The organism is Pseudomonas sp. TTU2014-080ASC, assembly GCF_001446935.1.
Taxonomy (GTDB): domain Bacteria; phylum Pseudomonadota; class Gammaproteobacteria; order Pseudomonadales; family Pseudomonadaceae; genus Aquipseudomonas.
On sequence record NZ_LKKK01000015.1, the window covers coordinates 173,015 to 228,993 of the forward strand.

Consider the following 55,979-nt stretch of genomic DNA (forward strand, 5'->3'; position numbering starts at 1 on the left):
CCGGATATACCGCAAGCGATCAAAATTTTCAGCGTGAGCAAGATGGCTCGCATGCGTAGTGATAATGAGCTGACTGCTGAGATGCTTGTATTCGTCGGCAGTAGGTGTGATCAACTCCGCTGCACGATGCGAAAAAGTTCGTTGCACCTGGACATGCAAGTGTGCCTCCGGCTCCTCAATCATCACCAGATGCACAGCAGCAGGAGCACCTTCCACAGGCTTCAATCTGGATTCGCGGAAAGAGACGAGCTGATAGCTGAGGGACTGCAAGTTCTGGTAGCCCAAGCCAATTGAGTGTTCAGGCAAGAACATGTTTTCGCTGGTGTCGTATAGGCGGTATTGCACAGCCGTACTGTGGTCAAGCAGATCCCCCGTTTGGATTCGTGTTCTGAAGCTAATTTCCTGTGGATCATGAAGACCTGGATAGCCGAGCGTTTTCACTTCTTCGATGGAGGTAGATAAAGCGTCCTTTATTCGCTGATCCAGGTCTTGTTGGGCCTCAGCTATTGCTTTGACTAGCTCAGGCTGGTTGCCCTGTCCACTCGTAGCGATATTCAGGTGTTGACGGGCGTACTTCAGTAGTTGGTTTGAGAATAGACCAACCCGATGAGTACCTGTGCTTGAGCGTGACTCGGCCTCTTCTGCTCCAAAGCCACGTTGAGCGGCCACAAAATCTACTCGGAACAACCTCGAAAGCTTGGCACGATCTATTGGCGTAGAACCTGGCGGGAGGGGCTGTGGTGTTGTCTGAGCAATATTTGGCAGCGGCCCTTGCAGCGGATCTAGCTTATAGATCAGGACACGACCAAGGTCAGAGGGATATCTGAGCCAGTAGTCAAGAAGATCCACAGGCCATGCTTGCGCTGCCTTATCAAATTCTTTTACAGGATCCCTTGCCTCTCTATAGCGCCAAGCTAAGCGCTGGAGGTCTTCAACTGATGAGGCTGGCTCAAGCCGCAGGCGTATACCAACAGGTCCGCCATCCCAACTAAGAGAAGTGATAAATGGAGAAACTAAGTGATAAGAACCAAGTTTTGCATCAAACCAAAGGTCCAAAGTTGGCATGCAACCAAGCAGCGTATCCAGTTGAGTTTGCCATTGCTCAATACTCGAACCATCAGATGCTGGGTCTTCAGTTAACGCGTCCCACTGCTCCCCCAAGTCTCGCAGTTTTTGCCATTGGTCGAGGCTGATATCAAAAGGGCCGAAGCTGCTTGAGTCTGAAAGAAAGTTTCGGATTGCGAGAAAGATAGAGGTTTTACCGCTGTTGTTCGCGCCGACTAGAACTGTCGTCTTTTGATCAATGTGCACTCGAGTTTGAGCAAGACGTCGAAAACGACTGATTTCAATACAGGAAAGGCTGAGGCTTACTGATGGACAAGGCTTAGACGTCTTAACGCTCATCGATACCCCTTATTTGTTCGCGAGATTTCAGCGCTGCCGAGTGGCTTAATGATTGGTAGGCAGATAGATAAACCTGCTATCACTCCTATTAATGGCTTGCCGCTTTCAATGAGCAATAAATGCCTCGCCCAAGAGATGGCATATAGCCATAGATAACGCTTCGAACGAGTTCCCGCAAGAGGGACTTAACTCCTATATCTATTCCGCTCATTGCCATTACAGGACACTGCTGATCGCCCAAAAAACTAGGGCCTGTACTCAGACAGGCCCTAGTCACTCACTACCGCGCGCTAGCGCTCAAACACATTCATCACCCCAGGCGATGTGCCCACGGCATGCCAGTTCGGCCGGTACATGGATTCAACCTGCGGTGGCGGCACGCGGTAGCTGCCCGGCGTTACTGCGCGGGCCAGGTAGAGCAGATGGGTGGTGTCGTAGCTTTCTACATCCACCGCAGCCACATAACGATCGGCGCGGAACTCCTGATGCTTGATGTTGGCTTCCTGCATTTGCTGCAACGCTTCTTTCATGGCGCTGCTGGCGTCTTCCAGGCTGGCGGAGCTTTGCGCCAGATTCTGGTTTTCCAGTTCAAGGCCTGCGGGCAGCAGGTCCACCACCAAGGCATCCGGCACGCGCTGGTTGGCGCGGACTGTCAGGTGTACCAGCACCAGCTCGCCGCTGCGCAGGTTGCTGATATCCAGCGCATTGCCCTGCATATCCAAATAGCGGCGGCCGATGGACAGGTTCTGCCCGGAAGCCGCCGGCGCATGGGTCGGATAGCCGGACAGGGTGAGCTGCTGGTATAGCGGCGTTTCCGACGGGTTGGCCGAGGTATTGGTGACGGTGAACGGCGCGACCAGATCCTTGCCATCCAGCTTCACACCGCCCTGCTGATTGCCCAAATCAAAACTCAGGCTGCCGCTTTGCAGGCTGGCGCTCCAATTCGACTCTGGTTTGTTGATCAGGTTACGACCGGCGAGGAACAGCGCGTTGCTTTCCTGCGTGGACAACCAGCGCTGGCTGGCGACTTCATCAGACAGTTCAAATAGGCGCTGTTCGCGGCTGTTCGCTGCCAGATTGTTCTCCTCCAGCAGGGCCAGAATCAGGGCCTGATCGCGCAGTGCGCTGCCGTAATCCCCCAGCCAATCACGGGTATTACGGCGGGCATTCAGGCCTTGCTGCAACACTTCATCGGCGCGAGGCTTATCGCCCATTTTCTGCAGGGCAATCGCCAGCTGCACCAACGGCAGGCCAGATGCGCTCTGGTTGCGGCGCTCATACAAGCTACGCAGGGAGCCAAGCGGTGCTTGTTGGCTGCGCGACAACACATAACCGGCGTAAGCCTGCAAGGCGAAACGGGCGTGGGCGTTGTTGTCGTTGTAGCCGAGATCAACCACGCTGCTGTCTTGCAGATAACGCAGCAGCCGCTCGCTGGCTTTTTTCAGCGCCTCTTCTGGCACACCAAAGCCCTGCTCACGGGCACGCAGGAGGAAATCGGTGACGTAAACCGAGACCCACGCGGCCTCTTCACTGTCCGCGCCCCACATGCCAAAGCTGCCGTTGTGGCGCTGCATGCCCAGCAGGCGGTCAATACCAATCTCAATGGAGCGCCGGCGTTTTTCTTCCGGCTCGCCCTCTATGCCGAGGCGCTTCAGCGACGCATTGTCCGCGTACAACGACGGATACAGGCCGCTAGTGGTCTGTTCAGCACAGCCATACGGATAGGCTTTCAACGCCCGGATTTGCTCGCCGATGTTCAGCGGCGGACGGCTGGACAAGGCCAGACGCGCCTCCAGCCCGGCCGGTTCGAATGACTCCACAGCACTGTGCGGCAGCGTCCAGTTTTCGTCTTTGATCACGGCGCGGAACTGCTGCAACTGCGCCGGGAACGCCGGACGTACACCGATCTGCCACTGACGGCTGAACGGTGCAGCGCCCTCCGGCAATTGCAGGCCCTGCACGTCCACCTTGATCACACCTTCGCCGTAACCGCCGTGGGCCCTGACCGGGATTTTCAGGGTATTGCGCTGTTTATCTTTCAGGGCGACCGACAGGCTCTGAGTGGCCTGGCCGTTTTCCAGCGCCAGCTGGCCTGTGGCCGAAACCAGAACAGTCAGGTTCTGCGCCTGCCCGGAGAGGTTGTTGAGGTCGAGCGCGACGCGGGTCTGGTCGCCACCGGCCATAAAGCGCGGCGCAGCCAGTTCAGCCACCAGCGGTGCGGCTACAACGGTCTTAGCTTCAGCGACGCCAAATTCTTCTTCGTCCCACACCTGCGCCATCAACCGCAGCTCGCCGTTGAAGTCGGGGATGTTCAGGGTGACTTGCGCCTCGCCCTGTTCATTCAACGTCACCGCCTCGCTTTGCAGAGCAACGATTTGCACCGTGGTATTGGGGCGTTTGCCACCGGCAGCCATCTCGCCGTCACCACCGAAAGCCAGCGAAGCCACTCGGCCCTGACCGGCTTCGATCAGTTGCCCGTACACGTCGAACTGATCTGCACCGTAGGCCTTGCGCCCGAAGAAACCGGTGAACGGGTCAGGCGTTGCGTATTCGGTGATATTGAGGATGCCTACATCCACCGCCGCAAGCAGTACGCGGGCTTTTTCAGCGGCGCTGCCGTCAGCCTTCTGCGCTTTGACGCTGACTGTCAGCGGCTGATTCGGACGGATGCGCTCAGCCGCGTTCAGTTGCAGCGCCAGCTTGCGCTCGTTGCGATCCAGCGGCAGATGCAGCAGGCCCACGGCGCGTTTAGGCGTGGCATTGCTTTTGCGCTCGCCGGGACGAATCACCAGTGCGCTGATGTACAGATCATGCCGCGCCCAGGCTTTATCCACAGGCACAGAGAAGGTTTTGCCTTCAGCCGGTACGTCGATCTCTTCCCACCACAGCGGCCCTTCGCTGGACTCCACCATCAGGTAGCCCTTGCCTGCTGCGGGCGGCGTGACCGTAACCTGAGCTTTTTCGCCATCGGCGTAGGCCGGTTTATCCAGCGCCAGCTTGACCTGATCCGGGCGTACCGCGCCGCCTTCGGCATTGTCCTGCCAGCGGTAACCGGCCCAGAAACGCAGGCTGCTGAGCAGGCCGGTCTGGCTGTCGATCACTTCAACGCGGTACGGCCCCCACTCCACCGGGAAGCTGACTTTGGCCGTGCCGTCCTTCTGCACAGCAACAGTTTCTTCCGCCAGATTCAGGTACTTCTCGGTGTAGCCGTGGCTCCAGCCATCGCTCTCGGAGTAGTTCCAGTAGTAGTCGCGGCGCTCGCGCACCAAGCGCACTTTCAGCTCATTGGCAGCCAGTTTGTTGCCGTTGATATCGGCGACTAGCACTTCGAATTCGGCCAGACCGTCGGCATCGACTTCTTCGCCATCGAACAGACCACGCACACCCGGCAGGCGATCCGCAGGCCAAACCGGCTGGGTAACACGACGGGTAATGGCACGGCCGCCTGACTCCTGCAGGCTGGCCTGTAGGGTCAGATTCAGCGGTGATTTAACCTCGCTCCAGCGGCTCTCCTGATAGATCTGGCCGTGGCCGTCGTCATCCAGTTTGATCTCGTCCAGTTCGATGTCTTCGCTCAACTCGCCTTCGGTTACCGAGCCGAATTGATAGCCGGGCAGTTTTTCCACGGCCTCGCGGGCCGGGCGCACATACAGCTGGCCGCTCAGGCGATTGCCCGAGGCAGGCGCGCCGTACAAATAACGACCTGTGACGTCGAAGGTGACGCTTTCATCGGGGCGATACGCAGCGTCTTCGCCACGGCTTTTCAGCTCCAGCGCCATGCGCTCAGGGAGGAAGTCTTCAACGGAGAATTCGTACAGCTGCGGCTTGCCGTCACCCAGATCGAGCAGCAGCTTCCAGCGGCCAGTAGGCGCTTCATCAGCCAGTTGCAGCTGATATTGATAGAAGCCGGACTCGTCCGCCTGCCAGACAAACTTACGGCTGACCTGCTCATCCGGCCGACGCACTTCGACATTGACCGGCTGGTTGTTGACCTTGCGACCGTCAGCGGTGCGCAGCAGGCCATTGAGCAGCACGGTTTCACCGGGGCGATACAAGTCACGCGGGCCAAACACAAAGAACTGCAGCGGGTGAGCTTTCGGCCCGGTGATATCGAATTCGGACAAATCCAGCGCAGCGGTGTTCAGGCGCAGCAGGCTGGTCTGGCCGTCTTTATGGGCAATGACCAGCTCGGCCTTGGCAGGCAGCGGCAGCTCGGCGTGGCCGTCGGAGTCGGTCTTGGCTTCGGCCAGCAGTGCCCCTTTGTTATCCACAACCTCAAGATTCACACCGCTGATGGCGCTGCCACCTTCAAGTGCTTGAGTGAACACATCCAGGCGATCCTGATAGCGACGGGCCGACAGGCCGATATCGCTCAGACTGAACAGCGTGGCGGGCTGGGAATAGTTGTAGGTCCCGGCCTGACGCATGACGGCCAGATACAGGCCCGGCTCTTTAAAAGCCTCAACACCGCCAATCGGCAGCAGCAAGGTTTCGCGGGTATTGCGCTTGGGGTTCAGGTCAAAGCGGCCGGTGTAGACCAGATCGGCCATAGGCAGCAATTCACGGGACTCCCAGTTATCCAGCATGCCGGACTGATTCCAGCGGTTAAGGAAGCTCGGCAAGGCATCGGATTTGATGCGGAAGAACTCGACGTTGACCTTATCCACATTCAGCGCGATTACCGGCAGGCCTTCGGCAAGGCGTGCAGGCAGCAGCGAGCCACGGCTGGCAAAGCCAACGGTGGGTTCGATATCCCGGGTTTCCAGACGGGTCACGTGCTCGCTAGCCAGACTCTCGCCATTCACGGCCTTGAGCCCGGCATCCACGGTCAGCACCAGCTTACGCTTGGGCTCCAGATGGCGCATGCGCACTTCCATCCGGTTATCGGACAGCTCCCAGGCACCGTCCACTTTGCCGTCCTTGCTGTCGACCAGATGCAAGCGGTCTGCGAGTTTCTGATCCGCGTCCAGCGGCACCGAGAAGGTCACCGACAGCGTGCTGGCACCGTCCAGCTGGACCTCGGAGACGTCGATCACAGAAAGGTCACGACCGGCATAACGCTCGGCCAGTGCCTTGCTGTCCAGCTTGGGTTTGGCAGCCTCGGCTACCACGGGTGCAGCGGTTGTTGCAGCGGCCTCCGTGGCTTTGTCTGTGGATGAGTCACAAGCACTGAGCAAACCCAAAACCAGTGCCAGAAGTATTCCTTTCTTCTGCATCGCTACGAACTCCGCCGAGGCTCTAAATAAAGTGACGACACTATAGTCGAGTCAAGTTGCACTTTTACAGTGCAGCGGCACGGCAGTACTGGGCATCACAGGGGTGACAGTAAAACTTCAGGCTGGGCATTATCTGCCCGGTATATACGCGAGATGGACGGCATTTCACCCCTGATTGCACACAGGTCACATCATGAACAGCACCGATCACCTGCTTTTGCTAGCCAACTACAACCAGTGGATGAACCAGAAGCTCTACACCTGCGCCGCTTCATTGAGCCCAGAGCAGCTCATGGAAAATAAAGGTGCGTATTTCAGCTCCCTGTTCGGCACGTTGAATCATATTGCAGTGGCGGACACTATCTGGCTCAAACGCATGGCCAACCATCCCGCCTGCGCACCATTGCTCAACGAGCTGTCGGGCATTACTGCGCCATCCCGCCTCGACGCCTTGCTTTTCCCGGATCTGGAAGGGCTGCTGGAATACCGTCAATGGTTGGATCAGCTGATCATCCATTTTGTCGGGAACCTGCCTGTTCAGGCACTGAGTGAGGGGCTGAGCTACGCCAACATGAAAGGCACCCGCTCAACCCGCAACCTGTATGCGCTACTGACGCACGTCTTCAATCACCAAACTCACCACCGTGGCCAAGCCACCACCTTGCTGTATCAGCTGGGGATTGATCCGGGCAGCACAGACTTGCTCAACCTGATCCCAGAAGTCGATTAAGCCTGAGCAACAGCGATCAAGGCGCGCGCCGGATAATCCGCAAAGAGTGACAACCGGCTCACAGAGCACGCAGACAAGGACTTACGTACCTCCCAATGAGCTATTTTTCAAAGTGGCGGCACTGATCGCCCGACCACCTCTGAATTAGGCTCAAACTGCCGGGGAACTCATACGATGTTCGATTCATTGACCACAATGATGTCTCGTGTCATCGCCGCCACACTGCTGTGCAGTTTCACTGGCCCGGCCTTGGCACAAGTAAAGTCACTGGCAACCGTACCCGTAACAGGTCATGCACCCGTGGCGCTCAAGCCTGCGCTGATCTACCTGATTAGCGATACGGATAAAAACGGGCTTATCACCGCTGGCGACAGGCTGCAGATCCAATGGAAAATCACCACCGAGGTGAGCGATCCAGACGGTGACACCATCAAAAGCGCCCGTTTTGAATGGTTTGCAGACGGAGAGCTGATCAGCACCCATCACACGATCACAATCGAAGAGGCCTATGAGGGCAAGAGGATCACCGCCAACGCTTACGCCCAGACCGACCCGAATATCACAGAACCGTTTGAAAGCCTCGATGGCCCTGCAGGTATCGCCCCGGCGCTTGGCCTGTCAGAAATCATTGTGCAGCCCGGTACCACGTTAACCCATCTGTCCCTCAGCGGACTGGTGGATGGCTATCCCAACGTCGGCCAAACCCTTACGGCAAACGTCAGCTGTGTCAGCACCTGCGCTGAGTTGGTTTACACCTGGAGTATCGAGAGCGCCGTCGGCAGCAACACCTATACCGTGATCACAGGCGCAACCGGGAAAACCTACACCCCGCTCAAAGGTGATCAAAAGCGCCGCATCCAGATCGTCGTCAGAAACAAATAACCCGCATTCACTGGACCAGCAAAAAGTGTTCAAGGTCGATTAATCCCCCGTTCGTCATCTTGCCCCTCTAAACTGGCGCTTTTACGCTCCGAGCAGACTGGATGAACGCCCTTCGCGAAGCCTGGCAGCACGCTCCCACCCACAGACGGGTCTGGGCGCTGGCTGCACCAATGATTTTGAGCAACCTTTCTGTGCCCATGGTGGCGCTGGTGGACAGTGCAGTGATCGGCCGCCTGCCCCATGCCCATCAGTTAGCGGCGGTGGCGGTAGGTGGCAGCCTGTACACCCTGCTGACTTGGGTGGTGGGCTTTCTGCGCATGGGTACCACGGGGTTCAGCGCTCAGGCGGCGGGACGTGAGGACGGCAGCGCACTGCGTCAGGTGCTGGTGCAGGGTTTGCTGTTGGGCGGGCTGTTTGCCGCGGTGTTGATCCTGCTGGCGATGTTGTTCAGCAGCTCAGCATTGAGCCTGATGAATCCATCTGCCGATCTGGATGATCAGGCGCGTACTTACCTGCATATCCGCCTGTTCGGCCTGCCTGCCGCGCTGACTACTTTCGCCCTGGTTGGCTGGTTGCTGGGCACGCAGAACTCCCGTGGGCCGCTGGCGATTTTGCTCACCACCAACCTGATCAACGCCGGGTTGGATGTGTTGTTCGTACTCGGTTTCAACTGGGGCGTAGCCGGTGCGGCCTGGTCATCGGTGATTGCTGAATGGAGCGGCATGCTGCTGGGGCTGTGGCTGGCCCGCAGAACGCTGCGCAATTACAGCGGTGCATTGGATGCCACAGCATTAAAACGCTGGCTTAACTGGCGGCCGCTGCTGTCGGTCAACCGCGACATTTTTATCCGCAGCCTGGCGCTGCAGTCAGTGTTCTTTCTGGTCACCGTACAAGGTACCCGGCTGGGCGATGCAACCGTGGCAGCCAACGCCCTGCTGCTCAACGGTCTGATGCTGACTGCCTATGCACTGGATGGTCTTGCCCATGCGCTGGAAGCCCTCTGCGGGCACGCGCTGGGAGCCCGGGACCGGGCAGGGTTACGCCGCACGCTGATCGTCGCGGGTGGCTGGGCAGTACTGGCCAGCGCTGTGTTTGCGCTGTTCTTCATGTTTGGCGGGCAGTGGTTTATCCAGATGCAGACGACCATGGAAGACGTACGCGCCACCGCCTATACCTACCTGCCATATCTGGCCGTGCTGCCGCTGATTGGCGTGTGGAGCTATCTGCTGGATGGGCTGTTTATCGGTGCCACCCGCGCCCGGGAAATGCGCAATGCCATGGTCCTCGCCCTGCTGCTCAGCCTGCCGCTGGCGCTGGTCCTGCAACCCCTGGGCAACCATGGCCTGTGGCTGGCATTTCTCAGCTTTATGGCACTTCGCAGTCTAACCCTCGGGGCTTATGCTTATCGCCTGACCCGGCGCGATCAGTGGTTTGCGCCGGCTGGAACGGCATAACAATAAGGAGCCGAAATGGGCCAGTCAGTCGCAGCATATTTGCACTATTTTTCAGTACTCGCGCTGTTTGCTCTGCTGGTCGCTGAATATGTGCTGTTCAGCAAGCCACTGGATCTGAGCCGGGCGCGCCGGCTGATCATCACTGATCTGTCCTATGGTGTAGTGGCCGGGCTGGTGCTGATGACCGGGTTGGCGCGGGTGATATGGTACGGCAAAGGCCTGAGTTACTACCTGCACAACAGCCTGTTCCTAACCAAGGTCGGCCTGTTTCTCGTTGTCGGGCTGATCTCCGCCCTACCGACGTTCGTGTTTATCAACTGGCGCAACGACCTCAAAGCCGGGCGTGTACCCCTGCTCGAACCGCGCATGGCGCTGGCGGTGAAATGGGTCATCCGCGTTGAACTGCTGGTATTACTGTTCATCCCCGTGCTGGCCGCGCTGATGGCGCGCGGCTACGGCATGTTCAGCTGATGGTCTGATTTGCCCGTGTGGTACGGCTCTGCTAGTGTCGCCCGGTTTATAATCTGCTGAATTCCTTTCCCGAGACGTCTGTTATGGCCCGCAAAAAAGCCGCGCTCGATTTCGAGCAATCCCTGACCGATCTGCAAGCGCTGGTCGAACGTCTGGAAACCGGCGAACTGTCGCTGGAAGACTCCCTGACCGCCTTCGAACAAGGCGTGCGTCTGACCCGTGAATGCCAGACTGCACTGGCTCAGGCTGAGCAGAAAGTGCAAATCCTCATGGAGCGCAACGGCGAGCTGGAAGAAGCCCCTTTTGATGCGGATCAGCAGGCATGATTGCGGCGTACCAAACCCTCTGCCAGACCCGCGTTGACGCGGCCCTCGAACACCTGCTGCAAAGCCCGCGCAGCGAGCTGGACCGCCTGTATGCGGCTATGCGCTACAGCCTGTTTAACGGCGGCAAGCGCGTACGTCCGCTGTTGGTTTATGCCGCCTGCGAAGCCCTCGGCGGTCAGCCGGAAAAGGCCAATGCAGCAGCCTGCGCAGTGGAGCTGATTCACGCTTACTCGCTGGTGCACGACGACCTCCCGGCCATGGACGATGACGACCTGCGTCGCGGCCAGCCAACCACCCACATCGCTTTTGATGAAGCCAGCGCGATTCTTGCCGGAGACGGCATGCAGAGCGTGGCTTTTGGCGTGCTGGCAGATGCTGCTGCCAACCCACATGACGCCGAAGTGCGCCTGTCCATGCTCAGCACCTTGAGCCACGCTGCCGGCCCAGCCGGAATGGTGGGAGGACAGGCGATTGATCTGGGTTCAGTCGGCATCAAGCTCGACCAGAGTGCGCTGGAAGTGATGCACCGGCACAAAACCGGCGCGCTGATTGAAGCCAGCGTACGCCTCGGCGCACTGGCCAGCGGCGTGGCCAGCGAGCAATCCCTCAGCGCACTGCACCGTTATGCACAGGCCATCGGCCTGGCCTTCCAAGTACAGGACGATATCCTCGACGTGGAAAGCGATACCGCCACGCTGGGTAAAACCCAGGGTAAGGACGAGGCCAACGACAAGCCCACCTACCCGGCACTGCTTGGCATGCAGGCGGCCAAAGCCTACGCGCTGGAACTGCGCGATCAGGCGCTGGATGCCCTCAGTGGTTTTGATGACAAGGCCGAGCCATTACGCGCGCTGGCCCGCTATATCGTCGAACGCCGCAACTAGGCCCTGCACTGCAGGGCTTCCCGCCTTTTATCGGTCCACCCGCCTGGGTGGACACTGCAACCTGAGCCTATTCAGATTGTTCTCGTACGTGCAGTGACCGCGGCTGATTAGGGTGTCCGGACGTTTCAGTTCCGGGCCTTGTAGCAGTCGCACCTGATCCGTGCAGGAAACACCGGGAGCTGGAATTCCAATCCATAACAAAAAGGCTCCCCATGATGAAAGCATTCACCGCACTGCCCCTGCTCGCTGCCCTCAGCGCCGTCAACAGCCTGGCCCAGGCAGATGACAATTGGGTCAAACAGGCCGCAACCGCACAAGCCGATCAGGTCATTGAATGGCGTCGCCACCTGCACCAGCACCCCGAGCTGAGCAATCAGGAGCACAATACTTCCGCCTATGTCGCCAACCACCTGCGCAAACTGGGGCTGAAAGTACACACAGGCATTGCCGGAACCGGCGTAGTCGCCGTACTCAAAGGTGATCTTCCCGGCCCGACCGTGGGCCTGCGCGCCGACATGGACGCCCTGCCGATCAAAGAGGCCACCGGCCTGCCTTTCGCCAGCAAAGCCCAAGGTGATTACTTCGGCAAGACCGTAGATGTGATGCACGCCTGCGGCCACGATGCCCATACCGCAATGCTGATGGGCGCAGCCCGGCTGATGAGCCAAAACAAAGATAAAATCCCCGGCACAGTGGTGTTTGTCTTCCAGCCGTCAGAAGAAGGCCCCTCCAACATCGACATCTATGCCGACAACGCCCCCAGCTGGGGAGCCCGGCGCATGGTCGAAGAAGGGATCATCGAGCGCTTCGGCATTCAGGCTATGTTTGCCATGCATGTAACCAGCGACAGTCACACCGGCGAAATCGCTTATAAATCTGGCATCGCCTTTAACAGCTCGGACAGCTTCCGCATTCGCCTGCTTGGCAAACAAGCCCACGGATCGGCCCCTTGGGATGGTGCTGACCCGATTGTCGCCTCCGCCAACGTAATCAATGCCATGCAGACGCTGGTTAACCGCCGCGCCAAACTGACCTTGGGTATGGGCGTTGTATCCGTAGGCAGCATCCATGGCGGCACGGCCAACAACGTCATTCCTGAGGAAATCATCATGAATGGAACCATCCGCTCCGACTCTGCGCCGATCCGCGAAACACTCACCACTCAGCTTGCCGAAGTCGTCAGCAAAACGGCTGAGGCGCAAAAGGTAAAAGCCGATGTGAAGGTGGTCGAAATGATGCCACTGACCATCAACAACCCGGACCTGACCCAGGCCTTGGCTCCGGCCATGGCACGAGCCTCTGACGGCCATGCGGAAGAAATCGCCAACCAGCGCTCGGGCAGTGAAGACTTCGCCTACTTCGCACAAAAAGTCCCGGGGCTATACGTGTTTCTCGGGCAAACCCCACAAGGGCGAGACCTCAACACAGCGGCCAACAACCATACGCCCACCGTTTATCTGGATGAGGCGACCCTGAATACTGGCGTGCGTGCCCACGTGGAATTTGTGCTGGGCTATGCCGATTACGCCAAACAGCTGAAACAGTGATCTACCCCTGAGCGCACGGTGCATGCCGTGCGCTCAGGCTTGCTCTCGATGACTCCTGCGCGCCAACTCCGCGACCTGCTCGCGCAACCAGACTCCCGCCGCATCGCTTTCACTCTGCCGCAGCCAATACATGCTCAGGGTGATCGGCGGCAGCGCCAGCGGCAAAGGCAGAACCCTGTTATTGCCACCCTGATTAAGCAGCTGTGCATAACCCCGACTGAGCGTCAGCAACATCCCACTCTGGGCCACCAGCAAAGCGGCGGACAGATAATTGCGACAGTGCTGACGTACATTGCGAGTCAGACCCAAATGCCCCAGCGCCAAGTCCTCAGCACAGATACCGCGCCGCTGCGAGGTAATCGCCACATGCTCCGCCGCCAGATAGCGCTCAGCCGTCAGTTCACCTTCAAACTCCGGCCCAGCCAGCACACAGAACTCATCCGTGAATAACAAGCGATGACGTAGTTCGTTATCAGTCGGCCGGGTGATTTCCACCGCCAGATCCACCCGCCCCGCCGCCATTTCCCTTGGCACATCCGCCCAGTGTAGGCTGCTGCAACGCAGCTCCACCTGCGGCGCTACCGTGCGAAAGTGCGCCAGCAAGCGCGGTAGCAACAGCGGCTCCATCTGCTCCGGCATATTCAGGCAGAACGTCCGCCGATCCCTGTGCGGATCAAAGCCCTGCGTGCTGCCCAAGCTGCGGCGCAGGCCATTGAGTGAATCCTGAATGACCGGTGCCAGTTGCTCAGCCAGCGCAGTGGGCACTACGCCGCGCCCTTCGCGGACAAACAGCGGATCGCCCAGCTGTTCACGTAGCCGTGCCAGCGCATGGCTGACCGCCGACTGGCTCAGGTGCAGCAGGCTGGCGGCGCGGGTCAGGTTGCGCTCGCGGTACACCACCTCGAACACCCGGAACAGGTTGAGATCGATGCGGTTGAGTGCAGATGATTCATGCTGTCTATTCATGGAATGCGTACCCGATACGGCATCAGCTCGCAGCCTAGCAAAGCCAGACAACAAATAGACCATGCATAGCATTCATGGATGATGATGAATAAGCGTCAGTTCTGAGGCGAAAGCAGCCTGACTATGATGCGTGCAACAAGAACAACAACGAGCGCACGCCATGCCCCTCGACAGCTACCTGCAACAACTGGACGCCCTGCACGCCGCCGCATGGCCGGCTGGCAAACCCCGCGAGCCGCAATACCCCCATGGTCAACAGCCCTTGCCGGGCTACCTGCGTGCCTGGGCGCAGAGTCAGCCCGAAGCCATTGCTCTCGATTTTTACGGCTACAGCCTGAGCTGGGCCGAGTTGAACCAGCTGGCAGACCGCTGCGCCAATCTGCTGGCTGAACTGGGCGTAAAAGCCGGCGACCGCGTAGCGGTGTACATGCCCAACTGCCCGCAACTGCATATCGCCTTCTACGGCATTTTGCGCAGCGGTGCCGTGTACGTGCCGGTCAGCCCGTTGGCGCGCGGACTGGAGTTGAGCTACCAACTGAACGACAGCGGTGCACAAACCCTCATCTGCTTCGACCAACTGCTGCCACTGGTGCGTCAGGTACAGGCCGAGACCGCCGTAAAAACACTGATCGCCACCAGCTTCAGCGAGTTGCGCCCCGAGCAGCCGACCATTCCGGTGGCCGATCTGCTGATGGCCCCGAAGATCACAGGCGATGACTTTATCGATTTCCTCCCAGCGCTGAATAACTGCTCAGCCAGCGCGCCGCAGCACAGCATCCAGCTGGATGACATTGCCGCACTCAACTACACCGGCGGCACCACCGGCCTGCCCAAAGGCTGCGTGCACACCCACGGCGATATGCTCTACACCTGCGCCAGTTTTGTGCCGGTAGCGATGGGCCTGAAACCGGACGACATTCTTCTCAACTTCCTCCCGGAGTTCTGGATTGCCGGGGAAAACTCCGGCCTGCTGTTCCCGGTGTACAGCGGCTGCCGCCTGGTGCTGCTGGCGCGCTGGGATGCCGAAGCCTTTATGGCTGCGGTGCAGCACTACCGCGTCAGCCACTGCGGCGTGCTGGTGGACAGCGCCGCCGAAGTGCTCGATCACCCCAAACTTGGCCAGTACGACCTGCGCTCGCTAAAAGGGGTCGGCAGCATCTCCTTTATCAAGAAACTGACCATCGACTATCGCCGCCGCTGGCACGAGCTGACCGGCACCACCCTGTTCGAATTCAGCTTCGGCATGACCGAAACCCACACCTGCGACACCTTCACCGCCGGTCTGCAGAACGACAACTTCGACCTCAAAAGCGCGCCGACCTTTGTAGGCCTGCCGGTGCCGGGTACCCAGTTCAAAGTCTGCGACTTCGAGACTGGTGAGCTGCTGCCCTTAGGCGCGGAAGGCGAGCTGTGTGTACGCACACCATCACTGCTGCACGGTTACTGGCAGCGCCCGGAAGAATCCGCCAGCGCCCTGCGCGACGGCTGGCTGCACACCGGCGATCTCGGCCAGATCACCGAGCAGGGCTATATCCGCTATTTGGGACGGCGCAAGGAGATGCTCAAGGTCAACGGCATGAGCGTATTCCCCAGCGAGTTGGAAGCCATGCTCGGACAGCACCCGGACATTCTCGCCAGCGCCGTAATCGGCCGTACCGATGAAAAACGCGGGCAGCAGCCCGTGGCCTTTATCGTGATCAAACCGGGTAGCGCCAGCAGCGCGGAGAGCCTGAGTGCCTGGTGCCGCGATTCCATGGCTGTGTACAAAGTGCCGGAGATCCGGCTGGTCGAGGCTCTGCCCATGACTGCCACCGGCAAAGTGAAAAAGAACGAGCTGGAGGCTCTGCTGTGAACGTACTGTTTACCAAGTTGCTGATCGCCAACCGCGGCGAAATCGCCATCCGCATTGCCCGCGCTGCTGGCGAGCTGGGCATTCACAGCGTGGCGGTCTACGCCGAAGATGACGCCCAATCCCTGCACTGCCGGGTCGCCGACAGCGCCGTTGCCCTGCAAGGTCGTGGCGTACCGGCTTATCTGAACATCGACCAGCTGATCGAAATCGCCCAGCGTGAAGGCTGCGATGCTGTCCATCCCGGCTACGGATTCCTCGCGGAAAACCCGGGATTTGCCCAACGCTGCGCTGAGGCCGGCATCCGCTTTATCGGCCCAGATGCCGAGGTGCTGCGCCTGTTTGGCGACAAAGCGGCTGCTCGCCAACTGGCCGAGCAATGCGACGTACCACTGGTGGCCGGGATCAATCAGGCGATCACCCCGGAGCAGGCCCAGGCATTTCTCGCCGAACATGGCGCGGTGATGCTCAAGGCACTGGCCGGTGGCGGCGGGCGCGGCATGCGTCCGGTTTTCGACGCGGCAGAGCTGGATGAAGCCTTCGCCCGCTGCCAGTCCGAAGCACGCGCCGCGTTTGGTAACGATGCGTTGTATGTCGAACAACTGGTGAGCAATGCCCGCCACATTGAAATTCAGGTGCTGGGCGATGCCGACGGTAACGTCAGCCACCTGTGGGAGCGGGATTGCAGCCTGCAACGACGCCAGCAAAAACTGGTGGAAATCGCCCCCAGCCCGGACCTGCCCGCCGACACCCGCCAGCGCATGATCGACGCGGCCCTGCGCCTGGCCAAAGCTGCCAATTACCAAGGTCTCGGCACGTTCGAGTTCCTGCTGGATGGCAAAAACCCGCAGCGCTTCTACTTTATGGAAGCCAACCCGCGCATTCAGGTGGAACACACCGTCACCGAACAGGTCAGCGGTGTCGATCTGCTGCACACCCAGCTCAAACTTGCCGCTGGCCACAGCCTCGAATCCCTTGGACTGACTCAGCCGCCCGCACTGAACGGTTTTGCCGTGCAACTGCGGATCAATCTGGACAGCATGAACGCCGACGGCAGCACCCGCCCGGCCATCGGCACTTTAAGCGCCTATCAACCACCCAGCGGCCCCGGCCTGCGTGTGGACGGTTACGGCTACGCCGGTTACAGCGTCAGCCCCAGCTATGACTCGCTGCTGGCCAAGCTGATCGCCCAAGGCCCGGATTACCCGAGCGCACTGCGCCGTGCTTACCGAGCGCTGTGCGAATTTCGTCTGGAAGGCGTCAACAGCAATATCTGCCTGCTGCAAAACCTGCTGCGCCGCCCGGAAGTGGGAGGCTACGCGGTCAACACCCGCTTTGTGGAAAGCCAACTCGCCAGCCTGCTGGAGACGTCCGCAGATTCGCATCCGCATCGCTACGTGGCAAGCAATCAGGCACAGGCTCAAGCCGTGCAGCAGAGCGCCGTTATCCCTGAAGGCTATCTGCCGCTGAACACGCCCAGCACCGGTGTGGTGGTGACGCTGGAGGTGGCTGAAGGTGACGCAATAGCCGTCGGCCAGAGCATCGCCGTGCTGGAAGCGATGAAGATGGAATTTGTGGTCAAAGCCAGCCACAGCGGTATCGTCCGCACGGTCTTGGTCCGGCCCGGTAGTAGCGTTGGCGAAGGCCAGCCACTGGTATTTATCGAACCTGCTGAAGTTGCTGCAGACCACGGTTCCAATGAGGAAAGCATCGACCTCGACCACATCCGCGCCGATCTGGCCGAAGTGCTCGAACGCCATGCCATCACCCGCGACGAGCGCCGCCCGGACGCCGTAGCCAAGCGCCGCAAAACTGGCCAGCGCACCGCCCGGGAGAATCTGGCGCAGCTGCTGGATGAAGGCAGCTTCAGCGAATACGGCGCACTGGCGATTGCCGCCCAGCGTCGTCGCCGGCCGTTGCAGGAGCTGATCGAGCAAAGCCCGGCAGACGGGCTGGTAGCGGGTATCGGCACAGTCAACGCCTCCACCTTCGGCCCGCAAGCGGCGCGCTGCATGGCGATTGCCTACGACTACACCGTGTTCGCCGGTACCCAAGGCGTGATGAACCACAAGAAGACCGACCGCATGCTCGGCCTTGCCGAACAGTGGCGCTTACCTGTGGTGCTGTTTGCCGAAGGCGGCGGTGGTCGCCCAGGCGATACCGACTGGGTCGGCGTAGCCGGGCTGGACTGCCACACCTTTGTCGGCATGGCCAAACTGTCCGGGCTGGTGCCACTGGTGGGCGTGGTCTCCGGCCGCTGCTTTGCCGGTAACGCCGCCCTGCTCGGCTGCTGCGACGTGATTATCGCCACGGAGAACGCCAGCATCGGCATGGCCGGCCCGGCGATGATCGAAGGCGGCGGCTTGGGCAGCTTCAAACCGGAAGAAGTCGGCCCGAGCAGCGTACAGGGCCCCAACGGCGTAATCGACGTGCTGGTCGCCGATGAAGTGGGAGCCGTACGCGTGGCTCAGCAATACCTGAGTTACTTCCAGGGCGCGACCAGCGACTGGCACTGCGCTGACCAACGCGAACTGCGCCACCTGATCCCGGAAAACCGCCTGCGCGTTTACGACATCCGCAGCGTGATCGAAACCCTGGCTGACAGCGGTTCCGTGCTGGAGCTACGCCGACAGTTCGCGCCGGGGCTGATCACCGCGTTTATCCGCATTGAGGGCAAACCGTTCGGCCTGATCGCCAACAACCCAGCCCATTTAGGCGGGGCGATTGATGCCGTGGCAGGCGACAAGGCCGCACGTTTTATGCAGCTGTGCGATGCCTTTGATATTCCGCTGTTGTCGCTGTGCGACACACCCGGTTTTATGGTCGGGCCGGAATCGGAAAAGCAAGCCACGGTGCGCCATGTCTCGCGCATGTTCGTCACGGCGGCAAGTCTGTCGGTGCCGTTCTTCACCGTGGTGTTGCGCAAAGGCTACGGTTTGGGCGCGCAGGCCATGGCAGCGGGCAGCTTTCACTCACCGATGTTCACCATCGCCTGGCCCAGCGCCGAATTTGGTGCCATGGGGCTTGAGGGCGCGATACGTCTCGGTTTTGCCAAAGAACTTGGAGCCATCGAAGACCCCGCCCAACGTCAGCAGTTGTTCGACAAACTGGTGGCCAAAGCCTACGAAAACGGTAAAGGCATCAACATGGCCAGTTTCCTGGAAATTGATGCAGTAATTGATCCGCTGGAAACCCGTGGCTGGCTCCTACGTGGACTAAATGCCGCACCCCGACCGGCTGCACGGGAGGGCAAGAAACGCACTGTAGATAGCTGGTAAGCGAGCCCGGTGCCGTTCGTCAGCAACGGCACCGGTTATCCACTAATGACAAGTCGTAACACGGCAGGTTTGGGCAGTTCTCAACGCTTCGGGTAAACTTCTTAATTCTTATGAATTTATAACGATCCGCCTGATGCCGACGACCTTCCACGAGATCCCCCGTGAACGCCCGCTGACGCCACTCCTTGACCGTGCCAGCACGCCTGACGAACTGCGTCGTCTGGGTGAAGCCGAGCTGGAGACGCTGGCCGATGAGCTGCGTGAGTACTTGCTCTATACCGTTGGCCAGACTGGAGGCCACTTCGGTGCAGGCCTGGGGGTCATTGAACTGACCGTAGCCCTGCACTATGTCTTCGACACCCCGGATGACCGCCTGGTGTGGGACGTAGGCCACCAAGCCTACCCGCACAAGATTCTCACCGGCCGTCGTGAACGCATGTCGACCCTGCGCCAGAAGGACGGCATCGCCGCCTTCCCGCGTCGCAGCGAAAGCGAGTACGACACCTTTGGTGTCGGCCACTCCAGCACCAGCATCAGTGCCGCACTGGGTATGGCCATTGCCGCACGCCTGCAGGGCAGCAAGCGCAAATCCGTGGCCGTAATCGGTGACGGCGCGATGACTGCCGGCATGGCCTTCGAGGCGCTTAACCACGCCACCGAAGTCAACGCCAACATGCTGGTGATCTTGAACGACAACGACATGTCGATCTCCAAGAACGTCGGCGGCCTGTCCAACTATCTGGCCAAGATTCTCTCCAGCCGCACCTATGCGAGCATGCGCGAAGGCAGCAAAAAGATTCTGTCGCGCCTGCCCGGTGCCTGGGAAATTGCCCGTAAGACCGAAGAGCACGCCAAAGGCATGCTGGTCCCCGGCACGCTGTTCGAAGAACTGGGCTGGAACTACATCGGCCCCATCGACGGTCACGATCTGCCGACACTGCTCGCCACCCTGCGCAATATGCGCGATCTGGAAGGCCCGCAGTTCCTGCACATCATCACCCGTAAGGGCAAAGGTTTCTCCCCGGCCGAGGCTGACCCGATCGGCTATCACGCCATCACCAAGCTGGAGCCACTGAAAGCGGATAACGCCGCAGCAGCGCCAAAAGCCAGCAGCGGGCCGAAATACTCCAGCGTATTCGGCCAGTGGCTGTGCGACATGGCTGCCGCCGATCCGCGTCTGATCGGCATTACCCCGGCGATGAAAGAAGGCTCCGATCTGGTTGCCTTCAGCGAAAAATTCCCGGAACGCTACTTCGATGTGGCGATTGCCGAGCAGCACGCGGTCACCCTTGCTGCGGGTATGGCCTGTGAAGGCAGTAAGCCGGTGGTAGCGATTTATTCGACCTTCCTCCAGCGTGCCTACGATCAGCTGATCCACGATGTGGCGGTGCAAAACCTCGACGTGCTGTTCGCCATCGACCGTGCGGGTCTGGTTGGTGAAGACGGCCCGACTCACGCCGGTAGCTTCGATTTGTCTTACCTGCGCTGCATCCCCGGCATGCTGGTGATGACGCCGAGCGACGAAAACGAGCTGCGCCGTATGCTCACCACCGGCCACCTGTATAACGGCCCGGCAGCGGTGCGCTATCCACGCGGCACCGGCCCGAATGCGCCGATTGATGCAGAACTGACGCCGCTGGAAATCGGCAAAGGCGAAATCCGTCGCCAGGGCAAACAAACTGCTCTGCTGGTGTTCGGCGTGCAACTGGCCGAAGCCCTCAAGGTGGGCGAGCAGCTGGATGCCACAGTGGTAGACATGCGCTTCGTCAAACCACTGGACGAAGCTCTCGTGCGCGAGCTGGCTGGCAGCCACGAACTGCTGGTGACCATCGAAGAGAACAGCATCATGGGCGGCGCTGGCAGTGCAGTCAGCGAGTTCCTGGCGCAAGACGGCCTGATCAAGCCTGTCCTGCATCTGGGCTTGCCGGACTATTACGTTGAGCACGCCAAACCCGCGCAAATGCTGGCGGAATGCGGCCTTGATGCCAGCGGCATCGAGAAAGCGGTTCGCCAGCGTCTGGCTCAGCTGAATCTGTAACTTGTATTTGCAGTAACCGCGCATTAAGGTGCGCGGCGTTTTACTTCCGCCAGGGTGCGCCTCACTTCTTACGAAGCGGCGTTAAACGGGAAGCCGGTGCGTCATCAGACAATCCCGGCACTGCCCCCGCAACGGTAATCGACAGCAGCCTTGTGCTGCACGCGCCTCAACAGCCACTGGGTTAAACCGGGAAGGCGAGGTTGCGCAGGTCGAGAGTCCGGAGACCGGCCCTGATGGATGCGACTGGTGTTGCGGAGGGCATCACCGTCAAGCTCGGGGCGCGTCTGCCCGCCCCCGTTCTTGTCCCTGCCCTCCTCAAAAGTCTTTCTGACCTTTTGAGGATTATTCCTAATGAAAATCTCCCGAATTGCCCTGGCTGTTGCCCTGGCACCCTGCTTGCCGTTGGCTGAAGCTGCATCGCGCAATGATGCTCTGCAGTTGTCCGACACCCTGATTACCGCCAACCGCGACGTGCAAAAGCGCGCCGATTCCACCACCGCCAGCAGCGTGTTCACCCGCGCTGATATCGAGCGCCTGCGTCCAACCAACGTGTTGGAGTTGCTGACCCATGTGCCGGGCGTGCAAGTCGCTAACTACGGCGGCCGTGGTGCCAATTACGGTCTTTACATTCGCGGCACCAGCACCGCCCAAAGCCTTGTGCTGATTGACGGCGTACGGGTGGGTTCGGCGACCATCGGCGGGGCCAGCCTGCAATACCTGAGCGTGGATCAGATCGAGCGGATTGAAGTCCTGCGTGGTTCTCGCTCTGCAATTTACGGTGCTGACGCCATGGGCGGCGTGGTGCAGATCTTCACCCGTCGCAGTAGTGGATTGGGCTTGAACCCAACCGTGCGCATTGCCGGTGGCAGCGACGGCACCTGGGAGCGCTCACTGGGCCTGTCCGGCGGCGACGAGCGCACCCGTTTCAACCTCACCGCAGCACTGGAAGAAACCCAGGGCTTTGACCGTACCCGCACGTCCTACCCGGAAGATGCCGATCACGACGGCTATCGCAACCGTTCGCTGTCTGGCACCCTCAGCCACCAGCTGACGGACGACATTGAAGTCGGTCTGTCAGTACTCGATCAGCGCGGCAAAACCGAGTTCGACAACCCATTCGGTCGTTGGGACAACACCACGTTCACCAGCAACCCCAGCAAGCCCTACGACGAATACAGCGTCAGCAGCAGCTCGGCTTATCTCGATGCACGCATCAATGACCTGTGGAGCAGCCGCATTGAGCTGGGCCACAGCGAAGACAAGCAAGAGAACTTCGACAAGCTCTACGCTGGCAGCACCGTCAACAACACTTACCGCGACACCGTCAGCTGGCTCAACACACTGTCACTGGGCAACGGCCACAGCCTGCGTGCCGGTGCCGAATACCTGAACGACAAGGTACGCAGCAGCAACAACTTCGCCCAGAACGACCGCGACAACCAAGCGCTGTTCGCTCAGCACAGCTTCGAAGGTGAGCACTTCTCCACCGAACTGGGCATGCGCCACGATGACAACGAGCAGTTCGGCAGCGAGAACACCTTCAACGGTGCACTGACGCTCCCCGTGAACGCCGATAATCAGTTGATCCTATCCTACGCCGAAGGCTTCCGCGTACCGACCTTCGCTGATCTTTACTGGCCCTACGACAGCGGCTACCAAGGCAACCCCAACCTCAAGCCGGAAACCTCCAAAAGCTACGAGCTGCAATGGCGCAGCCAGCTCAGCGAGACCGCAACGTTGGAGGCTTCGCTGTACCGCACTGACTTCCGCAACCTGATTGCTTACGTCAGCGACCCGGTTACTTGGGAAAGCACCATGGATAACGTGTCCCGTGCGCGCATCCACGGTTTTGAAGCGAGCCTGAAACAGGAGCTGTTCGGCTGGCAGACTGATCTGGGCATCAGCATCATCGACCCGCGTGACCGCGAAACCGGCCACACTCTGCCCAACCGCGCCCGCCGCACCCTCAACTTCGATGTGGACCGTCAGTTCGGCAGCATCGGCGTCGGTGCCAGCTTCAGCGCGGTCAGCAGCAGCTATGCCAATGCTGCTAACAGCTCCAAACTGGCTGGCTACGGCGTGCTGGATCTGCGCACCAGCTGGAAGGCCAGTGACGAGCTTAGCTTTGATTTGAAGTGGAACAACGCGCTGGATAAAGACTACAGCCGCTTGGTCTACAGCTATCAGGGCAAAGAGTATGGCTATCAGGAAACACCGTCTGCCGTCATGCTTGGCATGACCTGGACACCTTCGCTGTAATCCACAGGCTCCGCACTCAGGGCGGAGCCACTTATTCACAGGCGGAGGCCAGCCTCCGCTATTCAGGGAGCTGATGTGCGCCTGCTGACACTTCTGTTTATTGCCCTGTTGAGCCCCGCGCTGCACGCTGCGCCGCAGCGGGTGGTGTCGCTCGACCTGTGCATGGACTGGCTGCTGGCGCACTACGCCCCGCCTGAACGGGTAGCAGCGTTGTCATCCCTACACAAACGCTACCCAGTTGAGTGGATCGGCACGCACTGGCCCAGCCACGACGGCAGTCTGGAACAGGTCTACGCACTGAAACCTGACAAGGTGCTGGTCGGTCAATACGCGGCCTCACTGCTACGCAAGCGTCTGGCCGAACTGGGGATAGACGTTGAGATCCTGCCGCTGCCGCAAACCTTGGAACAGGTGACAGCCTACGAGCAGCAATTCCTCAAGGCACTCGATCTGCCGCTCAGCCTGACCGAGACAGCCCCTGCAGCCCTGTCAGCACCGTCGCATCCGCAACGCCTGCTGTTGCTCGGCGCCAACGGCATCGGCACCGGGCGCGGCACGCTGGAGGATGAAATTCTGCAGCGGGCCGGCTGGACCAATTACCTGCAAGGCGAAGGCTATCTGCGTCTCGATCTGGAGCAGATCGTGCAAGATCCGCCCGATGCAATTCTTTGGGCTGCACCGGAGAATCAGGCGTTGGCCAACCAGTTCGCCGAACACCCGGCCTTGCAACAGGCCGTGCCCGCCGAGCGCTGGCTCACCACCGATTACTGGCGCTGGCAATGCCCCGGCCCCTGGACATGGGAACTGATAGGACAACTGCATCAATGGCTCGACTGATCACTCCCCTGCTCGGCGTACTGCTTGTCGCGCTGGCCCTGCTGTCGTTAGGGCTTGGCTCGACCAATACGCCAGTGCTCGCGGGCCTGCATGACTGGCTGAACGGCGTGCACAGTCCACAGGCGATCGTGCTGGGTGATATTCGCCTGCCCCGCACCCTGCTCGCCCTAGCAGTCGGGGCCGCGCTCGGGCTGGCAGGCGCGGCGCTGCAAGGGCTGTTGCGCAATCCGCTGGCTGACCCGGGCCTGACCGGAGCCAGCCAGGGCGCTGCACTGGGTGCCGCCAGCGTGTTTTATTTCGATCTGCTGCCTTGGGCCGGCGCACTGGCACCGGCTCTGGCGGGCCTATCCGGCGCAGCCATCGCCCTGCTGCTGATGGTGCTGCTGGCTGGCAGCCGCGGTACCGGTATGGTGATCATGGCCGGCCTTGCGATCAGCACCCTCAGCGGTGCCCTTCTGGCAGCAGTACTCAACTTTGCGCCCAATCCGTACGCCATGCAGGAGCTGGTGTTCTGGCTACTGGGCTCGGTGTCTGAGCGCGGCCTTTATCATTTACTGGTAATCGGCCCGGCACTGCTGCTGGGCTTTAGCCTAATCTACAGCCAACGCCGCCTACTGCTCGGCCTGAGCCTTGGCGAGCAAGTGGTGGACAGCCTGGGCCTCAATCACAAACGTGGCAGCCGCCTGATCGTACTGGGCTGCGCCATTCTGGTCGGTGCCGCAGTGGCAGTCGCGGGCGGCATCGCCTTTGTCGGCCTGCTGGTTCCGCATCTGATCCGGCCGTTCGTGCATCAGCGGCCCGACCGCCTGCTGATCCCTTCAGCACTGGCAGGCGCGTGCCTGGTGTGTCTGGCCGATATCTGCATCCGCCTGCTGCCAGCCGGGCGTGAACTGAACCTGGGTGTGCTCACCGCGCTACTCGGTGCCCCACTGTTTATCTGGTTGGTGTGGAAGGAGCGCAAGCAATGGATCTGATTCAGGTGGAAAACCTGAGCGTCAGCGGGCGCTTGCAGCCGATCAGCTTCACCCTCAAACGCGGGGAAATGCTCGGTGTGATCGGCCCCAACGGCGCGGGTAAATCCACCCTTTTGCAATGTCTGGCCGGCATTCAGCCGTATAGCGGCCGTATCGAATTTGAAGGCCGCAACCTTGCAGAGCTGAAACAGCGCCAGCGCGCCCGCCTGTTTGGTTATCTCCCCCAAGCCCAACAGAGCGCCTGGGCCTTGCGTGTAGAGGATGTCGTCGCCCTTGGCCGCCTGCCGTGGGGCGATGAGGACACACAGAAAATTGAAGCCGCTATGCGCCTGGCCGATGTCACCCAGTGGCGCAAACGCCCGGTGGCGCAGCTCTCCGGCGGCGAGCAGGCGCGGGTCTGGCTGGCGCGGGTACTGGCTGGCGAGCCCAATGTGCTGCTGGCAGATGAACCCATCGCCAGCCTCGACCTGAAGCACCAGCGAACCATCATGGAATTACTGCGCAGCCACTCGCACTGGCAACAGGCGACCATTTTGTCTCTGCACGATTTAAGTCTGGCAGCACGCTATTGCGACAAGCTGTGCCTGATGGCTGAAGGCCGGCTGCTGGCATTCGGCAGCGCAGCAGAAGTGCTGACGCCAGAGCACCTGAGCCTGGCCTTTGGCGTCGATGTGCACGTAGACCTCGACAGCCAGCCGCCCATCATCCTGCCACGGTGAAACCATGCCCCTGAAGCTCAGCAAAAATCTGGACGAAGTCTGCTATCCCTTTATTCAGGAAACCTCGTACCTGTGTGATTTCGAAGTGCTGACCGATGAGCTGTGCGCGCTAATCGGTGCTGTGCTGGCCTATCTGCCGGAAGACATGGCGGACATCCGCGAGGATCTGCAACAGCTACAACCGTTGGCTTTCCACCTAAACGGTTCAGTGCGCGGCAGGCTGGCGGTCGAGGAAAGCGACCTGAACTGGCTTAACGCTCGTTTGGAGCATTACCGCAGCGAGTTACAGGGCCAGCAGCACCGCTTCGTTCTACCGCGTGGAGATGTGCCGGTGCCACAACTGAATCAGGCCCGCTCATCTGCAAAGAAGGCGATCCGGGCGTTGGTGCGGGTGGATGAAGAAGGCATTGAAGTGGCGTCGATTTTGCCGCGCCTGTGCAACCTGATGTGCAACTTCTTCTTTTACCTGACGCTGGTGGTGAACCAGCGCCGGGGTTTTATCGAAACCGAGTTTGTCAGCAAGAGCTACGGCCCGCTGCGCTAGGGTCTATACGCAAAGTCTCCGGGCGAAATTCAGGCGAGCTGACGGGGAGTCTTGTACAGGTACAGGATAACCAGACTGGAAGCAGTCAGAAGAATCAGCGGCACGGCTTCAAGCCCGGCAAACACCGCAACTGCAGCAATCCAGGCGGGCAATGCGCCAACCAACGCTGCTTTGCGCCGCACCTGAGCCAAGGTCTGCCAGGCAGCGGACTCAGCATCCGTATCAAAGGCCTTCTCGGTGGCGATCAGTGCGTGTTTGTAGCGGTGGAACATCGGCAGGCTGAAGAACATAGAAATCAGCCCAACCATAAACACCGGCATAGTCAGTTTGCCGTGCTGAAAACTGTCACCAAACAGCGTGTTCAGTACCAGCACCGGCAACACGATGGCCACCAGCAGCAGCCACCACTCAAGCGCCAGACGGCGACGTTGTTGCAAACGTGTCACAGCTTACCCTCGACCTCGCCCTGATGCAGGCTGCCAAGCATGTGCCCGAGTTTGCCGGCTTTGGTCGCCAGGTATTTTTCGTTGTACACATTCAGGCCCTTCTGCAGCGGCACGCGGGATGCCACATTGATGCCCATTTCACCCAGCGCTTTAACCTTGCGCGGGTTGTTGGTCATCAGCTTCAGCTGGGATACGCCCAAGTGTTCAAGCATCGGCAGGCAGATGGAGTAATCACGCAGGTCGGCAGCAAAGCCCAGACGCTCATTGGCCTCAACGGTGTCAGCCCCACCGTCCTGCAACTCGTACGCGCGGATTTTATTCAGCAGACCAATGCCGCGGCCTTCCTGACGCAGGTATAACAGCACACCGCGGCCTTCTTCAGAGATCGCACGCAATGCCGCTTCAAGCTGGAAGCCACAGTCACAACGCAGGCTAAACAGCGCATCGCCGGTCAGGCACTCGGAGTGCAAGCGGCCCAAAACGGGTTCGCCATCCGCCACATCACCCATGGTTAACGCGACATGCTCCTTGCCCGTGCCTTCTTCCAGGAAGCCATGCATGGTGAATACACCAAATGGCGTAGGCAATTGGGATGCGGCCACAAACACAACGGACACCGGATGCTCCTAAGATCAAAGACGGAACGAATAAGGGCCGCATTGTAACAGCAGGCCCCGGCAGCCGGTCAGTCTGAATTTTTGATGTAAATGATCAATGGTCTGAGTGGAAGTCGAAAGCAAACGGCTAGTACTTAGACTCCAGCACCAGCGCATCCTGCTCCAACTTCCAGCTCACCCGATTGAGATAGCTCATGCCAAGCAGGGCTTCTGCAGGCGAGCCGCCCTCCAGAATCACGCCTTCTACACCCAGCACTTCAATCTCACCGATTTTGACGCGATCAAGGTTCACCCGCCAGCCATTGGTTACACCTGCGGCGGTACTGACCTGCAAAGGCTGGCCGCTGACACGATAATCAATGCCCAAACGCCGCGCATGGCCCTCATTAAGCGCAATCGATGTGGCACCGGTGTCGACCAGAAAATGCACCGTGTGGCCATTCACCGAACCCGGCACCCAATAATGACCGCCCATTCCTTTAGCGATGCTAAGCTGTTTTTTCTGCGACTCGGCATAGCCAGAACTGTAATCGCGGCTCAGGGTGTAATTGCGCTCGACACCATCAACCCGCAGCACCGCTCCACGACTGTCGGCACTGACCACCTGCACGCCACCAGGCCCCGTCTGCCCGACCTTTACCAACTTGCGCTGGCCATCGACGTTAATCACCGCCGCACCGGGAAACAGCCCCACCACTCGAACCTGAGATGCCGCATAGGCCCAGTCAGCAAAAAGCAGCGGCAAACTCATCAATGCACTACGCAATACGGACATGCAGGTACTCGCGGCTATCAATCGAAGGGGTAAGCGCGCTTCCAGCGCTCAAAAACTGGCCGTAGGCTACCATCGGCTATCAGCACTTTCATCCGCTCATCAAACACCTCAGCCAGTTCACGCCCTTTGGGCGTGTCCGCAAAACCGACATAAACAGGCAGTTTCACCAACGGCGTGAGCCTGTAATTGTCTCGGTCTGTGGTCTGCATCAGAACCTGCTGCAACTCTGTCAGGTCATCCAGGTAATAGTCCGCATGGCGCAGTTGCAACATGCTGAGGACGTTACTGGTACGGGAGATTTCCCGGTAGTTTCTGGATGTCGGCAGATAGCGATGGAACTGGTAGCCATGCAGCCAGGCCAGACGGTAGTCCTGCAAGGTCTGAATCTGCGGCACGGGAGCCTCTTTGAGGCTGAGCGCCGCGACCAGATCCTGATCGTAATGGTTTTGGGGATAGAAAATACCCTGACGGACTTCGTAGTAATACGAACCGGCAAACGCATCCACTTCACCGCGTCGGGCCAAGCCAGATGCCCGTGTATACGGCACGCTGTGAATAACCAGTTCAATACCTGCCGGCGCATAGACCAAGCGCAGGATATCCCAGGCCAGCCCCTCGCCATCAGGTTGCGTGTAATGTGTCCAGTTCTCGCTGGCCACAGTTATTTGCTGCACAGGATCGGCATATGACAACGGCAACTGCCCTAGCAGCAGTGCTAATACCCACCAAGCCACGCTCCGCCGCATACACAACTCCCGCCGTTTAGAACCCCAGCATTGCCCCCAGCCGGGTCTCCCAGAACCACACCACCCCGTGCAAGCTGGCCCAGGCGAAAACGCCAGCCAGAATATCATCCAGCATGATGCCGGTTCCGCCGTGAACCTGACGGTCGATCCAGCTTATCGGCCAGGGCTTAAGAATATCGAACAGGCGGAACAACAAAAATCCCACAATCAGCCAGCCCCAGCCTTCCGGCACCAGCCAGAATGTAATCCAGATACCGACAAACTCGTCCCAAACGATGCCCTCATGGTCGTGCACGCCAAGGTCGCGGGCCACTTTGCCGCACAACCAGCAGCCAAACAGCATGCTCAGCACCAGCACCAGCACATACCCCCAGCCCGGCAACAGTTGCAGCAGCGGCACAAACGGCAAAGCCACCAACGAACCCCATGTCCCCGGTGCTTTGCGCAGGGTCCCTGAGCCAAAGCCAAAGGCGAGAAAATGCCAGGGATTGCGCCACACCTGATGGGCTGCGATGGGGGCAGTTTTTGCTTTGATCTGATCAGTCACGAGGGTTTCCAAAGTGTTGATAACCATGTTCTGGCAATGGCAGTGAACGTCCCTGCTCATCCAGTAGTGTAACGCCCTCACCGGCTTCAACCCGGCCAATTACCCATATCGGTAGGCCCGCCTGCTCAAGCGCGGACAGATGCTGCTCTGGCAAGGTGAAAGCCAGACGGTAATCGTCGCCGCCACTCAGCGCACAGCGTAGCGCCTGCGGCCCTCCAGCCACGGCTCGCAACGCCTCAGACAAAGGCAGCCGCGCCTGCTCAATCAGCAGTGCCACAGCCGACGCTTTGGCAATATGGCCGCAATCAGCGAGTAAGCCATCGGAGATATCCAATGCCGCGCTAGCCTTACCACGCAGCGCTTGCCCCAACTCCAGTTGCGGCCGGGGCGACCAGTAGCGCGCCAGCAACACTTCAGCAGCAGCGCTCAGAGGAGTGGTTGGCTCAAGCACCAACGGCAAGGCCCCCGCCGCATCGCCCAGCTCGCCGCCGACACACAGCAGATCGCCGACCTGAGCGCCACTGCGGGTCAGCGCCTGCCCTTGTGGAACCTGGCCGAAAACCGTCAGCGTCATGCTCAACGGGCCGCGCGTCGTGTCGCCGCCAATCAACCGAATAGCGCAAGACTCGGCCATTTGATCCAAACCACGGGCAAAGCCCTGCAGCCAATTGGCGTCCGCAGAGGGCAACGTCAGGGCAAGGGTGAAAGCAACGGGCTGCGCGCCCATTGCGGCTAGATCGCTGACTGACACGGCGAGCGCGCGCTGGCCGAGAAGATAAGGATCAGCCTGATGCGGGAAGTGCACACCTTCGACCAGTGTGTCAGTGGAAACTGATAATTGCTGGCCGACCGCTACGTCCAGCAAAGCACAGTCATCCCCGATGCCCAGCACAATACCTTCGCCACTGCGGGCGCAGGCTGCCGAGGCAAAGTAATGACGGATTAATTCGAACTCACCCAAGGCTGGTCACACCAATTAAGGCTTCAGCTCATGGGTTGCCGCGCTGGCCGGAACAGCCAGCGGCATGCACAACAACTCCGCAGAGCGGGCGCCAGTGAATAAGACAGCTGCCGCAGCAGCCTGCACGAAACGCGCATGGACCCTGAAGTCCGGGTTTACCCTGCTCCCTGACACCCGTACGGAGTAGCAGCAATCAGCGCTTGTAAGCGCTGACTTCAGCAGCCCGAAGGCTCGGTGCCAGCTTGTCCAGAACGCCGTTGACGAACTTGTGTCCGTCGGTAGCTCCGAAGACCTTAGCCAGCTCGATACCTTCGTTGATCACCACGCGATACGGAATATCAACACGGTTCTTCAGCTCGTAGGTGGACAGACGCAGAATCGCCAGTTCAACCGGATCGATTTCATCCAGCGGACGATCCAACAGCGACTCGAAAGCACCGTCGATTTCACTCTTCTGGCGCGGCACGCCGTGCAGAATCTCGTGAAAGTAGGCACCGTCGACAGCACTGAAATCGTTATCGACGCGGAACTGCGCTTCGATCTCGTTCAGCGGCTGGCCGGCCATGTGCCAGGAGTACAGCGCCTGCATAGCCAGAGCGCGCGCCTGACGACGCGCCGAAGTTTTACCGCTTGGTGCTTTCGGGCCTTTAGCCTTTTGTGGCTTCTGGCCGTTTGTATCGTTACTCACTTGGCCTCCAACTGCGCCAGCAGGCTGACCATTTCCAGGGCAGACAGCGCAGCTTCAGCACCTTTGTTACCTGCTTTGGTGCCGGAACGCTCAATGGCTTGCTCGATGGAGTCAACAGTCAGAACACCGAATGCAACCGGCACACCGAACTCCATGGAAACCTGAGCCAGGCCTTTAGTGCACTCGCCAGCAACGTATTCGAAGTGCGGAGTACCGCCACGAATGACCGCGCCCAGGGCGATGATGGCTTCGTACTCGCCACGCTGAGCGACCTTCTGCGCAACCAGCGGAATCTCGAACGCGCCCGGCGCACGGATGATAGTGATGTCGCTTTCGCTCACGCCGTGACGAACCAGCGCGTCTACTGCGCCACTTACCAGGCTTTCAACAACAAAGCTGTTGAAGCGGCCCACGACCAGGGCAAAGCGGCCCTTCGGGGCGATAAAAGTACCTTCAATGGTCTTCAGGGTCATAACGCATCTCGTCTATGTTAAAGAGCCAGACCGCCAGGGCGGCCGGCGGAATCAGTTAGAGGGCAGATATTCTACAACTTCCAGATCGAAACCGGACAATGCATTGAACTTCATCGGCGAACTCATCAGGCGCATCTTACGCACCCCCAGATCACGCAGAATCTGTGAACCGGCCCCTACAGTGCTGTAAGTGGTCGGCGTCGCCGCCTTAGCCTCGCCAGCCAACTGGCGCTGCAGGCTTTGCATCAGTTCAGCACCGGTCAGGGCATTGCCCAGCAGCAAGACAACACCGGTACCAGCCTTGGCCACTTCAGCCATCGCCGCACGCATGCTCCAGCGACCAGCCAGATTGACCATAAACAGGTCACGCAGCGGGTCCATGTTGTGCACACGCACCAGGGTAGCCTCTTCCGGCTTGATCTCACCCAGGGTCAGCGCCATGTGCACAGTGTTTTCCACTGCATCACGATAAGTGACCAGTTTGAACTGTCCCAGCTCGGTATCCAGCACCTGCTCCGAAGCGCGCTCAACGGTGCGCTCGTGGATCAGGCGGTAGTGGATCAGATCAGCAATGGTGCCGATCTTAATGCCATGCTCAGCAGCAAATACTTCCAGCTCAGGGCGACGGGCCATGGTGCCGTCGTCGTTCATGATTTCGCAAATCACGCCGCTGGGCTCAAAACCGCCCATGCGCGCCAGATCGCAGGCCGCTTCGGTGTGACCGGCACGAGCCAGAACACCGCCTGGCTGCGCCATCAGCGGGAAGATGTGGCCGGGGCTGACGATATCGTCGGCAACCGCATCTTTGGCCACGGCAGCCTGCACGGTGCGGGCACGGTCAGCGGCGGAAATACCGGTGGTCACGCCTTCAGCCGCCTCGATGGAAACGGTGAACTTGGTGCCGAAGCCGGAGCCGTTACGCGGCGCCATCAACGGCAGCTTGAGGGTTTCGCAACGCTCGCGGGTCATCGGCATGCAGATCAGACCGCGGGCAAAGCGCGCCATAAAGTTGATGTGCTCGGCGGTAACACACTCAGAAGCGATGATCAGATCGCCTTCGTTCTCGCGGTCTTCGTCATCCATGAGGATGACCATTTTCCCGGCGCGGATGTCTTCAACCAATTCTTCAATGCTGTTAAGAGCCATGCTGACAATCCTTAATTCTTCAGGTAGCCGTGTTCGGCCAGGAAACTTTCAGTGAGACCGCTGGCCTTGCCGTCGGCGGCCTTGTCGCCCAGCAGCAGACGCTCCAGGTATCGCGCCAGCAGATCAACCTCAAGGTTGACCTGACGCCCGGCTTGGTAATCAACCATGATGGTTTCAGCCAGAGTGTGCGGCACGATGGTCAGCTCAAACTCGGCGCCATTCACCGCATTGACAGTCAGGCTGGTGCCGTCAACCGTGATTGATCCCTTGTGCGCAATGTATTTGGCCAACTCACGCGGAGCACGAATGGTGAATTGCACCGCACGGGCGTTATCGGCACGGGCGATCACTTCGCCAATACCGTCAACGTGGCCACTGACCAGATGCCCGCCCAGGCGGCTGCTGGGGGTCAGGGCTTTTTCCAGATTGACCTTGCTGCCCGCTTTCAGATCAATAAAGGCTGTACGTGCCAGGGTTTCACGGCTGACATCCGCCCAAAAACCGTCACCCGGCAATTCAACCGCAGTCAGGCACACACCGTTCACGGCAATGCTGTCGCCGAGTTTGACATCGCTGAGGTCGAGCTTGCCGGTCTGCACATACACCCGCACATCGCCCCCTTTGGGCGTCAGCGCGCGGATACTGCCAATGGCTTCGATTATTCCGGTAAACATGCTACCCCCTGAGTATCGCGCAGCATTAAGCACTGGCCAGTCGGGCCAGATCGCCAATGCAGATAAGGACAAACAAACATCTGTAGCAACTCCTGTTTTGTAAAAAACAGGGCGTGTTTGATCGATAGGGATTTCGGGGCACGTGACAACGCGCCGGATACAGGCAATCCCGCTCTCTCTTTATCCGGACTTTAACCGTCGGCCCCGGAATCACACCGGGTCTGCTGTCCTTGCTCACTCGACAAGCTGAACAAGCGCTCGCGGGCTAGACGCTTTGCGCATCATTACCGCCGGTGGGGAATTACACCCCGCCCTGAGAACGTTGCGGCCATCACAGAATGGCCGAAGCGCTTTTTATCACAAATTACCCGGTGGCTGCACTGGCCGACGGGCACTTTGCCTAACCATTCATCACGCGTCGGGGCTCGGCACGGCCACAATCAGCCAGTCCTCACCCACTGCACGCATATCAACAATCTTCAGTGATGGTGCTTCATCCATGCGCGCCAGCGGCAGGTCCATCAGTGGGCGCGCTGTAGAACCGAGCAGCTTGGGGGCCATGAATATCTGGTACTCATCAACCAGCCCCACTCGGGCAAACGCACCGGCCAATCGCGGACCGGCCTCAACCAAGACTTCGTTCACGCCCCGCGAGGCCAACTCCACCAGTAGCTTGCGCAGGTCCACATGCCCATTACTACCGGGCACCGCCAGCAGCTCGTGGCCTTCCGCCTGATAACGGTCTCGGGCCGTTGCCGCGGCACAGGTCGCCACCAGCGCAGTACCTGCCTGAAAAAACGGCACATCCAACGGTACCCGAAGTCGCCCGTCAATCAGCACCCGCAGCGGCGGACACCCCAACGCCAGCGCACTTAACTCTGCGCCCAGACCCAGCTCTTCGTTACGCACCGTCAGGCGGGCATCGTCGGACAAGACCGTATCAGCCCCAGTCAGCACCACACTGGAACGCGCCCGCAAACGCTGCACAGCTGAGCGCGCTGCGCTTCCGGTGATCCACTTGCTCTCACCACTGGCCATAGCGGTGCGCCCATCCAGGCTCATCGCCAGTTTGACCCGGACAAACGGTAAGCCCGACTCCATACGCTTGATAAACCCGGCGTTCAACGCGCGGGCTTCCGCCTCCAGTACACCACTGAGCACTTCAATTCCAGCCTCGGCCAAACGACGCAATCCGCTGCCTGCAACCTGCGGATTGGGATCCTGCATCGCGGCCACCACTCGGGCGACACCGGCCGTGACCAGTGCATCAGCGCAGGGCGGCGTACGGCCGTGATGGCTGCAAGGTTCAAGCGTGACGTAAGCCGTCGCGCCACGGGCGCGCTCACCTGCCTGACGTAACGCGTGCACTTCAGCGTGGGGCTCGCCCGCTTTGGCGTGCCAACCCTCGCCGATAATGCGCCCATCCTTGACGATGATGCAGCCGACGCGGGGATTGGGATGTGTGGAATAAAGCCCTTTACGGGCCAATTCGAGGGCACGCGCCATAAAGGCGTGATCTGAATTCATCGCTGACCTTTCGCGGGTTCACGGGACAGACGTTCGATTTCTTCGCGGAACTCGTTGAGGTCCTGAAAGCGCTTATAGACTGAGGCGAAGCGGATATACGCCACTTCATCCAGCTTTTGTAGCTCGGTCATCACCAGTTCGCCCAGCACCAGCGACTTCACTTCACGCTCGCCGGTAGCACGCAGCTGGCTTTTGATATGGGCGATGGCCGCTTCCAGACGCTCGACACTGACCGGGCGTTTTTCCAGCGCCCGCTGCATGCCAGCGCGCAGCTTCTCTTCATCGAAGGGTTGACGGCTGCCATCCTGTTTAATCAGACGCGGCATGACCAGTTCGGCGGTTTCAAAGGTGGTGAAGCGCTCACCACAGGCAACGCATTCACGCCGACGACGAACTTGATCGCCCTCGGCCACAAGCCGCGAGTCGATCACTTTAGTGTCGTTGGCAGCGCAGAAGGGACAATACATAGTGATGGCCAGAAAGAACGGAAGCGGCCATGGTAGCGCATCCCTCTGGCAAGACAAGTCACGACCTTTACGGTATATAGGCGGCCGGAAAAAATGCTCATCGGATGACACCCATGAAACACGCGACACCTGCAAAAAGCTTTGTTTGCGCGGCCCTTCTGGCTCTTCTCAGCGCCTGTGCGAGCGACGCACCTGAGCCGACTGAACTCAGCCCAGCGGCCTCTGCGCCGGTCGTGGAAGAACCAGCCGTAGTGCCTGCTCATCTGCGAGAACTGTCAGGCAGCCTGCTAAATGTACCGGCCTCTGCCGAGGTGGAGATGGCCCTGCTGGCAGTCGATCTACGCGGTCGCCCTCACGCGCTGCTGGGCGATATCCGCCTGCGCGGTACCGGCGAGCCATTGCCCTTCAATCTGCGTTTCAACCCGGAGACCTTTACGCGCTACCAGAAGGTCGAACTGCGGGCCCGCGTTAACCAATCCGGCCGCCTGATTCTGCGCCTGCCAGCACGCACCATTATGCAACCCGAGTCTCAGACACTGGGCTCCCTGTCACTGGTACCCGCTCCGTGAAAACACCTGCTGCCTTGCAGAACGCCCTGAACAGCCTGCTGGGCGATGCCAGACTGACTGCAACCGAACTGCCTGGCACAGAGATCAAATTGTGGCTGATTGATGCGGACAATATGGACCGCGCCTTCAGCCCGGAAGAAACCCGACTGATTCTGGAAGAGCCTCCGTACTGGTGCTTCTGCTGGGCCAGCGGGTTGGTACTGGCGCGCTGGCTCGCTGAACGCCCGGAGTGGGTGCGTGGCAAGCGCGTGCTGGACTTTGGCGCAGGCTCCGGCGTCGCCGCAATCGCTGCAGCCAAAGCCGGTGCCGCGGAAGTGGTGGCATGCGATCTGGACCCACTGGCCCTTGAGGCCAGCCGCGCCAATGCAGAACTCAATGGTGTCAGTCTCAACTACTCGACGGACTTCTTTCAGGAAGCGGACCGTTACGACCTGATCATCGTGGCCGACGTGCTGTATGACAGCGCCAACCTGCCTTTGCTTGATGAGTTCCTCAGCCGGGGACGTGAAGCGCTGGTGGCCGATTCACGGGTGCGTAATTTTCAACATCCGCTGTACCAACGCCTGGATGTGCTGGAGGCCAGCACCTGGCCCGATCTGGCCGAGCCTGCCGAATTCCGCTACGTCAGCCTGTATCATGCGCAGCGCGGGTGAGGCCGGAGGTAACGTGACTCTGCGACCGGTAAACCCATCCAAACGCGTGCACCCTTGTATCCGGGCCGTGCGCCCGCATTTATAGTGCAACCGTATTTCGCCCAGCCGAGACTGACCATGACCGACAGCCCTTATATTTTTGATGTTTCCGGCAGTGCTAGCTTTGAACAGCTGGTGATCGAAAACTCGTTTCACAAGCCCGTGCTGGTGGACTTCTGGGCGGATTGGTGTGCCCCGTGCAAGGCCCTGATGCCGATTCTGGCCAAACTCACCGAGGAGTACCGTGGCGAGCTGCTGCTGGCCAAGGTCAATTGCGATATCGAACAGGACATCGTCGCCCGCTTTGGTATTCGCAGCCTGCCGACCGTGGTGCTGTTTAAAGACGGTCAGCCTGTCGACGGTTTTGCCGGCGCACAGCCGGAATCCGCTATCCGCGAAATGCTCAAGCCCCACGTCGCTGAACCGGCAGCCGTTGCCGAAGACCCGATGGAAGCCGCTCAAGCTGCCTTCAATGATGGCCACTTCGCCGAAGCCGAAGCGTTGCTCAAAGCAGTCCTGACTGAAAACAACGAAAACGCCGCCGCACTCATTCTCTATGCCCGCTGCCTGGCTGAGCGTGGCGAGCTGGGCGAAGCCGAAGCTGTGCTCAATGCCGTCAAAGGTGATGAACACAGACAAGCTCTGGCCGGTGCCCGTGCGCAGCTAACTTTTTTGCGTCAGGCCGGTGAGTTGCCAGACAGCGCCGAGCTGAAATCCCGCTTGGCACAAAACCCTGAAGACGATGAAGCCTGTTACCAGCTGGCCATCCAGCAACTGGCCCGCCAACAGTACGAACCTGCGCTGGAGTCGCTGCTAAAGCTGTTCGTGCGTAATCGCAACTATGCCGACGGTCTGCCGCACAAAACACTGTTGCAAGTGTTTGAACTGCTGGGCAACGATCATCCGCTGGTGACGACCTACCGCCGCAAGTTGTATCAGGCCATCTACTGAGTTCAGTGCAGCGGGTGGCTCATACAGGTGCCCGCGCTCAGCCAACCCAGTGATAAACCGGTGCATCTGCGCCGGTTTCCATCCGCACCAACGGGCTGTGCCGCAAGCGCACCAGCAAGCGTTTACCCGCCGCCTCACCTCCCGCCAAAGCCGCCAGCTGGCTCATTAGCTGAGGCCCCTCGACACTACCGGAACTGCGCAACAACTCCAGCGTGGTTTGCCAGACCTGATCGTCCGCTGCAGCAGGTTTGGGGACAGCAGCATCGGTAACCGTCTCAACACTCACCTGACTGGCCAACTGCGCCCAATCCTGAGCATCCATTTCAATCGTCAAATCAACCGGCCACTGACCGATCTGCCCACGAATACGCACCATTACTCATCCCTCGAACACCAATGCGTAATGCTCCCATGCCCGGGATCGCCCGCCAAGCAGCCCTAGCCAGCCCCAGCAAAACCCTGTTATAACATAACGATAAATTGCACTCTGGAGAGTCCCATGCGCCGCTTTTTATTCGCCCTGCCTGTCGCACTTCTGCCCTTAGCCTGCGTCGCCCATGATCATGCCGAGCACGACCATCAGCACGAAGAACACGGCAGTCTTGGCGCACACGTTCATGGCTTTGCCGAATTGGATGTGGCGCTGGACGGTCAGACTCTGGAACTGCAATTGAACAGCCCGGCGATGAACCTGGTCGGCTTTGAGCACGAAGCCAAAAGCGCCGAAGACAAAAGCAAAGTGGCATCGGCCCAGAGCGAACTCGGTAAGCCCGTTGAACTGTTCGGCATCAGCCAAGGCCAATGCAGCGTGACCGCACAGGAACTTGAAAGCCCGCTGTTTGCTGACGCCCACGCACACAATGCGCACGATCACGACGACCACAAGCAGGCACACAATGACATCCACGCGCATTACACCCTCGCCTGCGCGGAGGCGGATAATTTGAAACAACTTGACCTCAGTGAGCTGTTCAAGCGTTTCCCAGCAACCGAGAAAATTAAGGTACAACTGATCGGCCCGTCTGGTCAGAAAGGCCAAGAGCTGACAGCCGACAGCCCGACCCTAAGTTTCTGATAGCGGCGCACACCCATTCGCACAAGAACGGCCGGGGCAACCTGGCCGGCTAGGTTATGACGCAAACGCTGATCGAACTTTCTGAACTGGGCTTTGCCTGGCCCGGCCAGCCTGAACTGCTGGATATTCCTGCATTCACCCTTAGCAAGGGCGAAACGCTGTTCCTTAAAGGCCCCAGCGGTAGCGGCAAGACCACCTTGCTGGGGCTACTTGGCGGCGTACAGAAACCTGGACGGGGCCGTATCCGCCTGTTGGATCAGGAGTTAAGCGCACTGCCCGCGTCGGCGCGGGACCGCTTCCGTGTCGATCACATCGGTTACATCTTTCAGCAGTTCAATTTACTGCCCTTTCTTTCGGTACAGGAAAACATCGAGCTGCCTTGCCACTTTTCCGCAACCCGCGCCAAGCGGGCCGCTCAGCGTTTTGGCAGCGTGCAGGACGCCTGTAAAGCGCTGCTTAATCATCTTGGCCTATCCCAAAGCGAACTGCTGCAACGCAAGGCCGGGGAGCTTTCCATCGGCCAGCAACAGCGTGTCGCTGCGGCGCGTGCGCTGATCGGCCAACCGGAGCTGGTGATTGCCGATGAACCCACTTCGGCGCTGGATGCAGACACCCGCGAAGCCTTTATCAAGCTGCTGTTTAGCGAATGCCGCAGTGCGGGTTCCAGCTTGCTGTTTGTGAGCCATGACCAGAGCCTCGCTGGATTGTTCGATCGCAACGTCTCATTGGCGGAGCTAAACCGCGCCAGCCGCGTGACGGAGATTTAAGGCATGTACTTATTGCGCCTGGCCCTTGCCAGCCTGAGCAACCGCCGCTTCACTGCTCTGCTGACGGTATTCGCCATTGCCCTGTCGGTGTGCCTGCTGCTGGCGGTAGAACGGGTGCGTACAGAAGCGCGCAGCAGCTTTGCCAACACCATCAGCGGTACCGATCTGATTGTCGGCGCGCGCTCTGGCAGTGTGAATTTGCTGCTGTATTCGGTGTTTCGCATCGGCAACGCGACCAACAATATCCGCTGGGACAGTTATCAACAGATCGCCGCGCACCCACAGGTGAAGTGGGCGATTCCGATTTCCCTTGGCGACTCTCATCGCGGCTATCGCGTTATGGGTACCAGCCCCCAGTATTTCGAGCATTACCGCTATGCCCGCAGCCAGTCCTTGATGCTTAAGACAGGCCGACCGTTTGCTGATGACCCTTTTGAAGTCGTGCTGGGTGCCGAAGTAGCGCAAGCCCTGAACTATCAGATTGGCACCGAACTGGTTCTGGCCCACGGCGTCGCTACAGTCAGCCTGGTGAAGCACGATGACAAACCCTTCAAAGTGGTCGGCATCCTTGAGCGCACCGGCACGCCAGTCGACCGCACTCTGCACATTTCTCTGGCGGGCATGGAAGCGCTGCATATCGACTGGCAGAACGGCATGCCTGCTCGCGGGGCTGCCCGGGTAAGCGCCGATCAGGCTCGCCACATGGATCTTGAGCCGAAACAAATCACAGCGGTGATGCTCGGCCTTAAAAGCAAGATCGCAACCTTTACCTTGCAGCGGCAGATCAATGAGTTTCGCGGCGAACCACTCTTGGCCATCCTTCCAGGCGTTGCCCTGCAAGAGCTGTGGAGCCTTATGGGCACCGCCGAACAAGCGCTGTTTGTGATCTCCCTGTTCGTCGTGCTGACTGGCCTGATCGGCATGCTCACAGCGATTCTCACCAGCCTCAATGAGCGCCGCCGGGAGATGGCCATCCTGCGCTCAGTCGGCGCCCGCCCCTGGCATATTGCATCCCTGCTAATTCTGGAGGCCTTCGCCTTGGCATTGGCCGGTGTCGTGCTCGGTTGCCTGTTGCTTTATGCCGGGATTGCCGCAGCGCAAGGCTTTGTTCAGGCCAGTTACGGATTGTACCTACCCCTGAGCCTGCCAAGCCCCTATGAGTGGACGCTGCTCGGCGCTATTCTGCTGGCCGCCTTGCTGATGGGAACCCTACCGGCCTGGCGGGCGTACCGCCAATCGCTGGCGGACGGTTTGTCGATTCGTTTATGAGGCCGTCTATGCACCGCTCCCTGCTCGCCGCGCTGTTGGCGCTCGTCATTCCGCTGGCCAATGCCGATGTGCGTCAACTGTCCTGGGAGGAAATGGTTCCGCCAGAGGCTCCACCTCAGGTGGTCGAGCCCACGCCGCTTCACGATCTCAGCCAACTGGCCAATGCCCTTAGCGAATCCGGCCCCGCCGCCCTGCAGCAATCACCTGACGCACCAGTGGTACAGGCGCTGGACGGACAGGCGGTGAAGCTGCCGGGCTACATCGTACCGCTGGACGTGACCGAGGAAGGCCGGGTGATTGAGTTCCTGCTGGTTCCGTATTTCGGCGCCTGCATTCATGTCCCGCCGCCACCCTCCAACCAGATCGTGCACGTAACCAGCGAGCTGGGCGTCCGCCTCGACGCGCTGTATGAACCGTTCTGGATCGAAGGCCCACTCAAGGTCGAACACAGCAGCAGTGAACTGGCCGAAGCCGGCTACAAGATGAACGCAGAAAAAATTTACCCCTACGACCTGTCGTCAGAATAATTTCGTAAGCCTCTGATTTGCCGGTAAGCGCACATTAATTTTGGACGTTCGTTGCAAAAGTTAGATAGCTAGCTACTTTATTGAGTTAGATCAACTGCGACCTTCGTTCACCCTACTAATATCCAAATCAGCCAATACGAACCGACGTTTTACGGGAGTCAACCATGCGTACTTCTCTTTTCACTGCCTCACTGCTGGCTCTTGCCGTTGCCGCCCCGCTGGCACAGGCTCACCAGGCGGGCGATATCATCGTGCGCGCCGGTGCTGTCACCGTTGACCCGCGCGAAGACAGCGGCAACATCTGGGTGGGTGCGCTGGACACTGCCGTACCTGGCACCAAAGCAACTCTGGACAGCGACACTCAGCTGGGCCTGAACTTTGCCTACATGATCACCGACCACGTCGGCATCGAACTGCTGGCCGCCACTCCGTTCAGCCACAGCGTTGGCGTAAAAGGCATGCCGGGGGCGTTCGAAGGTCTGAACGGCAAACTGGGTGACATCAAACACCTGCCGCCAACCCTGAGCGTGGTGTATTACCCGCTGGATGCCAAATCCGCCTTCCAACCTTATGTCGGCGCAGGCATCAACTACACATGGTTCTTTGACACCGAGCTGACCAGCGCAGCCGAAGGTAAAGGTTTCAACGGCCTGGACATGCAGGACTCTTGGGGCATGGCCTTCCAGGTCGGCGCGGACTACATGCTGACTGACAACATCATGATCAACGCCCAGCTGCGTTACATCGATATCGACACCAAAGGCACCACCAGCTACGGCGGCGAGAAAGTTAAAGTCGACGTGGACGTAGACCCAATGGTGTACATGGTTGGCCTGGGCTACAAGTTCTAAGCCCAACCCCATAAAAAAACCGGCCTAAGGCCGGTTTTTTTATGGGCGAATACATTAGCCATTAACCGCCAACAAGCGGCGTAAGCCTTCTTGTACAGGCGTCTGCTCCGGCAGCTTATAGCTTGCCTGCAGGCGCTGATTATCGGCCCTGGAATGGCGAATATCTCCGGCACGCGCCTGTTGATAACTCACCTCTGGCAAACCACCGCACAGGGTCCCGATCTCAGCGAGCAACTGATTCAGACTGACAGCCTGACTCCACCCCACATTCACCGCCCCCTCAACCGCCTCAGGCGCATCCACAGCCTGCAGCAGCAGTTGCACCAGATCTTCGACATAGAAGAAATCCCGGGTCTGCTCACCATCGCCGAATACCTGAATCGGCAGCCCCTGTTGTGCCCGCTGAGTGAAAATGCTGATCACTCCCGAGTAAGGCGAGGACGGATCCTGACGCGGCCCGAAAATATTAAAGAAGCGGAAAATCGCAGGCGTCAGCCCGTGAGCGCGCCGGTAGAAATCCAGATACTGCTCACTGGCCAGCTTGTCCGCTGCATAAGGCGTCAATGGCGCTTTATCCGCATCCTCAGCCACAGCAGTGCCTTCGCCATTGTTGCCGTACACCGCAGCGCTGGAGGCAAATACCACACGTTTTACACCGTGTTGACGCATCGCCTCACAGACATTCAGCGTGCCGATAAAATTACTCTGATGGGTGCCAACCGGGTCATCCACAGAGGCCTGCACTGAAGCCACAGCTGCCAGATGGACAACCGCTGTACACCCGGCCACCGCACGGCTGACCAATTGCGCATCGGCAACATCACCCTGGATAAACTGCAAACGCGGGTTATCCACAGGCAGATTAGCGACCTTCCCCATGGACAGATTATCGAGAACACGCACAGTCCGACCTTGAGCCAACAGTGCATCGACCAAATGGGAACCGATAAAACCAGCTCCACCGGTCACAAGAACAGTTTGAGAATCAGACATGACGGTAATAACGATCCAATAACGATGGCAACCCCGAACGCCAGGCGCGCGGCTTAATGCCAAACGTGTGAAGAATTTTCTTGCAAGCCAGCACGCCGTGCTGAGGCTCTTGGGCGGCATCCGGACGCGCACTGTGCGCCTGAGGATTAACCTCCTCCAACAGATTGCTCCTGAAGTTGCGAGCCTCACTGATCACAGCTTGCCCCAGTGCCAGTGATGTCGTCGCTTCGTGTCCACCGTAGTGATAGGTGCCCCAAAGCGGCGAATCGCAATCGAGCTGTTTGAGCACAGCTAGAATCACTCGCGCGGCATCATCAACTGGGGTCGGATTTCCGCGCCGATCGTCCGCCAACAACAAAGGCTCAGAACGTGCCGCACGGGTGAGAAAACGACCAAGCAGCCCATCCGGACTGTCATCCATCAACCAGCCAAAACGCAGCAAAACGTGGCGAGGACAAATCGACCGTACCGATTGCTCAAAGCGCCACAACGCCTGACCACGGCCTTCCAGCGGCTGAGCATCTTCTTTTTCCGAATAGGCCGTCGCACGCGCGCCATCAAACACACGATAGCTGGAAGGCTGCACCAGGCGAACTTCATGGTACTGGCAAAGCTCAGCCAGACGATCAACAGCCCGCTCCTGAATTGCAAACTGCTCTGCGCTGACAGACTCAGCCTGAAACCAGTCAAAGTAATAGGCGAGGTTAATCACTACGTCTGGACGCGTCTCATCAATCAAGGCAGTCAGACTAGCAGGATCCCAGCCAGACTCCGGAGGCCTTGGCGCCAGAAAGCCGATGTCCTCCTCCGCGCCCAAGCGGATCAACGCCTGACCTAATGAATTACCACCACCTAGCAGCATGAGCCGCATACGCATAAATCTTAACTCTGAGAAATAAAACGGGTAGTTAACACTTACTGTAGAGCAGCATAAGGCGTGTACCCACCAGACCGCTCGGATACGCCCCTGTATGAAATCGGAGACTTTCGTACAGAGCCCAGTCAGAAGATACAGTGCTGAAAATGTAATACTTTCGCAAACCATGCAGGCATGGGCATGCTTTATCACCGCACTATGCTACCACTGGCAGCTTTCATACCAAACCCACGGCCAGTTGCATTGAATCGCCTTAGCGCTACACGATCTGCAAGCGGCCTGCCGCCACGCGACAGAAAACGTACCCTCCAAGCCTGGTTACGCTAAAATAGCGCCCCAACGACGGCGACGGAAAAGCCTCTGAGCCACCCAGCGATGGACTTTGTATTTCCATAACAAATACCATTGCGTTTAACAGTCACCTTGGACAATTTAATTGCCCCTTGGACAAAATAAATTGCCTCCACTTAACAGGAGAACGATATGGCCCGTGGGGTTAACAAAGTAATTTTGGTCGGGACCTGCGGCCAGGACCCGGAAACCCGCTACCTGCCTAACGGAAATGCGGTGACCAACCTGAGCCTGGCAACCAGCGAGCAGTGGACTGACAAGCAGACCGGCCAACGTGTTGAAAAAACCGAATGGCACCGTGTCGCTCTGTTCGGCAAGGTTGCCGAGATTGCCGGTGAGTACCTGCGTAAAGGCTCGCAGGTCTATATCGAAGGCAAACTGCAAACCCGCGAGTGGGAAAAAGACGGCATCAAGCGCTACACCACTGAAATCATTGTGGACATGCAAGGCACTATGCAATTGCTCGGCGGCCGTCCAGACAACGCTGGCGGTGACTCAGCTCCGCGCCAAGCTCGTCCGGCAGCGCCTGCCCGCCCTCAACAGCAGGCCGCTCCGCGTCCGGCACCGCAGCCAGCCGCACAACCCGCGCCGGACTACGACAGCTTTGATGACGACATTCCGTTCTAACGGTCTGCGTTAAAGCTGCACTGCTTACCCAAGAACCCCGCATGCGGGGTTCTTGCATTTTGGGATAACGGTACCGCTGCGCACGGCCGCCACACCTATATCTCAGCGCTCACGTAACGCCTCGCGGGCTTTATTGAGCGGTGATAACAGATAGCTAAGGACTGACTTCTTGCCAGTGTGGATATCAACTGTCGCCACCATCCCCGGCACAACCGGCATTTCCTTACCACTTTTAGAAGTCAGCTTGTCTGAGTCAGTCAGTACGTAGACCCGGTAGTAGTAAACATCAGGATGCACTTCATCCTGGATCGTATCAGGTGAGATCATCATGACCTTGCCGGGCATGCCGCCATAGACCGAGTAATCAAAGGCAGATATTTTCACTGTCGCTTCCTGCCCGGGATAAATGTAAGCAATATCCTCAGGATAGATTCTGGCCTCCACCTGCAGCTGATCTCCCAACGGGACGATTGTCATCAATAGCCCATTCGCAGGAATAACTCCGCCGATAGTCGTGGTCGTAATGTCCTTTACGATTCCCTTAACCGGAGATATCAGCGTTGTACGACTCAGAGAATCACTACGGCCTCGGGTGATGGAAGCCTGGGACTCTATCTGCTCCCGGACTTTAGCCAACTCCTCACGGGCCTTGATGATGTACTGAGCCTTGATATCGGCATGCTTGATTTCGAGCTCATTCAGCTGTCGCCTAAGCCGTAAAACCTCCACATCACTGGCAGCTCCGCGCGAGACCAAGGGCATCGTCATGGCCAATTCGCTTTTGATCAGAACCATGCCTTTTTCCAAACCCGCCAGCGACTGTTCTAGACCTTGTCGCCGGGACTTATACAGCGCTGTTTCAGCGTTTATTAAGTCGCGCTCCTGGTAGAGCTCTTGAGGAAACTGCAACGGTCCGCCATTAAGTTCTGCGCTTAATCTGGCAGCGGTGGCCTGAGCGGCTCGGACCTTGGACGCGACCTCCTCGACAGATGACTCAATACGGGTTCTGTCCAGTAAGGCAAGCACCTGGCCCTTCTGAACAATTTCTCCTTCTTTAACCCGGAGATTAATTAAAACGCCGCCCTCCAACGACTGAATAAACTGTTCCCGCGAAGAAGGAATAACTTTACCGGTCCCGGTTGAAACTTCGTCCAATACAGCAAAATAAGACCAGAGAAAAAAACAAGTGATGGCTAAAAAGAACAGCCAAACCAATTTAGTGGACCACGATAATTCATGGCGCAAACTTTCATCTGACATATTTAAGACATGCATAACCACCTCACACAAAAGCTCTTAATCAAGAAATTTGAGCAAGCGAAACCATGTAACTCACGAGACAAATAAAAAATGCTCTACAGAAATTTGGCCTACCTGATGTCATGCTTTGGCGTTAGTTTTGCGCGATTCTTTAGCAGCCAAGCTGCCAAGTAGCTCATCCTTATGCCCGTCCATGATGACCTTTCCAGACTCCAAAACAATGATCCGATCAACCAGTTTTAAGATCGGAAAGCGGTGCGTGGTAAGTATCAGAGTTCTGCCTTTAACCCACTCCTCCACGCCATCAATGAAGGAATTTTCCGTCACATCATCAAGAGATGAAGTGGGTTCATCCAACAACAGAATGTTTGATTTACTGATTAATGTTCTGGCGATTAATAAGGCCTGTCGTTGCCCAGCCGACAATCCTTTCCCACCCTCTTGAACGACATAATCAAGCCCTGAGCGGTTAGCGCGAACAATCGAGCCGGCCCCAGAAATTTCGAGCACCTGAATAATTTCGTCATCGGAAACCAAAGGGTGGCCCAGGGCGATGTTTTCCCTCAGCGTTCCATAAAATAGTCGTGAGTTTTGGGTGAGCAGTGAGACATCGCGCCGGACATCACTGGGATCAATCTGTGACAGCTCAAGACCATCCAGCGTGACGCTGCCCTTCTGCACGGCATACATACCGGCCAGCAACTGCAAAAGCGTGGACTTACCTGAGCCCATTTTCCCAAGTATGGCAACACGCTCGCCAGCCTTGATCTTGAGCTGCTCAATATCAATGGCAGCTTTGCTAGTACCGGCATAAGTGAAGGAGGCCTTATCGAGTACATAATCACCACGTATCACTGAACGGTGGAGCATTTGCCCTTCTGTTTGCTCAACGGGCAACCTCATAAGCTCATCCAGCCCCTGTTTGGTGACTTTGGCCTGCTGCCAACGTACAAACACCCCCGCCAGTTGAGCGACCGGAGCCATCATTCGAGATGCAAGAATTGACGATCCGACCAAAGCCCCTGTCGTCATATCGCCCTTCATTACCTGGTAACAGCCGACCAGAATGACGCCGGCGTAAACGGCCCCCTGTAATTCCTGTGCCCACGTCAGCAGCCAGTTAACCGCTGAGCGTTGCTTCATGCTCAGCTTGGCATGCTCAGCCGTGAGCTCTGTCCACTGGCTTTGGAACCTAGGTTCGGCACGCAGCTGCTTAATATCATCACGCCCCTCCACCGCCTCCACTAACAAAGCGTTGCGAATTGCAGCAACCCGCATTGACTCCCTGGACAAACGGGCCAATGTCTTCTGCGACAACCAAGTGGGGACAATAAACAGAGGCAGAGCGGCCAAGGCGACATACACAACCGGGCCGCCTGAGAAATACAGAATGACAATAAACAGCAATACGAATGGCAAATCAGCCATGGATCCAATAGTGGCCGATGTTATGAGCTCTCTGAGCTGCTCCAACTCACGTATCTGAGCAATAAAGCCACCTGCAGATTTAGAACCGTATTCGCTACGAACCTTCATCATGCGCCCGAAAACCACATCACTGATTCTTAAGTCGGCGTGTTTGCCTAAAGCATCGGATATTTGTCCACGGGCGACTCTCAGGAAAAATTCAAACGTAATCGCCAACATCACGCCAAAGAAAAGAACCCACAAGGTTGACTCAGACTTTGCGGGCACAACCCGGTCATAGACCTGCATCGAGAAAAGCACGACCGCCAATGCAAGAATATTAACCAGCAAGGAAGCGACGGATATCTCTACAAAACGACGCCAATCCGCAAATAGGATTTTCCAGAACCAATCCTCCTTATAGGGTTTCATGTACTGGTCAATCCGCGCATCACGGATTGCTGCCTCAGGCCGGGCTATCGCGACACGCGTAGCACGACGGCACAGCTGCTTATAATCAAGGACTGTGGGTAGCCCCTGATCACCCGCAATTAACAAGCTCATTCGCCCGTTTTTATCAACTTTCTGAACGACCCCAACCTGGCCATTTTTCATTTCAACTATCAACGGCTGACGCCAAGGATCAGCAACTTCAGGTGAAACCTCCTCAAAGCGGAGCGCCAGTCCAAATCGGGCAAATATATCTTTCAGGGCCGTGTCCAGATGGCCCTTCTCCCAGAGCAGAGAAAGTCGGACGCTTTCTTCAGATACGCTCAGGCTGTAATACCGGGCCACGTTAATCAGTGCTTCAGCCCAATAATTTATTTGCTTGGTTGTGCTCATTGCTGACCCTCCATGTCCCACAAGGCTTTATCGCTGATACCGTAGACTTCCCTACTTTTCCCCGATGTAGCGATGTACTCCACTACCCCAAATAAATAAGCGTACTTAGAGTCCTCACGGTCGGTGGCAGCAAAATAGGCCTCTTGCTCAGCGTTAAGCAGGTCAAGGATGGAGCGTTTTCCTAATGTATATTCCTCTTGATATAAAGAAGCGGTTTCCAGGATGCTGCTGTAACGCTGCTCTAATATGTGCAAGCGTCTTTTCTCACCTCGCAATTCTTGCAGTGTCTTCTTAAGACGCTCGTCAACTCTTAGCCGAACATCTCGGATTAATTCATCCGCAGCGGAAACTTTTGCATAGGCAGCGCGTATTTGTGCCGACACGGCTCCACCTTGATAAAGCAATGCAGTGCCTTTGAGTTGGATGGAATTAAAACTTCCGTGATCGTCGCCGTTGTTAGGATTGACGCCAGAAAGGGCATGATTTGAAGAAGCCTCCAGCGTTAGCGTCGGATAGCGCTGAGCTTTTGAGTGTTCCAGAAGCGAAACAGCCACCTCGCGCTCAGCGTTCGCCTCAAGCAGCTCTGGGATAGTTTGATAATCAACCGGCGCCGCAAAATTCACGGACGACTCAAGGTCGGAAGGTAGTTGCCCGATCGTTAAGCCAGAGTCCTGGCCGATTAACAGACCAAGCTGCTCAGTCCATTGCGCCAGTAGAGTCTCCATCTCTACCTTACTGGCTTCGGCACTCTCTAATCGGGATTTGGCCTGAATGGGATCGGACTGCGTGGCCAGACCAGAACCCGCGCGCAATAGTGATCGGTCATAGACATCACTCAGGGCCGTCACCTGTTTTTCTGCGACAGCCAGCAGGGTTTGGTATCGGTGCACATTGATGTAGGCCACAGCCACTCTATAGGACACGTCATCAATCTGCTTGATCAGACTGGCGACACTTTTGGCCCTTTGGTTTTGAGCATGCCCTACTTTGCTTCTGGTTTTACCAAAATCATAAATAAGCTGCGAGAGCGTGATGGTGGCCAGTTGAGCATTACCATGTTCACTTAAGCGTCCGGAACTGATATCGGCGGATAACCGCGGGTAGTACCCCGCTTGCGCCGAATCAATCATGTTCTTCTGCTCCAATACTGCGTTAATTGAAGCCTGAACGGCGGGGTGTACCTCAACCGCCATTGCTACAGCGCGGTATAAATCAATTAAATCTCGGGACTCCAAGCCCGCCTGTTGCCCGTAATCAGCGACTTTGGCAAACAATGAAGACTTGGAAGCAAGCCCAGGATCTTCGTTTAGCCAGGGTACAGCTGGCTGATCAGCAGACACATATGTAGAACTCAGTAACACAATGAGAGCAAATTTTGGCAGCAGCAAACCCCAACGATACATTAACTTCATATCGTTACTCCTAGGCAAAGTTCGTCCAAAGGAGGCTCAGCAGAGCCTCCTTATTTGGCGATATAGGTCACTACATCAAACGACTACTTGGTGGTTTGCTAAGAGTGTTAGCAAGTCAACCGTTACACCTTGAAGATTGGCTATCGGGGTGGAACTGAATTCACCTGCGGTACCATCCCTATCGATATTAAGTATCGTATTACCGCCACTATTAACTACCGAGAGATAATCCATAATCGTCTCACCAGGATCTAAGGTAGCGACACCGTTTATATAGTGTGCTGCGCCATCCGCATCGGCGACATAACCAATAAACAAACCGGAAACGTCAATACGATCCGCATTGGCTGTTGCCTCATACGTACCAACGGTAAAACCATTAACGATATCGGCACCGTTGCCACCCGTTGCGTCATTGGCTAGCAATTCATAGATCAACGTATCCTTGCCGCCATGCAACAAGTTAAACGTATCGGCTCCACCACGACCGTTGAATACGTTGTTACCGGCATTATCTGTAAAGGTATCGTTACCCGCGCCGCCGGCAATACCTTCAATATTTGAGAATGTAGCAGTACCAAACCCGGTATCCTGAGGTGATGTATTGCTTAGATCCACAGTGATAGATACGCCTGCTCCGGCAAGCTTATAGTCAACTATGTCCATACCTCCGGTATTGCTCCAGACTTTCACACCGGAAATGGTTTCAGTGCCGCCAGCACCTTCATACTTATCGGTGCCCAGGGTGGCAAAAAATGTATCGTTATACCCTGTACCGACTATTCCGTTACCAATATTGGCATTAGCAGCGTTAGTTCCGGACTCTGCAGTTAATACATACGCCTCATTGGAAGCGCCCGCTTTCAGCCCTGACCATGCAGCATTTACATGTTCAATTGAGACACTGCCGACAACTGCTGCGCCCCCCACATCAGCAGAGGAACCGTTAACACTCCTCAGCAGCACCAAACTGTAGGTTTCATTGGCATCCAGACCATAGAAATCCACAATGGCAGAACTATCATTGGTCTGATTGCCTGACTGGGGATTGAGTATCTGCACGGCTACCAGTACACCCAGCGAGTTGTACAGTTGAACTGTATTACCATATAGGCTGTTGATGCCCTGTGCATCCAGTATCCGGAAGTGTAGTGATGTACCATCAGCAATGGTGGTGGTATTGGCTATATATTTGGTATTTCCTTTCTGGGTGAATACAAGAAGATCTCTATCTCCATCCCAGTCTATGTCAGCGGCAATGGCACCAGTAACGGCATCGTTAGTATTAACATTACCTGTCCAAATACCAATTGTATTAGTACCGCCCAACATATTCGATGTCGTAAAGCTATTAACACCTCCCGCCGTGGTATTTGTATAGAGATTAATTGGGCCGGTATTGCCTGCCGCGGTCATGCCACCAGTATTACCTATACCTGGAAGCTCAATAATATCTACTTTTCCATCTGCGTTCCAATCCACCGCCAATGACGCGCCACCGGCTATATCATCGCCAAACTTATATACTCCAGCCGCCGTACCAATACCATCACTATTCGGATCATCCATCTGCAGCTTGCCAGCACCATCATTATATAAAACCTTACTTTCAAATGCCGCCGGAGTAGTTGGTGCACCCGCACCAGCAAACCCTCTCCCTAAGAACAAATCCATATATCCGTCACCATTAAAGTCTCCCCACGTCATAGAGACTCCATTGGCCCTGCTTGGATCTACAGAGTTTCGCTGAAATACCTCATCTACAATCTGTGTATTATTCCAGGTTCCATCTCCATTATTAGTCGCAACCACTAACCGGTGCGGTTCTGTACTTATTGGGGTTGTTGCTCCAGCCCCACCAATTTTACTTGACCCCACTGAAGCATGATAAACAAGATCAACGTTGCCATCATTATTCAAGTCAACACCAGATAGCTCCATATCAAATGTAGCGTTCCCAGTATTTGTTGAGGCAGGACCTCCATTTGCCGTAGCCCCCTGCGTATAGGTGTGATCTTTGATTAGCCCCAGGATTGTTCCATCCACGTTAATCACAATCTGGCTATCAACCCCGCCGCCTCCCGAAGCATCATTCGGCGTTTGATCTCCATAGGCTATGTCGACATAGCCGTCACCGGTTTTATCAAACGCAACAATGCCTCCAAACCAGTTCCAAGTGTTAGCACTACCTCCAGTTCCCCGGTCACCTCCAACGGCTGGCGGAGCACCGACCTGGTCAGCAGTATATGATGCACCGTCATATAGAAACATCTGCTGCCCATCTTGGTAGTTATTGTCTTCAGCAAACAAATCCATATATCCGTCACGATTGATATCAATAAACGTAGCACTGCCAACATAATTCTGGGCGTTATATCCACCACCGCTATTACTCACTAGCGCGGTCTGAGCAAAACTTCCCAACGTGGCGTTATTGGTACCATTCGCATCCAACATTGTTTGATTGGTATGAATACGCCACATCCCGTTTTCACCAATTGTATAAGCGGTACCTTTCTGGGCCTCATCACTTGCGTTTGAGCCAATTTCTACGACAGGCTCTGGCGCTACGATTAACTCATCAAGCGTTATATCCGCTGCAATAACAACCCCATCCGCATCTTTGACAACGGCCTCTACATCATATGTAGCCAGTGCAATTTGGCTGGGTATCTGCAGGTACCATGTGGCATTGATATTATCAATAACCACATCTCCGGCCTGGGAACTATAAGTGACGCCATCCACAGTCACTTCAAGATACTCTCCAGCCTGAAGTACAAACGGCATAACACCTGTAATCAGCGGGGTATCATCTATTGTTTCTTGCGAGTTAACAGTGACAACAATTTCGACTGTAAGGTTGAAGACCTCTGAAGCTACGCCTTCGTTACCTGAGGATTCTGCAACTACTGCCTGATAGTTATGCACACTTCCGTTTTCCAGATTACCTGGATCAAAACTCCAGCTTGTGCCGTTTACAGTGGCCACCCCAACCAAAGTCGAGCCGTCGTAAATCCGTACTTCTTCCCCCGGATTCAACTCAGCACTAATTGTTCCATTCAATATCGGGTTTCGATCATCGGTTGTGGTGTTATTACCGAACTCGCCTTGGTCGGGCCCAATATCATCCTGATAATTATCTATCGTCACAGTTTGACTAGGTGGCGCGGTGTCCACGGTCAAAGCCTGACTATCCGTTGCGCCGACGTTACCGGCCACGTCGATCACCCGCACATCCACGGTGTAATCACCATCAGTCAACGTCGTGCCGCTGTGGTCGTAAGTCCAATCGGTACCGGTCACGCTGGCTTCAAACCAAGTCACGCCACCGTCCAGACTCAGTTCAACCCTCTCATCTGCGCCCAACTCTGCTCCTAGGGTACCGTTGAAGATGAGTGTCGGGTCATTGGTAATAAAGTCGCCTGCCACACCGCCGTCATCAGTGATGCTGTCGATACTGACGGTAATACTTGAAGACGGTGGAGTGGTATCCACAGTCAAAGCTTGGCTATCAGTTGCGCCGACGTTCCCGGCCACGTCGATCACCCGCACATCCACGGTGTAATCTCCATCAGTCAACGCTGTACCACTGTGGTCGTAAGTCCAATCGGTACCGGTCACGCTGGCTTCAAACCAAGTCACGCCACCGTCCAGACTCAGTTCCACCCTCTCATCTGCGCCCAGCTCTGCTCCCAGGGTGCCGCTGAAGATAAGGTTCGGGTCGTTGGTGATAAAGTCCCCTGCCACCCCGCTGTCGTCAGTGATGGAATCGATGCTGACAGTGATACTCGAGTCCGGCGGCGTGGTGTCCACTGTCAGAGCTTGGCTATCCGTAGCGCCGACGTTGCCTGCTAAGTCGATCACCCGTACATCCACGGTATAATCACCATCAGTCAGCGCTGTGCCGCTGTGGTCGTAACTCCAGTTGGTGCCGGTCACAGTGACCTCGAACCAGGTCGCTCCGCCATCCAGACTCAACTCGACACGTTCACCGGTGACAAGCTCAGCCCCCAAACTGCCACTGAAGATCAGCGCTGGGTCGTTGGTTATAAAGTCATCTACGACGCCGCTGTCGTCAGTAATGGCATCGATACTGACAGTGATACTCGAGTCCGGCGGCGTGGTATCCACAGTCAGGGCTTGGCTATCAGTAGCCCCGACGTTGCCCGCCACATCAACCACCCGTACATCCACGGTGTAATCACCGTCGGGTAAGGTTGTTGCGCTGTGGTCATAGCTCCAAGTGGTACCGGAGACGCTGACCTCAAACCAAGTTACGCCGCCATCCAGACTCAACTCAACGCGCTCATCCGCCAACAGTTCTGCGCCCAAGCTTCCGCTGAAGATCAGCGCTGGGTCGTTGGTTATAAAGTCATCCACCACGCCGCTGTCGTCAGTAATGGCATCGATAGTGACAGTGGTTGTAGATTCAGGCGGCGTTGTATCGATTTGCAGCGCTTGGCTATCGGTTGCGCCCACGTTACCCGCCACATCAATGACCCGCACATCAATGGTGTAATCACCGTCAGGCAAGGTTGCTGCGCTGTGGTCATAGCTCCAAGTGGTACCGGAGACGCTGACCTCAAACCAAGTTACGCCGCCATCCAGACTCAACTCAACGCGCTCATCCGCCAACAGTTCTGCGCCCAAGCTTCCGCTGAAGATCAGCGCTGGGTCATTGGTAATAAAGTCATCTGCGACGCCGCTGTCATCAGTAATAGTGTCGATGGTGACAGTGGTTGTAGATGCAGGCGGCGTTGTATCGATTTGCAGCGCTTGGCTATCGGTTGCGCCAACGTTACCCGCCACATCGATTACCCGCACATCAATGGTGTAATCACCGTCAGGCAAGGTTGCTGCGCTGTGGTCATAGCTCCAAGTGGTACCGGATACGGTGACTTCAAACCAGGTTGCTCCGCCATCCAGGCTCAGCTCGACGCGCTCATCCGCCAACAGTTCTGCGCCCAAGCTTCCGCTGAAGATCAGCGCTGGGTCGTTGGTTATAAAGTCATCCACCACGCCGCTGTCGTCAGTAATGGCATCGATAGTGACAGTGGTTGTAGATTCAGGCGGCGTTGTATCGATTTGCAGGGCTTGGCTGTCCGTTGCGCCAACGTTACCCGCCACATCGATGACCCGCACATCAATGGTGTAATCACCGTCGGGTAAGGTCACTGCACTGTGGTCGTAGCTCCAGGTTGTGCCGGATACGGTCACTTCAAACCAAGTTGTACCGCCATCCAGGCTCAGCTCGACGCGCTCACCAGTGACGAGCTCAGCCCCCAGACTTCCGCTGAAGATCAGCGCTGGGTCGTTGGTTATAAAGTCATCCACCACGCCGCTGTCGTCAGTAATGGCATCGATAGTGACAGTGGTTGTAGATTCAGGCGGCGTTGTATCGATTTGCAGGGCTTGGCTGTCCGTTGCGCCCACGTTGCCCGCCACATCAATGACCCGCACATCCACGGTGTAATCACCGTCGGGCAGGGTTGTTGCGCTGTGGTCATAGCTCCAAGTGGTGCCGGATACGCTGACCTCAAACCAGGTTGTACCGCCATCCAGGCTCAGCTCGACGCGCTCACCAGTGACGAGCTCAGCCCCCAGACTTCCGCTGAAGATCAGCGCTGGGTCGTTGGTAATAAAGTCATCTGCGACGCCGCTGTCGTCAGTAATGGCATCGATAGTGACAGTGGTTGTAGATTCAGGCGGCGTTGTATCGATTTGCAGCGCTTGGCTATCGGTTGCGCCCACGTTGCCCGCCACATCAATGACCCGCACATCAATGGTGTAATCACCGTCGGGCAGGGTTGTTGCGCTGTGGTCATAGCTCCAAGTGGTACCGGATACGGTGACTTCAAACCAGGTTGCTCCGCCATCCAGGCTCAGCTCGACGCGCTCATCCGCCAACAGTTCTGCGCCCAAGCTTCCGCTGAAGATCAGCGCTGGGTCGTTGGTTATAAAGTCATCCACCACGCCGCTGTCGTCAGTAATGGCATCGATAGTGACAGTGGTTGTAGATTCAGGCGGCGTTGTATCGATTTGCAGGGCTTGGCTGTCCGT

Annotated in this window: 46 protein-coding genes and 2 riboswitches (1 of these 48 cut by a window edge); of the genes, 24 read left to right on the forward strand and 22 right to left on the reverse strand. The window is 57.7% G+C overall.

The annotated features are described in order from the left end of the window. Positions 1–1,404: the 5' portion of an AAA family ATPase gene (locus AO726_RS19480; protein WP_058069770.1), read on the reverse strand. 894 nt of this gene lie to the left of the window's left edge; only the first 1,404 of its 2,298 coding nucleotides appear in the window; the start codon lies at positions 1,402–1,404; the stop codon falls past the left edge of the window. A gap of 290 nt (positions 1,405–1,694) precedes the next feature. Beyond that, entirely contained in the window at positions 1,695–6,620 is a 4,926-nt protein-coding gene (locus AO726_RS19485) for an alpha-2-macroglobulin family protein (protein WP_058069771.1), read from the reverse strand. Between the two features lie 193 nt (positions 6,621–6,813). Between AO726_RS19485 and AO726_RS19490 the strand changes: the two genes are divergently transcribed. From AO726_RS19490 to AO726_RS19520, 7 genes are all read left to right on the forward strand, one after another. Beyond that, a complete protein-coding gene (locus AO726_RS19490; protein WP_058069772.1) occupies positions 6,814–7,350 on the forward strand; it encodes a DinB family protein in 537 nt (178 codons plus the stop codon). Between the two features lie 174 nt (positions 7,351–7,524). Next, complete coding sequence (locus tag AO726_RS19495; protein WP_058069773.1) at positions 7,525–8,232, forward strand: ZirU family protein; 708 nt, start codon at positions 7,525–7,527, stop codon at positions 8,230–8,232. A gap of 101 nt (positions 8,233–8,333) precedes the next feature. Then, entirely contained in the window at positions 8,334–9,686 is a 1,353-nt protein-coding gene (locus AO726_RS19500; RefSeq protein ID WP_058069774.1) for an MATE family efflux transporter, read from the forward strand. A gap of 15 nt (positions 9,687–9,701) precedes the next feature. Next, positions 9,702–10,157 carry a DUF2214 family protein gene (locus AO726_RS19505; RefSeq protein WP_058069775.1) on the forward strand — a complete coding sequence of 152 codons (456 nt, stop codon included), beginning with the start codon at positions 9,702–9,704 and terminating at the stop codon, positions 10,155–10,157. An 83-nt stretch (positions 10,158–10,240) separates the two neighbouring features. Beyond that, positions 10,241–10,483 carry an exodeoxyribonuclease VII small subunit gene (locus AO726_RS19510; protein WP_058069776.1) on the forward strand — a complete coding sequence of 81 codons (243 nt, stop codon included), beginning with the start codon at positions 10,241–10,243 and terminating at the stop codon, positions 10,481–10,483. Continuing rightward, complete coding sequence (gene ispA / locus AO726_RS19515; protein WP_058069777.1) at positions 10,480–11,367, forward strand: (2E,6E)-farnesyl diphosphate synthase; 888 nt, start codon at positions 10,480–10,482, stop codon at positions 11,365–11,367. Before AO726_RS19510 ends, ispA begins: the two co-directional genes overlap by 4 nt. A gap of 215 nt (positions 11,368–11,582) precedes the next feature. Then, positions 11,583–12,914 carry an amidohydrolase gene (locus tag AO726_RS19520; RefSeq protein WP_241492150.1) on the forward strand — a complete coding sequence of 444 codons (1,332 nt, stop codon included), beginning with the start codon at positions 11,583–11,585 and terminating at the stop codon, positions 12,912–12,914. Between the two features lie 33 nt (positions 12,915–12,947). Here the strand turns inward: AO726_RS19520 and AO726_RS19525 are convergent, their stop codons facing one another. Beyond that, positions 12,948–13,880, reverse strand: coding sequence for a LysR family transcriptional regulator (locus AO726_RS19525; protein WP_058069819.1), 933 nt, complete (start codon positions 13,878–13,880; stop codon positions 12,948–12,950). Positions 13,881–14,040: 160 nt separating this feature from the next. Between AO726_RS19525 and AO726_RS19530 the strand changes: the two genes are divergently transcribed. The 8 genes from AO726_RS19530 to AO726_RS19565 all read left to right on the forward strand — a co-directional run bounded on the left by AO726_RS19530 (position 14,041) and on the right by AO726_RS19565 (position 26,378). Then, complete coding sequence (locus tag AO726_RS19530) at positions 14,041–15,732, forward strand: AMP-binding protein (RefSeq protein ID WP_058069779.1); 1,692 nt, start codon at positions 14,041–14,043, stop codon at positions 15,730–15,732. Positions 15,733–15,737: 5 nt separating this feature from the next. Further along, on the forward strand, positions 15,738–19,007 hold the full coding sequence (locus tag AO726_RS19535; RefSeq protein WP_058069820.1) for a carboxyl transferase domain-containing protein: 3,270 nt from the start codon (positions 15,738–15,740) through the stop codon (positions 19,005–19,007). 133 nt (positions 19,008–19,140) lie between these two features. Beyond that, positions 19,141–21,045 (forward strand): 1-deoxy-D-xylulose-5-phosphate synthase, encoded by a 1,905-nt coding sequence (dxs, locus tag AO726_RS19540; RefSeq protein ID WP_058069780.1) that lies wholly within the window; start codon positions 19,141–19,143, stop codon positions 21,043–21,045. A gap of 35 nt (positions 21,046–21,080) precedes the next feature. Beyond that, positions 21,081–21,292: riboswitch (cobalamin riboswitch) on the forward strand. A 104-nt stretch (positions 21,293–21,396) separates the two neighbouring features. Next, a complete protein-coding gene (locus tag AO726_RS19545) occupies positions 21,397–23,304 on the forward strand; it encodes a TonB-dependent receptor domain-containing protein (protein WP_058069781.1) in 1,908 nt (635 codons plus the stop codon). 75 nt (positions 23,305–23,379) lie between these two features. Further along, positions 23,380–24,141, forward strand: coding sequence for an ABC transporter substrate-binding protein (locus AO726_RS19550; RefSeq protein WP_160320972.1), 762 nt, complete (start codon positions 23,380–23,382; stop codon positions 24,139–24,141). Further along, positions 24,129–25,115, forward strand: coding sequence for a FecCD family ABC transporter permease (locus tag AO726_RS19555; protein ID WP_058069783.1), 987 nt, complete (start codon positions 24,129–24,131; stop codon positions 25,113–25,115). Before AO726_RS19550 ends, AO726_RS19555 begins: the two co-directional genes overlap by 13 nt. Then, positions 25,106–25,834 (forward strand): ABC transporter ATP-binding protein, encoded by a 729-nt coding sequence (locus AO726_RS19560; RefSeq protein ID WP_058069784.1) that lies wholly within the window; start codon positions 25,106–25,108, stop codon positions 25,832–25,834. Before AO726_RS19555 ends, AO726_RS19560 begins: the two co-directional genes overlap by 10 nt. Positions 25,835–25,838: 4 nt before the next feature. Beyond that, on the forward strand, positions 25,839–26,378 hold the full coding sequence (locus tag AO726_RS19565) for an ATP:cob(I)alamin adenosyltransferase (protein ID WP_058069785.1): 540 nt from the start codon (positions 25,839–25,841) through the stop codon (positions 26,376–26,378). Between the two features lie 29 nt (positions 26,379–26,407). Here AO726_RS19565 and AO726_RS19570 read toward each other — a convergent pair whose 3' ends face one another. The 12 genes from AO726_RS19570 to nrdR all read right to left on the reverse strand — a co-directional run bounded on the left by AO726_RS19570 (position 26,408) and on the right by nrdR (position 35,445). Then, positions 26,408–26,824, reverse strand: coding sequence for a hypothetical protein (locus tag AO726_RS19570; protein ID WP_058069786.1), 417 nt, complete (start codon positions 26,822–26,824; stop codon positions 26,408–26,410). Next, positions 26,821–27,441, reverse strand: a complete 621-nt coding sequence (ribA, locus tag AO726_RS19575; protein WP_058069787.1) for a GTP cyclohydrolase II — start codon at positions 27,439–27,441, stop codon at positions 26,821–26,823. The genes AO726_RS19570 and ribA overlap by 4 nt, the downstream gene beginning before the upstream one ends. A 127-nt stretch (positions 27,442–27,568) precedes the next feature. Next, positions 27,569–28,195 (reverse strand): retropepsin-like aspartic protease family protein, encoded by a 627-nt coding sequence (locus AO726_RS19580; RefSeq protein ID WP_446737436.1) that lies wholly within the window; start codon positions 28,193–28,195, stop codon positions 27,569–27,571. 38 nt (positions 28,196–28,233) lie between these two features. Further along, on the reverse strand, positions 28,234–28,962 hold the full coding sequence (locus AO726_RS19585) for a substrate-binding periplasmic protein (RefSeq protein WP_058069789.1): 729 nt from the start codon (positions 28,960–28,962) through the stop codon (positions 28,234–28,236). Between the two features lie 16 nt (positions 28,963–28,978). Then, positions 28,979–29,509 carry a phosphatidylglycerophosphatase A family protein gene (locus tag AO726_RS19590; RefSeq protein ID WP_058069821.1) on the reverse strand — a complete coding sequence of 177 codons (531 nt, stop codon included), beginning with the start codon at positions 29,507–29,509 and terminating at the stop codon, positions 28,979–28,981. Further along, positions 29,502–30,470, reverse strand: coding sequence for a thiamine-phosphate kinase (thiL, locus tag AO726_RS19595; protein WP_058069790.1), 969 nt, complete (start codon positions 30,468–30,470; stop codon positions 29,502–29,504). Before thiL ends, AO726_RS19590 begins: the two co-directional genes overlap by 8 nt. Before the next feature lie 193 nt (positions 30,471–30,663). Continuing rightward, positions 30,664–31,158, reverse strand: coding sequence for a transcription antitermination factor NusB (nusB, locus tag AO726_RS19600; protein WP_058069791.1), 495 nt, complete (start codon positions 31,156–31,158; stop codon positions 30,664–30,666). After that, the gene (ribH, locus tag AO726_RS19605; RefSeq protein ID WP_058069792.1) at positions 31,155–31,631 is read right to left on the reverse strand and encodes a 6,7-dimethyl-8-ribityllumazine synthase; all 477 of its coding nucleotides are present in this window, start codon (positions 31,629–31,631) and stop codon (positions 31,155–31,157) included. The genes nusB and ribH overlap by 4 nt, the downstream gene beginning before the upstream one ends. A gap of 51 nt (positions 31,632–31,682) precedes the next feature. Further along, positions 31,683–32,777, reverse strand: coding sequence for a bifunctional 3,4-dihydroxy-2-butanone-4-phosphate synthase/GTP cyclohydrolase II (gene ribBA, locus AO726_RS19610; protein WP_058069793.1), 1,095 nt, complete (start codon positions 32,775–32,777; stop codon positions 31,683–31,685). Between the two features lie 11 nt (positions 32,778–32,788). Beyond that, a complete protein-coding gene (locus tag AO726_RS19615) occupies positions 32,789–33,451 on the reverse strand; it encodes a riboflavin synthase (RefSeq protein ID WP_058069794.1) in 663 nt (220 codons plus the stop codon). A gap of 167 nt (positions 33,452–33,618) precedes the next feature. After that, positions 33,619–33,776, reverse strand: a riboswitch (FMN riboswitch). A gap of 86 nt (positions 33,777–33,862) precedes the next feature. After that, positions 33,863–34,978: a bifunctional diaminohydroxyphosphoribosylaminopyrimidine deaminase/5-amino-6-(5-phosphoribosylamino)uracil reductase RibD gene (ribD, locus tag AO726_RS19620; RefSeq protein WP_058069795.1), complete on the reverse strand. Its 1,116-nt coding sequence runs from the start codon at positions 34,976–34,978 to the stop codon at positions 33,863–33,865. Then, positions 34,975–35,445 (reverse strand): transcriptional regulator NrdR, encoded by a 471-nt coding sequence (gene nrdR / locus AO726_RS19625; protein ID WP_058069796.1) that lies wholly within the window; start codon positions 35,443–35,445, stop codon positions 34,975–34,977. The genes ribD and nrdR overlap by 4 nt, the downstream gene beginning before the upstream one ends. 113 nt (positions 35,446–35,558) lie before the next feature. On the opposite strand from nrdR, the gene AO726_RS19630 reads away from it, so the two are divergent. The 3 genes from AO726_RS19630 (at position 35,559) to trxA (ending at position 37,657) form a co-directional block, all read left to right on the forward strand. Further along, positions 35,559–36,014 carry a YbaY family lipoprotein gene (locus AO726_RS19630; RefSeq protein WP_058069797.1) on the forward strand — a complete coding sequence of 152 codons (456 nt, stop codon included), beginning with the start codon at positions 35,559–35,561 and terminating at the stop codon, positions 36,012–36,014. Beyond that, entirely contained in the window at positions 36,011–36,667 is a 657-nt protein-coding gene (locus tag AO726_RS19635) for a class I SAM-dependent methyltransferase (RefSeq protein WP_058069798.1), read from the forward strand. Before AO726_RS19630 ends, AO726_RS19635 begins: the two co-directional genes overlap by 4 nt. Before the next feature lie 117 nt (positions 36,668–36,784). Beyond that, positions 36,785–37,657: a thioredoxin gene (gene trxA, locus AO726_RS19640; RefSeq protein WP_058069799.1), complete on the forward strand. Its 873-nt coding sequence runs from the start codon at positions 36,785–36,787 to the stop codon at positions 37,655–37,657. A 37-nt stretch (positions 37,658–37,694) separates the two neighbouring features. Here the strand turns inward: trxA and AO726_RS19645 are convergent, their stop codons facing one another. Next, complete coding sequence (locus AO726_RS19645) at positions 37,695–38,033, reverse strand: hypothetical protein (RefSeq protein ID WP_058069800.1); 339 nt, start codon at positions 38,031–38,033, stop codon at positions 37,695–37,697. 123 nt (positions 38,034–38,156) lie between these two features. Between AO726_RS19645 and AO726_RS19650 the strand changes: the two genes are divergently transcribed. The 5 genes from AO726_RS19650 (at position 38,157) to AO726_RS19670 (ending at position 42,146) form a co-directional block, all read left to right on the forward strand. Next, on the forward strand, positions 38,157–38,732 hold the full coding sequence (locus tag AO726_RS19650; protein WP_058069801.1) for a DUF2796 domain-containing protein: 576 nt from the start codon (positions 38,157–38,159) through the stop codon (positions 38,730–38,732). A 56-nt stretch (positions 38,733–38,788) separates the two neighbouring features. After that, positions 38,789–39,499 carry an ABC transporter ATP-binding protein gene (locus AO726_RS19655; protein WP_058069802.1) on the forward strand — a complete coding sequence of 237 codons (711 nt, stop codon included), beginning with the start codon at positions 38,789–38,791 and terminating at the stop codon, positions 39,497–39,499. A gap of 3 nt (positions 39,500–39,502) precedes the next feature. Beyond that, complete coding sequence (locus tag AO726_RS19660) at positions 39,503–40,768, forward strand: ABC transporter permease (RefSeq protein ID WP_058069803.1); 1,266 nt, start codon at positions 39,503–39,505, stop codon at positions 40,766–40,768. Positions 40,769–40,776: 8 nt separating this feature from the next. Continuing rightward, positions 40,777–41,295: a DUF3299 domain-containing protein gene (locus AO726_RS19665; protein WP_058069804.1), complete on the forward strand. Its 519-nt coding sequence runs from the start codon at positions 40,777–40,779 to the stop codon at positions 41,293–41,295. Positions 41,296–41,459: 164 nt separating this feature from the next. Further along, positions 41,460–42,146, forward strand: coding sequence for an OmpW/AlkL family protein (locus AO726_RS19670; RefSeq protein WP_058069805.1), 687 nt, complete (start codon positions 41,460–41,462; stop codon positions 42,144–42,146). Between the two features lie 54 nt (positions 42,147–42,200). On the opposite strand, the gene AO726_RS19675 is transcribed toward AO726_RS19670, so the two are convergent. Both AO726_RS19675 and AO726_RS19680 read right to left on the reverse strand, forming a co-directional pair. Then, on the reverse strand, positions 42,201–43,139 hold the full coding sequence (locus AO726_RS19675; RefSeq protein ID WP_058069806.1) for an NAD-dependent epimerase/dehydratase family protein: 939 nt from the start codon (positions 43,137–43,139) through the stop codon (positions 42,201–42,203). Next, positions 43,132–44,016 carry a sugar nucleotide-binding protein gene (locus AO726_RS19680; protein ID WP_058069807.1) on the reverse strand — a complete coding sequence of 295 codons (885 nt, stop codon included), beginning with the start codon at positions 44,014–44,016 and terminating at the stop codon, positions 43,132–43,134. The genes AO726_RS19675 and AO726_RS19680 overlap by 8 nt, the downstream gene beginning before the upstream one ends. Positions 44,017–44,499: 483 nt before the next feature. On the opposite strand from AO726_RS19680, the gene AO726_RS19685 reads away from it, so the two are divergent. Further along, positions 44,500–44,994 (forward strand): single-stranded DNA-binding protein, encoded by a 495-nt coding sequence (locus AO726_RS19685; RefSeq protein ID WP_058069808.1) that lies wholly within the window; start codon positions 44,500–44,502, stop codon positions 44,992–44,994. Between the two features lie 102 nt (positions 44,995–45,096). Here the strand turns inward: AO726_RS19685 and AO726_RS19690 are convergent, their stop codons facing one another. The 4 genes from AO726_RS19690 to AO726_RS19705 form a co-directional block, all read right to left on the reverse strand. Beyond that, positions 45,097–46,269 carry an HlyD family efflux transporter periplasmic adaptor subunit gene (locus AO726_RS19690; protein WP_058069809.1) on the reverse strand — a complete coding sequence of 391 codons (1,173 nt, stop codon included), beginning with the start codon at positions 46,267–46,269 and terminating at the stop codon, positions 45,097–45,099. Positions 46,270–46,374: 105 nt separating this feature from the next. Beyond that, a complete protein-coding gene (locus AO726_RS19695) occupies positions 46,375–48,504 on the reverse strand; it encodes a type I secretion system permease/ATPase (RefSeq protein WP_058069810.1) in 2,130 nt (709 codons plus the stop codon). Next, positions 48,501–49,916 (reverse strand): TolC family outer membrane protein, encoded by a 1,416-nt coding sequence (locus tag AO726_RS19700; RefSeq protein ID WP_058069811.1) that lies wholly within the window; start codon positions 49,914–49,916, stop codon positions 48,501–48,503. The genes AO726_RS19695 and AO726_RS19700 overlap by 4 nt, the downstream gene beginning before the upstream one ends. Positions 49,917–49,991: 75 nt before the next feature. Continuing rightward, entirely contained in the window at positions 49,992–55,964 is a 5,973-nt protein-coding gene (locus AO726_RS19705; RefSeq protein ID WP_342633136.1) for an Ig-like domain-containing protein, read from the reverse strand. Positions 55,965–55,979 lie beyond the last annotated feature (15 nt).

What these genes read in the sequence shown, in the direction of transcription:
- AO726_RS19485 (WP_058069771.1), bottom strand. Translation starts at nt 6,620, where the DNA reads ATGCAGAAGAAAGGAATACTTCTGGCACTGGTTTTGGGTTTGCTCAGT.
- AO726_RS19490 (WP_058069772.1), top strand. Translation starts at nt 6,814, where the DNA reads ATGAACAGCACCGATCACCTGCTTTTGCTAGCCAACTACAACCAGTGG.
- AO726_RS19495 (WP_058069773.1), top strand. Translation starts at nt 7,525, where the DNA reads ATGTTCGATTCATTGACCACAATGATGTCTCGTGTCATCGCCGCCACA.
- AO726_RS19500 (WP_058069774.1), top strand. Translation starts at nt 8,334, where the DNA reads ATGAACGCCCTTCGCGAAGCCTGGCAGCACGCTCCCACCCACAGACGG.
- AO726_RS19505 (WP_058069775.1), top strand. Translation starts at nt 9,702, where the DNA reads ATGGGCCAGTCAGTCGCAGCATATTTGCACTATTTTTCAGTACTCGCG.
- AO726_RS19510 (WP_058069776.1), top strand. Translation starts at nt 10,241, where the DNA reads ATGGCCCGCAAAAAAGCCGCGCTCGATTTCGAGCAATCCCTGACCGAT.
- ispA (WP_058069777.1), top strand. Translation starts at nt 10,480, where the DNA reads ATGATTGCGGCGTACCAAACCCTCTGCCAGACCCGCGTTGACGCGGCC.
- AO726_RS19520 (WP_241492150.1), top strand. Translation starts at nt 11,583, where the DNA reads ATGAAAGCATTCACCGCACTGCCCCTGCTCGCTGCCCTCAGCGCCGTC.
- AO726_RS19525 (WP_058069819.1), bottom strand. Translation starts at nt 13,880, where the DNA reads ATGAATAGACAGCATGAATCATCTGCACTCAACCGCATCGATCTCAAC.
- AO726_RS19530 (WP_058069779.1), top strand. Translation starts at nt 14,041, where the DNA reads ATGCCCCTCGACAGCTACCTGCAACAACTGGACGCCCTGCACGCCGCC.
- dxs (WP_058069780.1), top strand. Translation starts at nt 19,141, where the DNA reads ATGCCGACGACCTTCCACGAGATCCCCCGTGAACGCCCGCTGACGCCA.
- AO726_RS19545 (WP_058069781.1), top strand. Translation starts at nt 21,397, where the DNA reads ATGAAAATCTCCCGAATTGCCCTGGCTGTTGCCCTGGCACCCTGCTTG.
- AO726_RS19555 (WP_058069783.1), top strand. Translation starts at nt 24,129, where the DNA reads ATGGCTCGACTGATCACTCCCCTGCTCGGCGTACTGCTTGTCGCGCTG.
- AO726_RS19560 (WP_058069784.1), top strand. Translation starts at nt 25,106, where the DNA reads ATGGATCTGATTCAGGTGGAAAACCTGAGCGTCAGCGGGCGCTTGCAG.
- AO726_RS19565 (WP_058069785.1), top strand. Translation starts at nt 25,839, where the DNA reads ATGCCCCTGAAGCTCAGCAAAAATCTGGACGAAGTCTGCTATCCCTTT.
- AO726_RS19585 (WP_058069789.1), bottom strand. Translation starts at nt 28,962, where the DNA reads ATGCGGCGGAGCGTGGCTTGGTGGGTATTAGCACTGCTGCTAGGGCAG.
- ribH (WP_058069792.1), bottom strand. Translation starts at nt 31,631, where the DNA reads ATGACCCTGAAGACCATTGAAGGTACTTTTATCGCCCCGAAGGGCCGC.
- ribBA (WP_058069793.1), bottom strand. Translation starts at nt 32,777, where the DNA reads ATGGCTCTTAACAGCATTGAAGAATTGGTTGAAGACATCCGCGCCGGG.
- AO726_RS19615 (WP_058069794.1), bottom strand. Translation starts at nt 33,451, where the DNA reads ATGTTTACCGGAATAATCGAAGCCATTGGCAGTATCCGCGCGCTGACG.
- ribD (WP_058069795.1), bottom strand. Translation starts at nt 34,978, where the DNA reads ATGAATTCAGATCACGCCTTTATGGCGCGTGCCCTCGAATTGGCCCGT.
- nrdR (WP_058069796.1), bottom strand. Translation starts at nt 35,445, where the DNA reads ATGTATTGTCCCTTCTGCGCTGCCAACGACACTAAAGTGATCGACTCG.
- AO726_RS19630 (WP_058069797.1), top strand. Translation starts at nt 35,559, where the DNA reads ATGAAACACGCGACACCTGCAAAAAGCTTTGTTTGCGCGGCCCTTCTG.
- trxA (WP_058069799.1), top strand. Translation starts at nt 36,785, where the DNA reads ATGACCGACAGCCCTTATATTTTTGATGTTTCCGGCAGTGCTAGCTTT.
- AO726_RS19645 (WP_058069800.1), bottom strand. Translation starts at nt 38,033, where the DNA reads ATGGTGCGTATTCGTGGGCAGATCGGTCAGTGGCCGGTTGATTTGACG.
- AO726_RS19650 (WP_058069801.1), top strand. Translation starts at nt 38,157, where the DNA reads ATGCGCCGCTTTTTATTCGCCCTGCCTGTCGCACTTCTGCCCTTAGCC.
- AO726_RS19655 (WP_058069802.1), top strand. Translation starts at nt 38,789, where the DNA reads ATGACGCAAACGCTGATCGAACTTTCTGAACTGGGCTTTGCCTGGCCC.
- AO726_RS19660 (WP_058069803.1), top strand. Translation starts at nt 39,503, where the DNA reads ATGTACTTATTGCGCCTGGCCCTTGCCAGCCTGAGCAACCGCCGCTTC.
- AO726_RS19665 (WP_058069804.1), top strand. Translation starts at nt 40,777, where the DNA reads ATGCACCGCTCCCTGCTCGCCGCGCTGTTGGCGCTCGTCATTCCGCTG.
- AO726_RS19670 (WP_058069805.1), top strand. Translation starts at nt 41,460, where the DNA reads ATGCGTACTTCTCTTTTCACTGCCTCACTGCTGGCTCTTGCCGTTGCC.
- AO726_RS19675 (WP_058069806.1), bottom strand. Translation starts at nt 43,139, where the DNA reads ATGTCTGATTCTCAAACTGTTCTTGTGACCGGTGGAGCTGGTTTTATC.
- AO726_RS19680 (WP_058069807.1), bottom strand. Translation starts at nt 44,016, where the DNA reads ATGCGTATGCGGCTCATGCTGCTAGGTGGTGGTAATTCATTAGGTCAG.
- AO726_RS19685 (WP_058069808.1), top strand. Translation starts at nt 44,500, where the DNA reads ATGGCCCGTGGGGTTAACAAAGTAATTTTGGTCGGGACCTGCGGCCAG.
- AO726_RS19690 (WP_058069809.1), bottom strand. Translation starts at nt 46,269, where the DNA reads ATGCATGTCTTAAATATGTCAGATGAAAGTTTGCGCCATGAATTATCG.
- AO726_RS19695 (WP_058069810.1), bottom strand. Translation starts at nt 48,504, where the DNA reads ATGAGCACAACCAAGCAAATAAATTATTGGGCTGAAGCACTGATTAAC.
- AO726_RS19700 (WP_058069811.1), bottom strand. Translation starts at nt 49,916, where the DNA reads ATGAAGTTAATGTATCGTTGGGGTTTGCTGCTGCCAAAATTTGCTCTC.